46 protein-coding genes (1 of these 46 running past the window's edge) are annotated in these 57,671 nt (G+C 73.5%); 29 read left to right on the forward strand and 17 right to left on the reverse strand.

The genetic code is table 11. From position 1 onward, the window contains the following. Window positions 1-71: 71 nt before the first annotated feature. Window positions 72-1,310 carry an MFS transporter gene (locus IEZ17_RS19150; RefSeq protein ID WP_189301712.1) on the reverse strand — a complete coding sequence of 413 codons (1,239 nt, stop codon included), beginning with the start codon at window positions 1,308-1,310 and terminating at the stop codon, window positions 72-74. After that, a complete protein-coding gene (locus tag IEZ17_RS19155; RefSeq protein WP_229852388.1) occupies window positions 1,307-2,932 on the reverse strand; it encodes an AMP-binding protein in 1,626 nt (541 codons plus the stop codon). The genes IEZ17_RS19150 and IEZ17_RS19155 overlap by 4 nt, the downstream gene beginning before the upstream one ends. A gap of 297 nt (window positions 2,933-3,229) precedes the next feature. On the opposite strand from IEZ17_RS19155, the gene IEZ17_RS19160 reads away from it, so the two are divergent. From IEZ17_RS19160 to IEZ17_RS19215, 12 genes are all read left to right on the forward strand, one after another. Continuing rightward, window positions 3,230-4,486: a condensation domain-containing protein gene (locus IEZ17_RS19160; RefSeq protein WP_189301716.1), complete on the forward strand. Its 1,257-nt coding sequence runs from the start codon at window positions 3,230-3,232 to the stop codon at window positions 4,484-4,486. Between the two features lie 222 nt (window positions 4,487-4,708). Then, window positions 4,709-7,141, forward strand: a complete 2,433-nt coding sequence (locus IEZ17_RS19165; protein ID WP_189301718.1) for an ATP-grasp domain-containing protein — start codon at window positions 4,709-4,711, stop codon at window positions 7,139-7,141. 48 nt (window positions 7,142-7,189) lie between these two features. Continuing rightward, window positions 7,190-8,869: a carbamoyltransferase C-terminal domain-containing protein gene (locus IEZ17_RS19170; protein ID WP_189301720.1), complete on the forward strand. Its 1,680-nt coding sequence runs from the start codon at window positions 7,190-7,192 to the stop codon at window positions 8,867-8,869. Further along, window positions 8,866-10,218 (forward strand): KamA family radical SAM protein, encoded by a 1,353-nt coding sequence (locus tag IEZ17_RS19175; protein WP_189301722.1) that lies wholly within the window; start codon window positions 8,866-8,868, stop codon window positions 10,216-10,218. Before IEZ17_RS19170 ends, IEZ17_RS19175 begins: the two co-directional genes overlap by 4 nt. Next, complete coding sequence (locus IEZ17_RS19180; RefSeq protein WP_189301725.1) at window positions 10,215-11,495, forward strand: pyridoxal phosphate-dependent aminotransferase; 1,281 nt, start codon at window positions 10,215-10,217, stop codon at window positions 11,493-11,495. Before IEZ17_RS19175 ends, IEZ17_RS19180 begins: the two co-directional genes overlap by 4 nt. 14 nt (window positions 11,496-11,509) lie before the next feature. Continuing rightward, window positions 11,510-12,226, forward strand: a complete 717-nt coding sequence (locus IEZ17_RS19185) for a maleylpyruvate isomerase family mycothiol-dependent enzyme (protein ID WP_189301727.1) — start codon at window positions 11,510-11,512, stop codon at window positions 12,224-12,226. Between the two features lie 51 nt (window positions 12,227-12,277). Then, window positions 12,278-13,411, forward strand: a complete 1,134-nt coding sequence (locus tag IEZ17_RS19190; RefSeq protein WP_189301728.1) for a hypothetical protein — start codon at window positions 12,278-12,280, stop codon at window positions 13,409-13,411. Between the two features lie 29 nt (window positions 13,412-13,440). After that, the gene (locus tag IEZ17_RS19195) at window positions 13,441-13,695 is read left to right on the forward strand and encodes an acyl carrier protein (protein WP_189301730.1); all 255 of its coding nucleotides are present in this window, start codon (window positions 13,441-13,443) and stop codon (window positions 13,693-13,695) included. After that, the gene (locus IEZ17_RS19200) at window positions 13,692-14,855 is read left to right on the forward strand and encodes an acyl-CoA dehydrogenase family protein (RefSeq protein WP_189301732.1); all 1,164 of its coding nucleotides are present in this window, start codon (window positions 13,692-13,694) and stop codon (window positions 14,853-14,855) included. Before IEZ17_RS19195 ends, IEZ17_RS19200 begins: the two co-directional genes overlap by 4 nt. Beyond that, the gene (locus IEZ17_RS19205; protein ID WP_229852389.1) at window positions 14,848-15,990 is read left to right on the forward strand and encodes an acyl-CoA dehydrogenase family protein; all 1,143 of its coding nucleotides are present in this window, start codon (window positions 14,848-14,850) and stop codon (window positions 15,988-15,990) included. Before IEZ17_RS19200 ends, IEZ17_RS19205 begins: the two co-directional genes overlap by 8 nt. Further along, the gene (locus IEZ17_RS19210) at window positions 15,987-16,625 is read left to right on the forward strand and encodes a 4'-phosphopantetheinyl transferase family protein (RefSeq protein ID WP_229852390.1); all 639 of its coding nucleotides are present in this window, start codon (window positions 15,987-15,989) and stop codon (window positions 16,623-16,625) included. The genes IEZ17_RS19205 and IEZ17_RS19210 overlap by 4 nt, the downstream gene beginning before the upstream one ends. Next, complete coding sequence (locus tag IEZ17_RS19215; RefSeq protein ID WP_189301734.1) at window positions 16,622-18,241, forward strand: AMP-binding protein; 1,620 nt, start codon at window positions 16,622-16,624, stop codon at window positions 18,239-18,241. The genes IEZ17_RS19210 and IEZ17_RS19215 overlap by 4 nt, the downstream gene beginning before the upstream one ends. Here IEZ17_RS19215 and IEZ17_RS19220 read toward each other — a convergent pair. Genes IEZ17_RS19220 through IEZ17_RS19235 form a run of 4 tightly spaced genes read right to left on the reverse strand, consistent with a single transcriptional unit; the run spans window position 18,156 to window position 25,332 of the window. Continuing rightward, the gene (locus IEZ17_RS19220; RefSeq protein WP_189301736.1) at window positions 18,156-21,710 is read right to left on the reverse strand and encodes an SAV_2336 N-terminal domain-related protein; all 3,555 of its coding nucleotides are present in this window, start codon (window positions 21,708-21,710) and stop codon (window positions 18,156-18,158) included. The two genes, IEZ17_RS19215 and IEZ17_RS19220, sit on opposite strands and share 86 nt — an antisense overlap. Before the next feature lie 3 nt (window positions 21,711-21,713). Further along, complete coding sequence (locus tag IEZ17_RS19225; protein WP_189301738.1) at window positions 21,714-22,682, reverse strand: AAA family ATPase; 969 nt, start codon at window positions 22,680-22,682, stop codon at window positions 21,714-21,716. Beyond that, a complete protein-coding gene (locus tag IEZ17_RS19230; RefSeq protein ID WP_229852391.1) occupies window positions 22,679-24,934 on the reverse strand; it encodes a VMAP-C domain-containing protein in 2,256 nt (751 codons plus the stop codon). Before IEZ17_RS19230 ends, IEZ17_RS19225 begins: the two co-directional genes overlap by 4 nt. Further along, a complete protein-coding gene (locus tag IEZ17_RS19235) occupies window positions 24,910-25,332 on the reverse strand; it encodes a CU044_2847 family protein (RefSeq protein WP_189301740.1) in 423 nt (140 codons plus the stop codon). The genes IEZ17_RS19230 and IEZ17_RS19235 overlap by 25 nt, the downstream gene beginning before the upstream one ends. A gap of 691 nt (window positions 25,333-26,023) precedes the next feature. Here IEZ17_RS19235 and IEZ17_RS19240 point away from each other — a divergent pair. Together IEZ17_RS19240 and IEZ17_RS19245 are read left to right on the forward strand one after the other, a co-directional pair. After that, window positions 26,024-27,484 carry an SDR family NAD(P)-dependent oxidoreductase gene (locus IEZ17_RS19240; RefSeq protein ID WP_189301742.1) on the forward strand — a complete coding sequence of 487 codons (1,461 nt, stop codon included), beginning with the start codon at window positions 26,024-26,026 and terminating at the stop codon, window positions 27,482-27,484. 99 nt (window positions 27,485-27,583) lie between these two features. Next, window positions 27,584-27,940 (forward strand): MmcQ/YjbR family DNA-binding protein, encoded by a 357-nt coding sequence (locus tag IEZ17_RS19245; RefSeq protein WP_189301743.1) that lies wholly within the window; start codon window positions 27,584-27,586, stop codon window positions 27,938-27,940. A 61-nt stretch (window positions 27,941-28,001) separates the two neighbouring features. Here the strand turns inward: IEZ17_RS19245 and IEZ17_RS19250 are convergent, their stop codons facing one another. Then, window positions 28,002-29,051, reverse strand: a complete 1,050-nt coding sequence (locus IEZ17_RS19250; RefSeq protein ID WP_373299871.1) for a zinc-dependent alcohol dehydrogenase family protein — start codon at window positions 29,049-29,051, stop codon at window positions 28,002-28,004. Window positions 29,052-29,195: 144 nt separating this feature from the next. Between IEZ17_RS19250 and IEZ17_RS19255 the strand changes: the two genes are divergently transcribed. Both IEZ17_RS19255 and IEZ17_RS19260 read left to right on the forward strand, forming a co-directional pair. After that, window positions 29,196-29,462, forward strand: a complete 267-nt coding sequence (locus IEZ17_RS19255; RefSeq protein WP_189301745.1) for a GlsB/YeaQ/YmgE family stress response membrane protein — start codon at window positions 29,196-29,198, stop codon at window positions 29,460-29,462. Window positions 29,463-29,565: 103 nt separating this feature from the next. Then, window positions 29,566-30,147 (forward strand): TerD family protein, encoded by a 582-nt coding sequence (locus IEZ17_RS19260; protein WP_189301747.1) that lies wholly within the window; start codon window positions 29,566-29,568, stop codon window positions 30,145-30,147. Between the two features lie 112 nt (window positions 30,148-30,259). Here IEZ17_RS19260 and IEZ17_RS19265 read toward each other — a convergent pair whose 3' ends face one another. After that, window positions 30,260-31,066, reverse strand: a complete 807-nt coding sequence (locus tag IEZ17_RS19265) for a hypothetical protein (protein WP_189301748.1) — start codon at window positions 31,064-31,066, stop codon at window positions 30,260-30,262. A gap of 159 nt (window positions 31,067-31,225) precedes the next feature. Between IEZ17_RS19265 and IEZ17_RS19270 the strand changes: the two genes are divergently transcribed. Further along, entirely contained in the window at window positions 31,226-31,456 is a 231-nt protein-coding gene (locus tag IEZ17_RS19270; protein ID WP_189301750.1) for a hypothetical protein, read from the forward strand. Between the two features lie 36 nt (window positions 31,457-31,492). On the opposite strand, the gene tatA is transcribed toward IEZ17_RS19270, so the two are convergent. Further along, on the reverse strand, window positions 31,493-31,834 hold the full coding sequence (gene tatA / locus IEZ17_RS19275; protein ID WP_189301752.1) for a Sec-independent protein translocase subunit TatA: 342 nt from the start codon (window positions 31,832-31,834) through the stop codon (window positions 31,493-31,495). Window positions 31,835-31,976: 142 nt separating this feature from the next. Here tatA and IEZ17_RS19280 point away from each other — a divergent pair, with 142 nt between their 5' ends. Together IEZ17_RS19280 and IEZ17_RS19285 are read left to right on the forward strand one after the other, a co-directional pair. Next, window positions 31,977-33,497 (forward strand): LCP family protein, encoded by a 1,521-nt coding sequence (locus IEZ17_RS19280; RefSeq protein ID WP_373299872.1) that lies wholly within the window; start codon window positions 31,977-31,979, stop codon window positions 33,495-33,497. 108 nt (window positions 33,498-33,605) lie between these two features. After that, entirely contained in the window at window positions 33,606-34,982 is a 1,377-nt protein-coding gene (locus IEZ17_RS19285; RefSeq protein ID WP_189301754.1) for a hypothetical protein, read from the forward strand. A gap of 88 nt (window positions 34,983-35,070) precedes the next feature. Here the strand turns inward: IEZ17_RS19285 and mgtA are convergent, their stop codons facing one another. Further along, window positions 35,071-37,761, reverse strand: coding sequence for a magnesium-translocating P-type ATPase (gene mgtA / locus IEZ17_RS19290; protein WP_189301756.1), 2,691 nt, complete (start codon window positions 37,759-37,761; stop codon window positions 35,071-35,073). Continuing rightward, on the reverse strand, window positions 37,745-38,038 hold the full coding sequence (locus IEZ17_RS19295) for an ArsR/SmtB family transcription factor (RefSeq protein WP_229852415.1): 294 nt from the start codon (window positions 38,036-38,038) through the stop codon (window positions 37,745-37,747). The genes mgtA and IEZ17_RS19295 overlap by 17 nt, the downstream gene beginning before the upstream one ends. Before the next feature lie 288 nt (window positions 38,039-38,326). On the opposite strand from IEZ17_RS19295, the gene IEZ17_RS19300 reads away from it, so the two are divergent. The 3 genes from IEZ17_RS19300 to IEZ17_RS19310 all read left to right on the forward strand — a co-directional run bounded on the left by IEZ17_RS19300 (window position 38,327) and on the right by IEZ17_RS19310 (window position 42,127). Continuing rightward, window positions 38,327-39,943: a hypothetical protein gene (locus IEZ17_RS19300; protein WP_229852392.1), complete on the forward strand. Its 1,617-nt coding sequence runs from the start codon at window positions 38,327-38,329 to the stop codon at window positions 39,941-39,943. 146 nt (window positions 39,944-40,089) lie between these two features. Next, complete coding sequence (locus tag IEZ17_RS19305; RefSeq protein WP_189301760.1) at window positions 40,090-40,923, forward strand: undecaprenyl-diphosphate phosphatase; 834 nt, start codon at window positions 40,090-40,092, stop codon at window positions 40,921-40,923. Continuing rightward, window positions 40,916-42,127 carry a PP2C family protein-serine/threonine phosphatase gene (locus tag IEZ17_RS19310; RefSeq protein ID WP_189301761.1) on the forward strand — a complete coding sequence of 404 codons (1,212 nt, stop codon included), beginning with the start codon at window positions 40,916-40,918 and terminating at the stop codon, window positions 42,125-42,127. The genes IEZ17_RS19305 and IEZ17_RS19310 overlap by 8 nt, the downstream gene beginning before the upstream one ends. A 105-nt stretch (window positions 42,128-42,232) precedes the next feature. On the opposite strand, the gene IEZ17_RS19315 is transcribed toward IEZ17_RS19310, so the two are convergent. The 5 genes from IEZ17_RS19315 to IEZ17_RS19335 all read right to left on the reverse strand — a co-directional run bounded on the left by IEZ17_RS19315 (window position 42,233) and on the right by IEZ17_RS19335 (window position 48,030). Next, window positions 42,233-43,858, reverse strand: coding sequence for a hypothetical protein (locus tag IEZ17_RS19315; protein WP_189301763.1), 1,626 nt, complete (start codon window positions 43,856-43,858; stop codon window positions 42,233-42,235). A gap of 111 nt (window positions 43,859-43,969) precedes the next feature. Continuing rightward, window positions 43,970-45,136 carry a PP2C family protein-serine/threonine phosphatase gene (locus IEZ17_RS19320; protein ID WP_189301766.1) on the reverse strand — a complete coding sequence of 389 codons (1,167 nt, stop codon included), beginning with the start codon at window positions 45,134-45,136 and terminating at the stop codon, window positions 43,970-43,972. 127 nt (window positions 45,137-45,263) lie between these two features. Continuing rightward, the gene (locus IEZ17_RS19325) at window positions 45,264-45,704 is read right to left on the reverse strand and encodes a hypothetical protein (protein ID WP_189301768.1); all 441 of its coding nucleotides are present in this window, start codon (window positions 45,702-45,704) and stop codon (window positions 45,264-45,266) included. A 191-nt stretch (window positions 45,705-45,895) separates the two neighbouring features. Further along, entirely contained in the window at window positions 45,896-46,735 is an 840-nt protein-coding gene (locus IEZ17_RS19330; RefSeq protein WP_189301770.1) for a hypothetical protein, read from the reverse strand. Then, a complete protein-coding gene (locus tag IEZ17_RS19335; RefSeq protein WP_189301772.1) occupies window positions 46,735-48,030 on the reverse strand; it encodes a VWA domain-containing protein in 1,296 nt (431 codons plus the stop codon). Before IEZ17_RS19335 ends, IEZ17_RS19330 begins: the two co-directional genes overlap by 1 nt. Before the next feature lie 463 nt (window positions 48,031-48,493). On the opposite strand from IEZ17_RS19335, the gene IEZ17_RS19340 reads away from it, so the two are divergent. The 6 genes from IEZ17_RS19340 to IEZ17_RS19365 all read left to right on the forward strand — a co-directional run bounded on the left by IEZ17_RS19340 (window position 48,494) and on the right by IEZ17_RS19365 (window position 56,180). After that, window positions 48,494-49,612 carry a hypothetical protein gene (locus IEZ17_RS19340; RefSeq protein WP_189301774.1) on the forward strand — a complete coding sequence of 373 codons (1,119 nt, stop codon included), beginning with the start codon at window positions 48,494-48,496 and terminating at the stop codon, window positions 49,610-49,612. A gap of 261 nt (window positions 49,613-49,873) precedes the next feature. Then, the gene (locus tag IEZ17_RS19345) at window positions 49,874-51,046 is read left to right on the forward strand and encodes an alpha-hydroxy-acid oxidizing protein (RefSeq protein ID WP_189301776.1); all 1,173 of its coding nucleotides are present in this window, start codon (window positions 49,874-49,876) and stop codon (window positions 51,044-51,046) included. 176 nt (window positions 51,047-51,222) lie between these two features. Continuing rightward, window positions 51,223-52,698, forward strand: a complete 1,476-nt coding sequence (locus tag IEZ17_RS19350) for a Y4yA family PLP-dependent enzyme (RefSeq protein WP_189301778.1) — start codon at window positions 51,223-51,225, stop codon at window positions 52,696-52,698. Beyond that, window positions 52,695-54,044: a pyridoxal-phosphate dependent enzyme gene (locus IEZ17_RS19355; RefSeq protein WP_189301780.1), complete on the forward strand. Its 1,350-nt coding sequence runs from the start codon at window positions 52,695-52,697 to the stop codon at window positions 54,042-54,044. The genes IEZ17_RS19350 and IEZ17_RS19355 overlap by 4 nt, the downstream gene beginning before the upstream one ends. A 5-nt stretch (window positions 54,045-54,049) precedes the next feature. Beyond that, complete coding sequence (locus tag IEZ17_RS19360) at window positions 54,050-55,267, forward strand: aminotransferase class V-fold PLP-dependent enzyme (protein ID WP_189301782.1); 1,218 nt, start codon at window positions 54,050-54,052, stop codon at window positions 55,265-55,267. 133 nt (window positions 55,268-55,400) lie between these two features. Next, entirely contained in the window at window positions 55,401-56,180 is a 780-nt protein-coding gene (locus IEZ17_RS19365) for a class I SAM-dependent methyltransferase (RefSeq protein WP_189301784.1), read from the forward strand. Window positions 56,181-56,207: 27 nt separating this feature from the next. Here IEZ17_RS19365 and IEZ17_RS19370 read toward each other — a convergent pair whose 3' ends face one another. Beyond that, complete coding sequence (locus IEZ17_RS19370; RefSeq protein ID WP_189301786.1) at window positions 56,208-57,044, reverse strand: COG4705 family protein; 837 nt, start codon at window positions 57,042-57,044, stop codon at window positions 56,208-56,210. A gap of 220 nt (window positions 57,045-57,264) precedes the next feature. On the opposite strand from IEZ17_RS19370, the gene IEZ17_RS19375 reads away from it, so the two are divergent. Then, a protein-coding gene (locus IEZ17_RS19375) for an EfeM/EfeO family lipoprotein (RefSeq protein WP_189301976.1) crosses the window boundary here: on the forward strand, window positions 57,265-57,671 show its 5' end (the start). It continues 856 nt past the right edge of the window; the window shows 407 of its 1,263 coding nt (coding positions 1-407); its start codon is at window positions 57,265-57,267; the stop codon falls past the right edge of the window.

Below are 57,671 nucleotides of genomic sequence, written 5' to 3' on the forward strand. Positions count from 1 at the left end.
CAGGACCTTCCTGGGGGTCTTGGCGGGCACGGGGGTTCCATCCGGTGGGGCGGGACGGCCGGGCGGCATGGTCACCGGCCCGCCCGACGTCGCAGCGCCGGGCCCATCGCCAACTGGCACAGCGCCGCCAGCAGGCACAGCGCCGTGCAGCTCAGCCAGAGGGTGGTGGTGCCGGTGACCAGCAGCCGGGTGCCGGCGACCGGGGCGATCAGGAAGCCGGTGCCCCAGGCCATCCCGATCAGCCCGTTGTACCGGCCGCGCAGCGCGGCCGGCGCGAGGTCGGCGACCACGGCCGCGGTGACCGCGAAGACCAGGATCTCGCCGAGCGTCGACACCGCGACCGCGATGCCGTAGACCACCGCGGCGTGTGCCGTGGCGGCCACCGCGTTGCCGGCGGCGGCGACGGCGAAGCCGGTGGCCAGCACCCGGCTCTTGTCGAGGTCCGCGAGCCGGTGGCCGATCAGCGGTTGCACCGCGATGACGACGATGCCGTTGACGCCCATGACCATGCCGTAGGCGTCGCTGGACATCGCGGTGCTCTTCATCGCCAGCGGCAGGGTGGTGAACGCCTGCTGGAAGACGACGGCATAGACCACGATGATCCCGGAGAACGCGACCATCGCCCGGTCCCGTACGACGGTGCCGAAGCCGCCGGCGGTGCGCCCCCGGCCGGCCGGACGGGTCTCCGGGACGGCCAGCCACACCAGCACCCCGAAGACCGTGCAGGCCCCCGCGTCCAGCCAGAACAGCAACTGGTAGCCGTGGCCGGCGAGATAGCCGCCGAGCACCATGGCGACCGAGAAGCCGAGGTTGATCGCCCACAGCAGCAGCCCGAACGCGCGCGTGCGGTCCGCGGCGGGCACCGCGTCGGCGACCAGGGCCTGGGCGGCGGGCCGGAACAGGTCGAGGGTGATGCCGAGGGCGAAGCAGGCCGGGATAAGCACCGCAAGGGTCCGGGCGTGCCCGAGGACGAGCAGCGTGGCCCCGTTCGCCAGCATCCCGCCGGTCAGCGCCACCCGGCGGCCGAAGCGGTCGGCGAGGAACCCGCCGAGCGGCTGGGAGATCACCGAGCCGACGCCGCCGACCGCGAGGACGACGCCGGTGGTGGCGATCGGGACGTGCCGGACGCCGGTCAGATAGAGGCTCAGGAACGGATTGACCATCGCTCCGAGGCGGTTGACCAGCGATCCGCCCCACAACACCCAGAAGGCGCCCGGCAGTCCGCCCGCCCGCACCCGGACGAACGCCCGCAGCCGGCCTTCCCGGGCGATCCCGCCGGCCGCCGGGCCGGGCTCGTCGAGTCGGCTCACCGGGCGCTCCCGGCGGCGCCCGCCGCGGCCGGTTCCGCCCCCGCCGCCAGCGCCGCCCGGTCGACCTTGCCGTTCGCGGTCGTGGGCAGCCGGTCCAGCAGCCGGATCTCCTGGGGAACCATGTACGGGGGCAGCGTCTGCGCGCAGAACTCACGGAGCGCGCCCGCGTCACCGAGGTCGCCACCGGCGGCCGGCACGACGAAGGCGGCCAGCCGCTGACCGCCGCCGGGCAGCGGCAGCGGTATCGCGGTGGCCGCGGTGGCGCCCGGATGCTCCGTCAACCGCCGTTCCACCTCGGCCAGTTCGACGCGGTTGCCGTTGATCTGCACCTGGGAATCGATGCGCCCGGCGAAGTAGAACTCGCCGTCCGGGCCGCGCAGGGCCAGGTCCCCGGTCCGCAGGACGTACTGGCCGGACTGCGGGCACAGCGGGTCGGGGACCAGCGTCGCGCGGGTGGCCTCGCGGTCGTCCCAGTAGCCGGAGAACAGCGCCGGGCTGCGCAGATGGATCTCGCCGACGACACCGGGTGCGTCGATGACCGCGCCCGTCCCGTCGACGAGGAGCATCTCGGCGCCGGGGTGGGCGGTGCCGATGGAGAGCCGCTCGATGGACTCGGGCAGCGGGCTCGGCACGTCCTCGAAGGAGCAGGCCATGGATTCGGTGGCGCCGTAGCAGTTGACGATCCGGGCCGCGGGCAACAGCTCCTGGAGGCGGCGGAGTTCGGGCAGCGGGAACTCCTCGCCGCAGAAGAGGACGCCGCGCAGCCGGTCGAGCGCGGCCAGCCGCCGCGGTTCATGGCGCAGCACCTGCCGCCAGATCGACGGGACGCCGTTGACCTGCGTGGCCCCGGTCTCGCGCAGCACCCGCAGCAGATGCCGCGGCCAGCGCACCAGCGGCGGCGGGACGGGCACCACGGACGCGCCGCTGCCCAGCGCCAGCCCGATGTTGAGGAGCGAGAAGTCGAACTGGAGCGGCGAGGTGCTGGCGATCCGGTCCTCGGGGCCGGCGATCCGGTGCGCCAGCATGCCCCGGTAGAAGGCGACCACCGCGCGATGGCTCATCACCACGCCCTTGGGCCGCCCTGTGGTGCCGGAGGTGAAGATGATGTACGCCGGGTCGGTGACACAGGGCGTACCGCGCCGGGGCGGGCGGCGCACCGGGGCGCGGTCGACGGTCAGCCCGTCCGGACCGAACCGCGCGGTCCCCACGGGCGGCCGGACGTCCGTTCGCTGACCCGTCAACTCCTGGAGATGCAGGGCTGGTCGGACGGTTTCGGCGATGGATTCCAGGCGCCGGTACGGGGTTTCCGGGCTCACCGGGACGAAGGTGAGGCCGGCCCGCGAACAGGCGAGCAGCATCGCGATGGCCGGGGCGGTGGTGTCCGCCTCCAGGATGACCCGGGCGCCGGGTTCGATGCCCAGCGCGTGCAGCCCGGCGGCGTATTCGCCTACCAGGGCGGTGAGTTCGGCATAGGTCGTCACGGCGGTGTGGCCGGCCTGCGGCGATTCGATGACGGCGGGGGCGCCGGGGGAGTGCCGTGCCGGGTCGAGCAGGAAGTCGTGCAGGAAGTCATGGCGGACGCCCCCGGCGGTGTCGGCGGGGGTGGGCTGCTGCTGACTCACGTTGCGGAGCCCCCTTGTGGCGTTCGAGAACGGAGAGGTGGGGCGGAAACGGATAGAGCTCGATGAACGTGGTGAAAGGTGGGAAGCGCGGAGGAAAGCTGCCTCGATGTTCCAGAATCTGGAAATGTGATTCCGGGAAGTGGCAATCAGGCTCTCATGTTCGCGACGGCGCCGACATGTGAGGTAGATCACTTCGCTACTTCGGCAGCTCCTTGCGGCGGTCAACGGATTGTGGCAGCGTCGGCCTCGCATGGAATTTATCTTCCGCATCATGAAAATGCGACTTGGGGGAGTTGTATGTCCGAGGCAGGACCGCTTTCGCTGGGCCAGCTCTCGGTGTGGCACGACATCCGAGGCCTGCCGGCCGCCCGCCGGCACGAGCCGAACAACGCGGCGGCCTGGCCGCTGCCGCCCGGAGTGACCGTGGAGCAGGCCCGTACGGCGCTGCGCGCGATCGTCACCCGGCACCCGTCACTGCGGACCCGCTACGACGTCCACGACGCCGACGCCCCGCGCCAGTTGCCGCCCGACGTGCACCTCGACGACCACCTGCCGGTCGTCGAGGGCGACGGCACCGGACCCGACGAGCTCGCCGCGCAACTGGCCGCCGAGCCCTTCGACCTGGGCCGGCAGCACGGCTGGCGGGCCCGTTTACTGGCCCGCCGGGGCACCGCCTCCCACCTGCTGTTCGTCAAGCACCACATCGCCGCGGACGCCTGGGCCCAGGAACTCCTCCACCAGGAATTCCGCCGGGCGCTCACCGACCCGGCGGGACTGGGCGACACCCCGCCCGGCCCCGCCGACCTCGCCGCCGAACAGCACACCCCCGCCGGGCTCCGGCGCCGGGCACAGGCCCTCGACCACTGGGCCCAACTCCTGGACCGCGCCCCGTCCGTGGGCCTGCCGCGCGGTGCCGCCACCGAAGGCCGGGCCGTCCAGGGCACGTTGCACTCCGCGCCCGCCCGCCCGGCCGCGCACGCCGTCGCCGAACGCGCCAGGGTCTCCGTCTCCAGCGTCGTCCTCGCGGCCTACGTCCGCAGTGTGGCCCGGATGTGCGGCGCGGACGCGCTGCTGGTGCAGCTGATGAGCGCCAACCGCTTCGCCGGCCGCTGGCGGAACGTGGTGACCTCGATGAACCAGTGGGTCCCGGTGCTGATCGAACACGCCCGCGGCGACGATCTGGTCGAGCTGGCCGACGCCGTCCACTGGAGCGGCCTCGGCGCATTCCGGCACGGTATGCACGACGTCACCGCCGTCGCCGCGCTCCGCGCCCGTATGCCCGCGGCACCCGAACCGGCCTGCGCCTTCAACTACGTCGCGGTACCGGAGGGTTCGGCCCCCGATGCGCCGGTCGGGCCGGCCTGTGCCGGTGTGCCCGCCCTGACCTGGGAGGAACCCTTCACCACCATCGGCCCGCGCTGTTACGCCCGCGTGCTGGAGACCGAACGCGCGCTGTCCATCCGGCTGACCGCCAAGGACCTCGGCCGCGACGAGTGCGCCGAACTGCTCCGGGGCACGCACGAGGCCCTGCTGACCGCCGCCCGCGGGAACTGACCGGCGGCGGCCCGGACCGCGGGAACCCGGTACGCACCTGCCCCCGAACGTCTCCCACACCCTTTCCGTCACGGTGGGTCGGCCGGGCGTGCGGAGTTCACCCCACCGCCACCGCGCCCTCTTCCGGCGCCCGCTCACCGGTGCCCGGCCTGCCGCCCGCACACCGCCACCCGCCCCGGCCCCCTGCATCCCCGTGCCCGACCGTGCCCCAGGAGCTCTCCGGTGCCCGAACACGTGATCATCATCCACCGCTGGACCGACCGATACGCCGACTACGCCGCCTACCTCGACCACTGCGCGCACCGCGTCAGCTACGTCACCACCGAACGCGCCGCCCGCCACCTGCCGGCCGAACAGGCCGCCGGCGTACGGATCGTGGACAGCACGGAGAACGGGAAGGCGGTCCGCGAGGCGATCGACGCGCTGGTGGCACGGGCCGGGCCGGTGACCCGGATCGTCGCGCTCCAGGAGACCGATCTCGACCTGGCGGCCGACCTGCGCGGCGAGTTCGGCCTGCCCGGTCAGCGCGGCGCCGACCTGGAACCGCTGCGCGACAAACTCCTGATGGCCCGCCGGCTGGCCGCCGCGGGCATCGCCGTACCGCCCACCGCCGACGCTCCCGACCGCGCCGCGGTGGCCGCCTTCGCCGCCCGGCACGGCTGGCCGGTGCTGCTCAAACCGCGGCGCGGCACCGCCAGCGCCGGGATCACCCGGCTGGACTCCGCCGACCGACTGGCCGCCCACGACGTCCCGCGCGACGACCGCATGCTGGTCCAGCCGTGGCTGCCGGACCGGGTGCTGCACGTGGACGGCGTCTTCACCGGCGGCGGCCTCGGCGCCTGGCGGGCCGCCCGCTATCTGACGACCTGCCTGGAGTTCACCACCGGCACCGCACTCGCCTCGGTCGAGATCGACGACCCGCAACTCCTCGCCCGTATCGAGGAGATCACCGCTGCCACGGCCGGCGCGCTGTTCACCGGCCCCTCCGTCTTCCACCTGGAGCTCTTCGAGAGCGATCGCGGCGCGCTGACGGTTCTGGAGATCGGGGCGCGGCCGGGCGGCGCCGAAGTGCCCTTCGTCTGGCGGGAGGTGCACGGCATCGACCTGATGGCGGCGGCCTTCGCCCACCAGGCGGGCACGGACGACCGCTCCGCCCGGCCCGCTCCGGCCGGTGACGGCGTCGCGGGCTGGCTGCTGGTGCCGCCGTCGGTGCCGACGCCCTGCCGTGTGCGGGCGCAGCCGGCGTACCCGGAGGACGGTCCGTACGCCCAAGTCCTGCCGGACATCGGCGCGTTGCTGACCGGTGGTGGCTACGAGCACGCCGGGGCCCGGTTCCGTTTCCGTGGCGGCAGCAGCGCGGAGGTGACCGCCGCCATCCGCCGTACGATGCGCGACGCCGCCCTGGACTGCACGCCCGTCGACCCCGGAGAGCCCCCACAGCTCGTCGTCATCGGCTGCGGCAATCCGCCCTACCGCAGGTACGCGCTGCGCACCGTCGCCGAACGCGCCCGCACCGCCCTCGTCCAGTCCGCGGACATCGACTGGCAACGGAGCTACGTCGCCGACCGGTTCCGGGCCGCGGACACCGCCGACCCCGCCGCCACCACCCGGGCCGTCGCCGCGCTGCTGGCCGCGCACCCCGGCCCCGGAGCCGTACTGACCTGGGACGAGGCGCTGCTGGAGACCACCGCGGAGGTCGCCCGCCGGCTGCATCTGCCGCACATGAGCCCGGAGGCGGTCCGCCGCTGCCGCGACAAGCTCACCACCCGCCGGCTGCTGGCCGCCGCGGGCGTACCGTCCGCCCGTTTCCGCCACGCGCACAGCGGCGCACAGGCACAGGAAGCCGCACAGGAACTCGGGCTCCCGGTCGTGGTCAAACCGCGCGCCCTGGCCGGCAGCATCGGTGTCACCCTCGCCGCCGACCCCGGCGCGGTCGCCCGCGCCTACGAGCAGGCGGCGTCCTCCGCCTTCCCCGGACTCGGCGCACTGGACGGGGTGATCGTGGAGGAATACCTGTCCGGGCCGGAGATCAGCGTGGACTGCGCGGTCGCCGACGGAGCGGTACGGATCGTGAACGTGGCGCGCAAACGCCTGGGATTCGCCCCGTACTTCGAGGAGACCGGCCATCTCGTCGCCCCCTGGCGGCACGAGCCCTGGGCCGACGAGATCCAGGCCGTGGTCGCCGAGGCGCACACCGTCCTCGGCATCCGCACCGGCCTCACCCATACCGAACTGCGCCTGACCGCCACCGGACCGCGCATCGTCGAGGTCAACGGGCGCCTCGGCGGCGACTTCATCCCGCTTCTCGGCACCCTCGCCACCGGCGTCGACCCGGTCGCCGCCGCCACCGACCTCGCGCTCGGCCGGACCCCCGGCCTCACCCCCACCCGCGACCGCTGCGCCGAGGTCCGCTTCCTCTACCCCGAGCACGACGGCACCGTGCGCTCCCTCGACGTGCGCGCCGCCGCCGCGGAGCCCGGCATCGCCGAAGCCGTCCCGCTCGCCGCTCCCGGCACCGTGCTCCGGCTGCCCCCGCACGGCATCGTCCCGCGCCTCGCCGCCCTCCTGGCCGTCGGCCCGACCCCCGAGGACTGCGCGGCGGCACTCGACCGCGCCCGGCACGCCGTCCGGTACTCCCTCACCCCCCTCCGGTGACCCGGGGCCCGTCCCCGTACCACCGGCCTACGAAGAGAGATACGCGATATGTGGATCCTTGGCGTCAACGCACCGCCCGCCGGCTGGCACGACAGCGCCGCCTGCCTCGTCGACGAACACGGCGAGATCATCGCCTTCTCCGAGGAAGAGCGCTGCAACCGCCACCGCCACTCCCTCTACCGCAAGCCCCACAGCGCCGCCCGCTACGTCCTCCACCAGGCCGGCATCTCCCCGGGCGACATCGACGTGGTCGCCCTCGGCTGGGACAGCGAACAGCTCTACCCGCGCCGCTTCGCCACCGACGCCGACTTCCTCGCCTACGCCGTCGGCCTGGACTTCGGCGACCGCACCCCCGAGGTCGTCCGCGTGCCCCACCACCAGGCGCACGCGGCCTCCTCCTTCTACGCCTCGCCGTTCACCAAGGCCGGCGTCCTGGTCGTCGACGGCCACGGCGAGAACGAGTCCTCGACCATCTGGACCTACGAGGACGGCGCCGCGCCCCGCCGGGAACGCAGCTGGCCGCGCACCGCCTCCCTCGGCTATGCCTACGACGCCGCCTCCACCTGGCTCGGCTTCTCCTTCCTCAACGCCGGCAAGACCATGGGCCTGGCCGCCTACGGGCGCGCCGCCGGCATCGAGGTGGCACCCCTCGTCGACCTCGCCGCCGACGACTTCCGGCCGGCCGTCGCACCGCTCACCGAGAGCCGTGGGAGCGCCACCGCCGACGAGATCAGGGAGCAGTACGACACCGTCGTCGGCCGGTGGCGGGAGCGCTACTCCCGGATCGCCGGGGCCGACGGCCCGAGCGCGCCGGAGGACCGCCTCACCGACGACCCGAACGCCGTCCTCGTCGCCTACACCGCCCAGCGCATCATCGAGGACACCGTCCGCCACCTCGCCTCGCTCACCCGCAAGGCGGCCGGCGTCGAGGAACTCTGCCTCAGCGGCGGCGTCGCCCTCAATTGCAGCACCAACGGCACCCTGCCCGGACCGCTCTACGTCCCGCCGGTGCCGCACGACGCCGGGGTCGCGCTCGGCGCCGCCTGGACCGTCCGCCCGCCCTGGCGGCACACCATCCCGCTCAGCCCCTACCTGGGCACCGACATCCACGGCCCCGACTACGCCGGGCGGCAGGCCGCGCTCGACACCTCGGACCTGATCCGCACCGACCTGGACACCGACGACCTCACCGCCCTCCTCCTGGACGGCCGGGTCGGCGCGGTCGCCCAGGGCCGCGCCGAGGTCGGCCCGCGTGCGCTGTGCCGCCGCTCCATCATCGCCGTACCGGACACCGCGGGCGTCAACACGCGGGTCAACACCATCAAGAACCGCGAGCAGTGGCGCCCCTTCGCCGGCGTCACCCGCCCCGACTACGGCGCCGAACTCTGGGAGCAGCAGGAGTACTTGAGCCGCTATATGCTCGGCGCCGCCAAGGCCACCGAACTGGGCCGCAGCGTCGCCCCCGGCGTCGTGCACATCGACGGCACCACCCGCCCGCAGGTCCTGCACGGCGACGAGGCCCCGGCCGTCGGCGCCGCCCTGGACGCCCTCCGGAAGCAGGGCGCACCACCGGTGCTGCTCAACACGTCCTTCAACGACAAGGGCGAACCCATCGTCAACACCGCCGCCGACGCGCTCACCGCCTTCCGCGCCATGGACCTGGACTTCCTCGTCCTCGGGGACGACCTCTACCGCAAGACCGACCGGAGCGGAGGTGCGCACCGGTGACGGCCGACGTGCTGGTGCCGGCCGCACCGCCCCGCTTCCGCGCCTACGGCCCGCGCCACATCGACGACATCGCCGCCCGCCACGGCCTGCCCGCGGAGATCCGGGAGACCGTCCGCCGGGTCTCGCTGGTGCTGCCCTTCCGCGTCAACGAATACGTCCTGGACCAGCTCATCGACTGGGACGACGTGCCCGGCGACCCGATGTTCCAGCTGACCTTCCCGCAGCGCGGCATGCTGCCCCGGGACGACGAGGACCGGCTCGCCAAACTCTCCGCCGACCCCGCCGACAGACTGCTGCTCCGCGAGGCCGTCCAGGAGATCCGCGGCCGGCTCAACCCGCACCCCTCCGGCCAGCAGCAGCTCAACGTCCCCCGCCGGGACGGCGTCGAACTCCCCGGCCTCCAGCACAAATACCGCGAGACCGTCCTCTACTTCCCCGGCCAGGGCCAGACCTGCCACGCCTACTGCACCTACTGCTTCCGCTGGGCCCAGTTCATCGGGGACGCCGATCTGCGCTTCGCCGTCCCCGAACCGAGCGGACTGATCGACTACCTCGGCGCGCACCCCGAGGTCCACGACGTCCTGGTCACCGGCGGCGACCCGATGGTGATGTCCACCGAGCGGCTGCGCAGCCACCTGGAGCCGCTGCTCGGCGTCGACCCGGTCCGTACGATCCGGATCGGCACCAAGTCCGTGGCCTACTGGCCGCAGCGCTATGTCACCGACCCGGACGCCGACGACGTGCTGCGGCTCTTCGAGCGGATCGTGGCCTCCGGGCGGCAGTTGGCGGTGATGGCCCACTTCAGCCACCCCCGCGAGCTCGCCACCGACCTCGCGCGGCGGGCGCTGGCCCGGATCCGCGCCACCGGCGCGGTGATCTACTGCCAGGCGCCGGTGATCGCCCACGTCAACGACGACGCCCGGGTGTGGAGCGAGCTGTGGCGGGCCGAACTGGCCGCCGGCGCCGTGCCGTACTACCTGTTCGTGGAGCGGGACACCGGGCCGTACGACTACTTCAAGGTGCCGCTGGCCAGGGCCGCGGAGATCTTCGCCGACGCCTACCGCACGCTGCCCGGACTCGCCCGCACGGTCCGCGGCCCGGTCATGTCGGCGACCCCCGGCAAGGTCGTGGTGGACGGGGTCGAGCACACCCCCGAAGGCGCCTTCTTCCAGCTGCGGATGCTCCAGGCGCGGCAGCCGGGGCTGGTGGGCCGGCCGTTCCGGGCCCGCTACTCGGCCACCGCCGCCTGGCTCGACGAACTGGAGCCGGACCCCGCCACACCTGCCGACCTCGCGGCAGCCGTACGGGGCCAGGCCCCGGCCCCGCACACCGAAGGGAACCCGCGATGACCGCCGGTACCGCCGCGCCCCCCGCGCCCTCGCCGAACCTCGCCCTCAACCAGCTCGTCGACCAGCGCCGGGCCCGGGGCGACTCCCTGGTCCATCTGGCCTTCGGCGAGGCCCGGTTGCCGGTCCTGCCGCAGCTCGCCGACCGGCTCGCCGCCGGTGCGACCCGGACCGCGTACGGGCCGGTGGCCGGCGGCGAGGGCGTACGCACCGCGGTCGCCGGCTACTTCACCCGCCGCCGGCTGCCCACCACCGCCGACCGGATCGTGGTCGCACCCGGCAGCAAACCGCTGCTGATGGCCCTGCAACTCGTCATCCCCGGCGATGTGCTGCTGCCCCGCCCCGCCTGGAACACCTACGCACCCCAGGCGGCCTACGCCGGCAAGCGGGCCTTCGGCGTCCCCATCCCCGCCGACTGCGGCGGCGTCCCCGACCCCGCCGCGTTGCGCACCGCCCTCCACCGGGCCCGGGCCACCGGCGCCGACCCCCGCCTGCTGATCCTCACACTCCCGGACAACCCCACCGGCACCCTCGCCCCGCCCGCGCTGATCCGCGAACTGAGCGCACTGGCACGGGAGGAGGACCTGCTGATCGTCGCCGACGAGATCTACCGCGACATCGTCCACGACCCGGACGCCACCCCCTTCCTCAGCCCCGCCGAAGCCGCCCCGGAACGCACCGTCGTCACCAGCGGACTCTCCAAGACCCTCGGCCTCGGCGGCTGGCGCATCGGCGTGGCGCGGTTCCCCGAGGGCGACACCGGCGAACTCCTGCGGGACGCGGTGGTCGCCGCCGCCAGTGAGCTGTGGTCCACCCTCGCCGGGCCGATGCAGCAGGTCGCCGAGTACGCCTACGCCGAGCCGCCGGAGATCGTGGCACGGATGCGGGCCGGCGCCCGGCTGCACGGCGCGGTGGCCCGGGCCGTCCACCGGATCGCCGTCGACGCCGGGGCGAGCTGCCGCCCGCCCACCGGCGGCTTCTACGTCTACCCGGACTTCGCACCGCTCCGAGACCGGCTCGCCGCCCGCGGCATCACCGACTCGGCGTCCCTCGCCGGGGCCCTCCTCGACGACTCCCACATCGTCGTCCTCGCCGGCCACCTCCTGGGCGACGACCCCCAGGCGCTCCGCTTCAAGGCCGCCACCAGCCTGCTCTACGGCGACGAGCGGCAGCAGACGGAAGCGCTCTGCGCCGACGACCCCACCCAACTGCCCCATATCGCAGGTGAGTTGGCCCGCATCGCCGACGGGTTCGGCCGGCTTGCCGCCCCGCGCCCCTGACCGGAGGGAGAACCGTGAAGGAAATACCCCCCACCCCGGAATCCTTCGGGGAGATCGCCGCCGCCGCGGACCGGCTGCTCGCCGGCATCGCGGGCCTGGCCGACGCCGACATCCCGGTGCCGTCCCGGCTGCCCGGCTGGACCCGAGGCCATGTCCTCAGCCACCTCGCCCGGCAGGCCCCGGCCCTGGAACGGCTGCTGGAATGGGCCCGTACCGGAGTCGTCACCCCGCAGTACCCGGACCGGGCGACCCGCAACGCCGAGATCGACGCGGGCGCACACCGCCCCGCCGCGACCCTGGCCGCGGACGTACGGGACACCGCGGCCCGATTCCAGCGCACCGCAGAAACGCTGCCGGCGCCCGCCTGGCAGGCGACCATTCGGCCCTTCACCGGCGAACTCTGCACCCCGCAACGGGTGTTGGTGATCCGCGTCCGGGAGCTCGAACTGCACCACGTCGACCTCGCCATCGGCTACGAGGTCGCAGACATCCCCGCATCGGCCCGGCGGATCATCCTCGCCGACGTCCTGGGCTACTACGCCGAGGCCGACGGGGTACCGGACTTCACCCTGCGCGACCACGAGGGAGCGGTGCTCGCCCGGTTCGGGACCGGCGGACCGGTGGTCTCCGGCACCCCCGCCGACGCCCTGGGCTGGCTGGCCGGCCGCACCAGCGGCGCCGGGCTCCACTCGACGACCGGGCAGCTGCCTGTGCTGCCGCCCTGGCTGTGACCCTCGCCCCCCGCGAACACCGCCACCCCGACCGGAAGAAAGCGACCCCCTATGGCGCACCTCGAACTCGGATCGGTCCGTACCGGTCTGCTGGACTGCATCCAGGTCAACCTGGCGGTACTGGCCGACCACCACCACGGCCCGGGCGCCCATCTGCGACTCGGCTCGTCCCTCGGCTTTCGCGCGGGGCAGCGCGCCGACGACGGCCTGCCGACCGTCGACCCGCCGCTGACCGAGCAGCTGACGACCCTGCCCGGCCTCCTCGGGCTCCGCGTCGTCCGGCGCGCCCGCCTGCCGCGTACGGAACTCCTCGCCGCCCTCGCCGACGACGGCGGCACCCGCTACGTCGTCGCGGACTCCTACCACCTGCCCTGGCTGCCGTATCACGGCCGGGCGCACATGGAGCACAGCTTCCTGCTCACCGCGGGACCCGAAGGCTGGCTGGTCACCGACGGCTACCGCAACGAGACCGCCTGGGGGCCGGCCACCCCCGGCCACTGGCTGCTCTCCGCCGCGGACCTTGACGGGATCGCGGAGGCCGAGGTGGTCGAGCTGGCGGCGGCGCAGCTCACCCCGGTCTCCGCGCTGCCGCCCACGCCGTCCCTCGACGAGGCGGCCGTCGACGCCTACCTCGACGCCTACGACCGCTGCCCGGACCGCGACCGGGCCATCGGGCAACTCACCGTGGAGACCTGGCTGCTGGCCCGTACGCGCAAGCTGCACGCCACCTACCGCGCGCTGTTCGCCGGCCGGGTCGACGGGCCCGGCCCCGGCCCGGAGGCGGAACACCTGCGCGCCTGGGACAAGGTCGTGGAGCAGACCTATCTCGCCCACCGCCGGGTCTCCCGCGGCCGGGCCGAGCCCCCCGGCGTCGTCGACCGGCTGCGCGCCGTCCTCGCCGCCGACCGCACGGTCTTCGGCGTGGTACCGGAACCGGCGGCCACCCCCGCCCCCGACGCCGAGCTGCGGCGGCAGGTGGCCGCCGTCGCCGCCGCGGTGCTCGGTGTCGCACCGTCAGAACTCCTCGCCGGAGCGGCATTCGACTCCTTCCCCTCCTTCAGCTCCTTTCGGCTGGTCGAGATCATCGAGCAGCTGGAGAGCGCGCTGGACCGGGAACTCGACGCCGACGAGCTGATCCCGGAAAACCTCCGCCGGGTCGACGACCTCTGCCGTATCGCCCGCTGAGCCCCCTCCCCGAACAGGAGACACACCCCATGGACCCCCGCTTCACCGCACTCCTCCGCCCCTTCCTCAAGCACTCCGGCCCCGAAGAGGCCGCCCTCACCCCCGACACCGACCTGCGCAGGCTCGGCGTCGACTCCATGCAGGCCATCGAGCTGCTGTTCGCCATCGAGGACACCTTCGGGATCTCCCTGCCGGACGAAGAGCTCAACGACACCACCTTCGCCACCGCCGGCAGCCTGTGGCGCGTGATCGTCGACCAGCTGGCCGACGAGGTCCCGGCATGAGCCGCGCGCTCGCGCTGACGGACCGGCTGGCCGAGGTCGCCGAGGTCACCGAGCGGTATGCCGCCGACACCGACCGGGCCGCCGCCTTCCCGGTGGACGCCCTGGCGGCGCTGCGCCGCACCGGCCTGCTCGGCCTGCTGGTCCCCGCCGAATACGGCGGACTCGGCGGATCGGTCAGGGATTTGGTGACCGCGGCACAGACCCTGGGCCGCAGCGACATGTCCGTCGGCATGATTTTCGCCATGCACTGCCAGCAGTCCGCGGCGCTGGTCGGCCACGGCGGCGACCGGCTGCGCAAGGAGCTCCTGCCCAGGGTCGCGGCCGGCGAACTCTATCTCGCCTCGGTCACCACCGAAGCCGGCAAGGGCGGGCACCTGCTCACCGCCCGCGCCCAACTCGCCGACGAGGACGGTATGTTGACGCTCGACCGGTTCGCGCCAATCGTCACCGGCGGCGCCCACGCCGACGGCTTCCTGATCACCATGCGCAGCCCGGGGGAGGACGCCACGGCCGGCGAGGTGTCCCTCGTCTACGCCCACCGCGACCAGGTCGAGATCACCGCCTCCGGCGACTGGCAGCCCATGGGCATGCGGGCCAGCCACAGCATCGCCCTGAAGCTGACCGGACAGATTCCCGGCCATCAACTCGTCGGCGAACAGGGCGGGTTCCACCGCATCGCCGCCGAGGTCTTCGGCCCGCTCGCCCACGTCGGCTGGTCCGCGGTCTGGCTCGGCACGGCGGCCGGTGCGCTCTCCCGCGTCCTGCGGCTGCTGCGCAGCCCCGCGGGCCGGGAGCGCTTCGACCTCTCCTCCGAGCTGCTGCTCACCCGCCTCTCCCGTGCCCGGCAGCGGCTGGACACCGTCCACGCACTCCTCCAGCAGACCCTGCGAACGCTGGAGGCCGGCCAGGACCTCTCCGTCCCGGCGCGGCAGCTCCAGCTCAACGCGCTCAAGATCACGGCCGCCGATGAGTGCCACGCCGCCGTCGACGACCTGGTCACCGCGCTCGGCCTGCGCCACGGCTACCTCCAGGACTCGCCCACCCGTCTCGAACGCGCCCTCCGGGACCTGCGCTCCGCGGCCCTCAACTACAGCAACGACCGCCTCCATCTCGCCGACGGCCGGCTGGCGCTCCGCGACCAGGGGGTCAGCTTTGCCTGACACCCGCCTCCCGGAGACCCCGCCCGGACTCCCGGCCACCCCCTACGCCGCCCTTGACGCGCTGCCGCCCACCGCGACCGGCGCCGAGGTCTGGCGCGCCCTCGGCGGGGCGGGCCTGCTCACCCGGGCGTACCGCGGCGGCAACCCCCGCACCGGACCGGACCCCGAAGGGCTCGCCGACCTTCTCAGCGCCGCGGACGCCCGCTTCTCTCTCGCCGCCACCCTGTCCGTCAGCGTCCAACTCGCCACCGCACTACCACTCCTGGCGAACGGTCAGCAGGACTGCGCGCGCCACGCACTGGACCGCGCCCTCGCGGGCCGGGCCACCGTCGCCCTCGCCGCCACCGACGCGACGGCGGGCACCGACCTCACCGCCCTGCGCACCCACCTCACGCTCGACGACGACGGGCTGACCCTCACCGGCGAGAAGAACTGGATCGCCAACACCACCACAGCCGCTCACTTCCTCGTCCTGGCCCGGCACCGCCCCGGCCGCCACTTCACCCACTTCACCTGGGTCCTGGTCCCCGCCGGCACCCCCGGCGTCACCGTCCGCCCCGCCGACTCGGCGCTCTTCGCCGACTCCGGCACCGGGCACCTCGCCTTCGACGGCGTCCGGCTCGGCCGCGACCACGTACTCGGCCGGGCCGGATTCGGGCTGCCGCTCTTCGCCCGCCATATCGCCACCGAACGGCTCGCCGGCGCCCAGTGGGGCGTCGCCCTCTGCCGCCGGGTGCTGGTGGACACCCACCGCCATCTCACCCGCCGCGCACACGGCGACGGCACCCTGTGGGACCTGGACGCGGTCCGCCAGCGCTTCGCGTCCTGCCTGGTCCGGGTACGCGAACTCCGGGCACTGGTGGCGGACTTGTCGGACGCGGTGGCGCTCCATCACGACGCCACGGCCGCCGCCACCCTCAAGGCCGCGGCCGGCGCCACCGTCCACCACGTACTCGACACCTGCGGCCAGCTGTGGGGCGCGGTCGGGTTCACCACCGGCGGAATCCAGGAACTCCGCGCCCAGGCCGCGCTGTTCGGCATCGGGGGAGGGGCGACCGAGGTCGTCCTCGGCACCCTCGCGTACGACGCCGAGACCGTACTCGCCGAACTCGCCCGGCCGGGCACCCTCCCGTGACCGGCCCGCTCCAGGTCGCGGACCGGGTCTGGGTGAGCGCCGCGACCGACGTGGCGCACGAGCCCAGCCGGCACCGCGACGACCTGCGCCGGGCCGCGGTCCTGCCCGAATGGCGCATCCGCGAATTCCTCGCCGGCCGGGGCCTGTTGCGGCAGCTGCTGGCCGCGATCCGGCCGGACCTGGCCGACGCCGAGATCGCCCCGGACCGGCGCGGAAAGCCCGCCCTGCGCGGTCACCCCGGCATCGGTGTCAGCATCTCCCACACCCAGGGCGGGACGGCCGCCGGGCTCGCCCTCGGCCGCGACCTCGGCGTGGACCTCCAGTGCCCCGCCCCCGCCGTCACCGCATCCTTCACCCGTCGGCTGCTGCCGGCGCACGCCCAGCGGCTCGCCGCCCTGCCCCCGGCACGCGCAGCAGAGGAGGTGGCCTGGGTCTGGACCGCCCAGGAGGCCTGCGTCAAGGCCGGCGGAGCCGGACTCGCCGGCCGTCCCTGGACCATCGGCATCCCGCCCGGTGCCCGCACCGGACGCTGGCGCGGCTACCGCTGGATCAGCCTCCGCGGCCACTCCACCATGCCGCTGAGCTGCGCCTTCACCGATCCCGACGACCACGAGAAAGCCGGACCGTACGCATGAGCACACCGCCCGCCGCCGCACCGCAGACCCTCTATGACTGGTTCGCCGCCTCCGCCGCCCGCCACGGCACCCGACCCGCCCTGGAAATCGGCGGGATCGCCCTCACCTACACCGAACTCGCCACCGCAGCAGAGGCGTTGGCCTCCCGTCTGCGCCGGGACCTCGGCCTCGGGGCACCGCCGCGCCGCATCGGGCTGCTCGCCGCCCGCACTGCCGTCGCCTACGCCGGATACCTCGCCATCCAGCGACTGGGCGCCACCGCCGTCCCGCTCGGCCCCGCCTTCCCGCCCGAGCGCAACGCGGCGATCGCCACCGCCGCCCGACTCGACGCGGTACTCGCCGACTCCACCGCCGACCACGCCGACCGGCTCGGCACCCCGGCCCTCACCCTCACCGACGCCGAACTCCTCGCCCTGGCACCGCAACCGCTCCCCGCAATCCACCCCGCCCGCCCGCACGACCTGGCCTACATCCTCTTCACCTCGGGCTCGACCGGGGTCCCCAAGGGCGTTCCCATCCAGCACCGCAACATCTGCGCCTACCTCGCCCAGGTCGTCCCGCGCCACGCCGCCGGCCCCGGCGACCGCTGCTCGCAGACCTTCGAGCTGACCTTCGACCCCTCGGTGCACGACATGTTCACCGCCTGGGGGAGCGGCGCCACCCTCGTCGTCCCGACCCGCGGCGAACTCCTCTCCCCGGTCCGCTTCATCAACCGCCGGGCGATCACCCACTGGAACTCCGTCCCCTCCGCGATCTCCCTCGCCCACCGCCTCCGCGCCCTCACGCCCGCCGCCCTGCCCACTCTCCGCAGCAGCATGTTCTGCGGCGAACCGCTCACCCTCGGGCAGGCCGACGCCTGGCAGCAGGCCGCCCCGCACAGCACGGTGGAGAACGCCTACGGCCCGACCGAACTGACCGTCACCTGCGTGACCTACCGCCTCCCCGCGGACCGTACGGCCTGGCCGCAGCCCGCCAACGGCACCGTCCCCATCGGCACCCCGCACCCCGACCTCCAAGTACTCGTCCACACGGGCGAGTTGTGCGTGCGCGGGCCGCAGCGCTTCCCCGGCTACCTCGACCCGGCCGGCAACACCGGCCGCTTCCTCGCCCCCGACGGATCCCCGTACGACCCCGCCACCCCGCTCACCGACGCGCACTGGTACCGCACCGGCGACCGGGTCGGCCCGCTCGCCGGCGGCCCGGCCGACGAGCCGCCGCTGGTCCACCTCGGACGCGACGACCAGCAGGTGCAGGTGCACGGCTACCGCGTGGAACTCGGCGAGGTGGAGGCCGCGCTGCGCGCACTCCCCGGCGTCCTCGACGCGGCCGTGCTGCCGCGGGCCACCCCCGCCGGCACCGAACTCACCGCCGCCTACACCACCGGCGCCGCCCCCACCGGCGGGGACGACCTGCGCACCGCCCTCCGCACGCGCCTGCCCGCCTACATGGTCCCGGCCACCCTCACCGCCCTGGACTCCCTCCCGCTCAACGCCAACGGGAAACTGGACCGGGTGGCGCTGGCGGACGTCCTCACCGGGCCGGTCGCCCGCCGCCGAGCCGCGGAAAGTCCTCCGCCAGCAGCGTCGCGAGGTCGAGAAACGCCTCGCGGGTCCTGAACCGCAGCCGGTGCAGGGCGATCTCGCGCATGCTGTCCAGGCGGTGGTCGTAGGGGAGGAAGACCACCCCGCCCGGATGGTCCCCCAGTCGTGCGGCGATGTCGTCGCGCCGCAACGTCCGGTTGGGAGGGGCGAGCGCGGTCACCACCAGCGCCGCCCGCTCGGCGAGCGCCCCGTACCCGCGGCGGTCGAGACGTGCCAGCAGATCCGTGGCGCGGGCGATGCCCTCCTCCGTCGACCGGGTCACGATGATCAGCCGGTCGGTCAACGCGAGCGCGGCGTCCGTGACGTCCTCGGTACGCAGATAGGCCCAGTCCGCGAGGACCACCGGGAAATGGCGGCTCAACAGCTCCACCACCCCGCGGTATTCCTCGTCGTACAGGGGGCCGGGGGCGGAGTAGCCGGCGGTGTGGGCGAGCGCACGCAGCCCTGATGGACCGTCAACAGTGTGCTGTAGTACGTCGTCATGGCTGCTGAGAGTGGGCAGGGCGCGCATGAGGTCCTGGCGCCCGGCGGCATGGCTTCCGACGTGCAGTCGTCCGGTCAGTCCGCCGATGCTCCGTCCCGCGTCGAGCGCGATCACCCCGCCACCGCGGACGTCGGCCAGTACGGCTCCGAGCGCGACCGTGACGGTGCTCCGGCCGACGTCGGCTTCGGTGCCGACCACGGTGGCCCGGTAGCCGAAATCCAGTCGGGCGCGGAGGAGTTCCCGCTTCCGCGTGGACGTGCCGACGCCCCCGCGCAGCGAGAACCGGGCCCGGTCGGCGGACAGGGGCGCGGACAGCTCCCGTGCCGAGCGCTCCGCGGCGGCGGCGTCGAGCGGGATCCGCCGACCGGCACCGACCGGGAGCGGTCCTCCGGCGCGCACGGCCGGCGCGGCCCGCCCACCCGACGCTGCGGACTCGCCTGCCCGCAGCTCGGTCGCCAACGGGACGTACCGGGCGAAGCACTCGGCGACCTGACTCGCCGTCGGGCGCGCCCCCGGGGCCTCCGCCAGGCACGCCAGGACGATCTCCCGCAGCGGACGCCAGGTGTCCCCCTGCCACAGCGCCATGTCCCCGTTCTCCGGGGACGACGGGGTGCGGTGCTTGTCGCCGAGGCGGCGCAGGATCTGTCCCAGCGACATGACGTTGTCCTCCATCGTCGGCACGGCCTCGGCACCCCTGGCCCGAGACGTGCCGTCGACCACGCACCGGCCCAGCCCGGTCAGCATCAGGGACCGGCCGACGACATGGATGCTCTGCGGGGTCAGTTCGGGCAGCACCAGCCCCTTCAGATGGCAGAGGCTGACGGCGCCGGCCAGATGCCAGCCGTACGCGATCGACAGCAGGGTGTCGCGGCGCAGCCGGGAGCCGTACTCCGGCCGCAGCAGGCTGCTGAGCTGCGGCGGCGGCCCGGCCTCGGACCCGCCGGACGGGCGGTAGAGCATCATGGCGAGCCAGGGCGGCTCGCGGTACGTCTCCGCGCGCTGGTCCGTGTGCTGCACCGGGTGCAGCTCCGCGCCGAGCAGCAGCGGCGCGTACTGCCCGGCCATCCGCGTCAGCGCGGTCACCTCCGTGCCGAGCAGCGCCTGCGCCTCGTCGGGCGGAACGCCCGGCCGGATCACCCGCACCGCGGCCTCGCCGCCGTCCCGGTCGCGCCCCAGATAGACGAGGGAGCGGGTGCCGGGCTGGCGCCCGTGGAGGGTGTACGGGCCGAGGCGGCGCGGATCGCGGGCGGTGAGCGGACGCCAGCCGTCCGGATCCTCCGACTCGGCACCGCCCTCGTCCTCCTCCGCCGGCACTCCCTGGAGAGAGGCGCCGAGCCGGGACATCAGCCGCCGCTCCACGGACGAGAAGGCGCGCGACCCGGCCGGCAGCCGGTCCATCCCGTCCGGGTGGGCGAGCCAGGCGGGGAAGTCGGGGGACCGGCCGGCCAGTTGCTCCAGACGGCGACCTATGTGGCGGCCGGTGCGCAGGAGTTCAGGGGTGGACACCGTGTCCAGCAGGGCGGACTTCGCGGCCTCCGGGAAGTCGAAGATCCGGTGCTGGTCGCGGAGCGGGCCGGACACCGGCGCCGCCACCGGCTGCATCAGACCACCGAGGAACACCTCGGCCAGATGCGCGGTGTCCGCCGCCCACGGGACCGCGCTCTGCACCAGCCGCATCACCGGCACGGACACCGGCGCGACCGCCGCGATATGGGCGGCGAGACGGTACGCCTCCGGAGAGGCCGCGTCCCTGAACCGCCGTACGCCGTCCGCGCCGTCGCCGACCGGGGGCACGACCGTACGGCCGGCCGGGCCGTGCAGCAGCGGGAGATCGACCGTGCCGCCGGCCGAGGCGAGCAGCCGCGACCACGTCGCGACCGGGCCCGCGGACGTCTCCAGCACCGGCACCGGCAGACCGTCGAACGGTGCCAGCTCGGCGGGCAGCACCGGGTCGCTGATGTGCCACGAACCGCCGGCGGCGCCGCGCCGGCGGGTGGTGACCCGCCAGCGGTCGGCCTGGATCCCCGAGCCGCCCCACAGCCGCGGTGGCAGCGCGTGCAGCACGGCCACCGGCCCGCCGGCCGCCCAGCGCCGCAGCAGCCGGTGCATCCGGCCGTCCCGCCAGGCCGCGCCCATCCCGTCGCTGAGCAGCAGGATCAGCGTCCGGCCGGAGGCGTCGGCCAGCACGGTGGGCGGCAGCGAGCTGGTGTCCGGGTCGAACGGCCGGCCGCGCAGCAGCGGGGCACCGGGGCTCCGGGTGTCCAGGCCGTGCACGCGGACCATCCGGAACGCGCCGATCCGCTGCATCATGATCCGCCACTCGACCGCCAGCCGCCGCCACAGCAGCATCGACATCCCGTCGTCGACGACCAGTGCGAGGTCCAGCCAGCGCTCCTGCCCGGGACGCAGCACGACATCCGGCAGCCCGCTCTCGGCCAGCGCCGCGGCCGTCGCCGCCTCGTCGAACTCCTGGACGCGGGCGGTCGGCCGACGCTGCCGCAGCGGACGCAGCGCCCGGCCGATGCCCAACTCGCCCAGCAGCGCCTTGTTCTCCGGCACCCGCAGCGGCATCGCGGCACTGCTCTTCGGCGGCGGCGGGAACTGCGCACGCGCCGGGCGGCGGGCGGTCGCGGGCACCGGAGCCGCATGCAGGTCGCCGCCCAGGTCGTCCAGCGGAAGGACCTCGGATGGACCGGCCGCCTCCGCACCGTCGTCCACCTCCGGAGCCGGCGGCGGGGGCGCCGCGCCGGTCGGCGGTGCGGGCGCCGCGGCGATACCGAGGGCACGGGCGAGCGGCGCGGTGTCCTGACCTGCGGGCAGCCGTCCGGCCAGCCAGAGCGCGTCGAGCAGCGCATGGCGGTCCAGCTCGACACCGGCGCCCGCGAGGACCGCCAGCACCTCCCCGATCCGCTCCGACCGCCCCGCCGCGCCGGCGGCAGCCGCACCGCCCCCGGCCGCAGGCCCGCTCGCCGCCCCCGGCATCCCCCCGTCCGCCGCCATCGCTCAGACGGTCCCGCCGAGTTGGTGGAGCACCGCGTCCAGCAGCCCCTCCGCATCCAGATCGACGCCCCCGGCCCGCAGGAACACCGCGTTCAGCAGCTGGTCGGTGGCCAGTTCGCCCGGACCGCGGCGCTGGAGGAACGCCCGCAGGATGTCCTCCACACCGATCAGCGCGTCGTCGCCCAGGTGCGCCGCCACGATGGCGCGCAGCCGCTCCTCGTCAGGCGTGGGCAGATCGAGCCGAACGCAACGGCGGAGAAAGGCCGGTGGGAAGTCCCGCTCGCCGTTGCTGGTGATCACGACGACCGGGAACTCGGTGCACATCACCTTGCCCCGCTCCACCGTCACCAGGTCGTTGGAGTCCGCCGCCAGCACCTCCACCACCGACTGCGACTCGGGCAGCCGGGCCAGCTCCGGTATCTCGAAGACGCCCTCCTCGAACACCGTCAGCAGATCGTTCGGCAGATCGACATCGCCCTTGTCCAACTCGTCGACCAGCAGCACCCGGGGACGGGGACCCGGTACGAGAGCCGTGCCCAGCGCCCCCAGGCGGACGAAGCTCCCGATGGACGGTTCGGCCTCGCCCCGGTCGCGGCTGAGCGTGGTCTCCCGCAGCCGGCCGATGGCGTCGTAGCGGTACAGCGCATCCTGCACGCTGGCCCGGCTGTTCACCGGCCAGCGCAGCACCTCGCCGAGATCCAGCTCGTGCGCGACGGCCCGCGCCAGCGAGGACTTGCCGGTCCCGGCCGGCCCGGTGACCAGCAGCGGCCGGCGCAGATGGAGCGCGGCATTGACCACATCGGCGTGCTCCGGCGCGATCAGATACGGCAGCGGACCGGGCCCGGCACCTGGGACGCCGCCCGACCGCCGGGAGCCGAACCGGCGCCAGGGCGGGGCCGGCGGCAGGGTGACCCGGCGCTGTGTGCCGTCTCCCTGGAACAGCCGCCAGTCGGCGGTGGGTTCGGGGCTCATATGGTCTCCGTCGGTTCGGCGAGCTGGAGTTCGGGCACTGCGCGGTCGGGGTCGGCCCAGGCGAGCACCGGCCGGCCGGGATGGTCCGCCGGCTGGTGCAGGGTCTTGGCGCGGTAGGAACGGATCTGCTCGGGCAAGGCTCGGGCCGGCGCGTCCGCCACCTGCCGGACGGCCTGCGAAGCGTCCCGGTCCGCGCCGCGGTCCCACAACACCACCGGTACGCCCATCGCCAGACACACCTGGACGACCTCCGTCCGCACCCGCTCCGGGACCTCCACCGACACCCGGGCGGCGTCGCGGCGGTCCAGCAGCTTCCCGTACACCTCGCGCACTCCGGTCGACGGACCGGAGATGGCGAGCGGGTCGGCACAGTCCAGTTGCTCCCAGCGGTGGCGCCAGTCGGAGAGGAAACGCTCATTGTGCCGCAGGAGTTCCGGACAGTGCACCACCAGTGCGTACTCGGCGCCCAGCACCCCCGGAATCAGCCCGTCCGGGTCCGCGAACTCCCATTCGTCCACCGGAAGTTCCAGGCTGTCCCGGTCCACCAGCACCTCGACGACCGGACGGCTGCCCTCCGGCGCCGACCGGCAGAGCCGCTCCAGCACCTGGAGCACCGCCTCCGCGGTCTGCGCCGCACTGTACGGGCGGTCCGTCGCGGTCGCCGTCCGGTGCGGCCCCGTCCCGTCGTCGCTCCACATCCGCAGTCGGAAGGCATCCGCGCCCGCGCTCACCAGATGCACCAGCAGCCGCGGCGGCGCGGTACGCCGGCGCCGGCCGAGCGCCCACTCGTCCGCGTCCGCCCGCCGCTCCCGCAGCGCGGACGCCGGAATCCCGAGCCGGGTCGCCACCCCGTCCGCCCACAGCCGCAGCCGGGCGCGCTCCGGGGCCGGGCACAGCACCGCGGCGAACTCCATCGCCCGCAGCAGCCCCGGAACCCGCAGCTCGTCCGGCCCGGAACGGCTGTCGCCGGTCAGCTGCTCCACCCGCTCCAGCAGCTCCCCGAACCGGGCCGCCTCACAGGGGAGTTCCGCGACCAGCGGCAGCGCCGCCCGTACGGCCTCCGGCAGTTGCTCCGCGACCGGCGCGGGCACCGCGTCCAGCAGGGCCAGCAGCCGCTCGTGCTCCCGTGGCGACAGCAGCCGCGGCACCGGGGACATCCGCCCCGTCGCCAGCAGCGTCGCGACCGTCGCCGGATCCCTGGACCGCAGCACCTCGGTGAGCGCCGCCAGTGCCCGCTCCTCGGTCACCAGCACCCGGGCGAACTCCTCCGGCGTCGGCGCGGACCCGTCCGCCGGATGCCCCAGACCGCAGCGCTCGGCGACCGCCTTGGCGTAGTCGGCCCGGAACATCTGGGTGGGGAAGGCGTTCGCCAGCAGATCGGCGAGCACCGCCTCGGCGGGGTCGTCGTCCCGTACGGGCCCCTCCAGCAGCGCCCCGGCCCCGGCCCGCCGCAGTTCCTGCTCGATCCGCTGCCAGGGAATGCCCCAGCTGCGGCGGGTGATGTGCCGCGCCTCGTAGGGCAGCGGCCGGCCCGACACCGGATCGACGGGCGGCAGCACACAGGCCGCCACCAGCCCCACGACCGCCCCGTCCGCGTCCGACCACAGCGGACCGCCGCTGTAGCCCGGCCCGATCGCCATCCCGGACAGCGCCCCGTCCATATAGCCCACCCGGCCGTCACAGGACTGCACCCGCACATCGGCGTACGTCCCGGTCAGCGCGCTCCCGTGCCAGGCACGCACGGACTGCCCCGCGCGCATGGCACGGAACTCGGGCGCGCCGGGGCCCGCCGGCGCACCGCTGCGGCCCGGTGGCGCGTCCGGGCCCGCCGGACCCCATAACTCCGCCGCCGGGCCGGTGACCCGGAGCACCGCCAGATCACCCGCCCACTCCAACTCACCCTGCCCCGGCGGCCCGTGCACACCGTCGAGGCGGCGCGGCGGTATCCAGTGGACCACCCGCGCCTCGCCGACCCGCGGCCCGGACGGACCCGGCAGCTGCACCCGCAGCACGGCGCCCTCCGGCCGGCCGGCGTCGAAAATCCCCTTTCCCAGCGCGTCGTTGACGACATGGGCGCAGGTCAGCAGATGGTCCGGGGCCAGCACGACGCCGGCGCCCGCCGACTTGCCGTCCGCCCGGTCCAGTACGGACACCACCCGGTAGCGGGGATCCGCCGGATCGCCGGTGCCCGCCCCGCAGCCGCCCGATATGGCGCGGAACCAGCCCATCAATCCGCCCGCTGAGGCCGCCACGTCGCGGTGATCGTCAGACTCGCCTGTCCGTTGGCCCCCACGATGCCGAGCTTGAGGTCCTGGCCGACCTGCACCCCGAACTGCACCGACATCTCGTGCGGGGGCCGTTCGGAAGCGGTCACCGCGTCATGGATCTCCTGGAGCAGCGGGCCCAGGGGCCGCAGCGTCGTGTGCAGCGCGGCGACCGCCGTCGCCGCTGCCGCCGCGCCGCCACGGGCCACCGGCACCGTCGGGCCCATCCCGTCGGGCAGATCCGCGCCCGCGGCCAGGGCCGGAGCCACCGTCCGGTCCTGGGCCGCGTCCGGCTGCGGGTGCGGCCGGGGCGCGCCCGCGGCCGGAGCGAGCTCCAAACGGATGGTTGTTCCATCGGCGAGGCTGAGTTCAGAGTGATTCGGCACGCCCCCATTGTGCCGATCACCGGCGATCACGACAGCGGAACGGCAAGATCACCGGCGGCCGGGCGGCGGGGCGGCCTGGCGGCGGGCGGGGCGCGGCATGGCCGCCCCGTGGAGTGGAACACCCGCGCCTCACCGGGTGGCCGGCCGGATCGACCGGGCGTGCCCCAAGACATCGCGCGGGCCCGGCAGTTCTTCGCCCCCCCCGCAGCCGCTCGTCATTGCTCACTCGCCATTGGTCTGAGGGAACCCCCGCCATCGCGCCGGCTGAACCCCCGCCGCAGCGCCTCGTACCGGATATCGCCCAGCCCCACCTCCGTGCCGTACGCGAATCCCGTACCGCTCCGGATTCCCGTACCCTCCGGTTCACCGCCATCGCCATCCCCCCTGCCGCGGCCCCGGCCCCGGGGCCCGCACATCGCTTCTTTGTGTCATCAACTCGCCACTGTCCGTAATGATTCCCGCGGCAGATGCACAGGGGAGGTGAACGCGGCACCGGCACCCGCGGCACGCCCGGAGGGGGCCGTCGTACGCGCCCGCCGCCCCCGGCCGTCGCGCGCCCACCGCCTCCGGTTTGGCGCAGCCGCCCGCCGCTACGTAAAGTTCCGCCGAAGCTCGACTCGAACAGGTGGTCCGAAAGGCCGGCGCAGCCGGCCTGACGAGGACGAACGATCCCAGGAAAGCGGCAGCGGCGATGACGGTGACCGAAGACAGCCGGGCCGATGGCGCGGGAATCGACGCGGAGCGGATGGCGGTCTGCCTGAGCGTCCTCGAAGAACTCGACACCCTCCCGATCGACCACCCCGACGCGATCGCCGTACGGCGGGCCACCGCGGGCATCTACCGGACGGTGAAGCAGCGCCGGCGCCAGGAGCGCCGGGCGGCCAAGACCGCCAACGACAAGCGGGTGACCGAGGCGACCGCCACCGGAGCCGCCGACCGGATCGACGACGAGACCCTGGGGCTGGCGCTCAGCAGCTCGGTGACCTCGGAACTGGCCGGAGTCCTGGAACGCCCCCGCTGCTGCTACGTCTGCAAGGCCCGCTACGTCGAGGTCGACGCGTTCTACCACCAGCTCTGCCGGAGCTGCGCCAAGGAGAACCGCGCCCGCCGCGACGCCCGTACGGACCTCACCGGGCGGCGCGCGCTGCTCACCGGCGGGCGCGCCAAGATCGGCATGTACATCGCCCTCCGGCTCCTCCGGGACGGCGCCCACACCACCATCACCACCCGCTTCCCGAACGACGCGATCCGGCGCTTCACGGCGATGCCGGACAGTGCGGAGTGGCTGCACCGGCTCAAGATCGTCGGCATCGACCTGCGCGACCCGGCCCAGGTGATATCCCTGGCCGACGCGGTGAGCGCCGAGGGCCCGCTCGACATCCTGATCAACAACGCCGCCCAGACCGTCCGCCGCTCACCCGAGGCCTACGGCCAGCTGGTCGCCGCGGAAACCGCGCCGCTGCCCGCCGGCGAGCTGCCCGCCTCGCTCGTCCTCGGCCACTTCGGCAGCGGTGCCCCCGCGCTCCCCGGCCCCGGGGCGGACGGGCGGCCGGAGCTGACCGCCGAGAACCTCACCGCGCTCGCCCTGACCGGCGGCTCCGCCTCGCCCGCCCGGATCGAGGCGGGTACCGCGATCGACGCCGGCGGCCTGGTACCCGACCTGCACGCGAGCAACAGCTGGATCCAGAAGGTCGACGAGGTCGACCCGGTCGAGCTGCTGGAAGTCCAGCTGTGCAACATGACCGCCCCGTTCCTCCTGGTCAGCAAGTTGCGGCCGGCGATGGCCGCGTCCCCGGCCCGGCGGAAGTACGTGGTCAACGTCTCTGCGATGGAAGGCCAGTTCAGCCGCGGCTACAAGGGCGCCGGGCATCCGCACACCAACATGGCCAAGGCCGCGCTCAACATGCTCACCCGCACCAGCGCCAAGGAGATGCTGGAGACCGACGGCATCCTGATGACCGCCGTCGACACCGGCTGGATCACCGACGAGCGCCCGCACCCCGAGAAGATGCGCCTCGCCGAGGAGGGCTTCCACGCCCCGCTCGACCTGGTCGACGGCGCGGCCCGGGTCTACGACCCGATCGTCCGCGGTGAGCTGGGCGAGGACCTGTACGGCTGCTTCCTGAAGGACTACGCCCCCGCGGCCTGGTGAGCACCAGGCGCCGTCCCCCCCGTGGTGGCGGACGGCGCCCTTGCCGGGCGCCGCGGGCGCAGCCGATCAAGGCTCCCGGGTGCGCCGTAATCTGGTGACGTGACCACGACCGAGCCGGACTCCGACGACATCCGCCGTATCGCCCTCGGCCTCCCGCAGACCGCGGAGAAGCAGGCGTGGGGCATGCCCACCTTCCGGGTCGCCGGGAAGATGTTCATCACCGTCCCCGACGACGAGACCTCCTTCGCCGTGCGCTGCCCCCGCCACGAGCGCGAGGAACTGATCGCCGCCGAGCCGGAGAAGTTCTGGGTACCGCCCCACGAGGCCGCCTCCAACTGGGTACGGGTGCGCCTGGCCGCCCTGGAGGACATCGGCGAACTCCGCGACATCCTCGTCGACTCCTGGAAGCAGGCGGCCCCGGACGCACTGGTCGAGGCATACGTGACCCACGACTGACCGCGCGCCGGCCGGACTTGAGGGGCCGGACTTGAGGGTTTCGGACGGGCCGCGTCGCCGCTCATCCGGACGGGCGGAACCGCTCGTCCGGCAGCAGAACCGCAGCCCCCTGGATCCGGTCACCGGCCAGATCCGCCAGCGCGTCCGGGGCGCGGCTCAGCGGATACGGTCGCGTGGTGACCCGGATCCCGATCCGCGCCGCCGCCTCCAGGAACTCCCGCCCGTCCTGCCGGGTGTTCGCCGTCACACTGCGCAGGTTCCGCTCGTAGAACAGCTCGCGGTGGTACGAGAGCGGAGGGATGTCGGTGAGGTGGATCCCGGCGACGGCCAGCGTGCCCGACCGGTCGAGCGCCGCCAGCGCCACCGGTACGAGATCCCCGACCGGCGCGAAGAGGATCGCGGAGTCCAGCGGTTCGGGCGGTGCGTCGTACGCGTCGCCGACCGATGCCGCGCCCAGTTCACGCGCCAGCTCGCGCGCCCGCGCCGACCGCGTCAGCACATGGACGGTCGCTCCCTCGGCCAGCGCGACCTGCGCCGCCAGGTGCGCCGAGCCCCCGAACCCGTAGATCCCCAGCCGGCCGCCCGGCGGCAGCGCACTGCGCCGCAGCGCACGGTAGCCGATGATCCCCGCACACAGCAGGGGGGCCAGCTTCTCGGCGCTCTCGGCGTCCGGCAGCGGATACGCGTAGGCGGCCGGTACCAGCGCCGCATCCGCGAACCCGCCGTCGGCGTCCCACCCCGTATACGTCGATGCGGGGCAGAGGTTCTCCGCCCCCGCACGGCAGTAGCGGCACGTCCCGCAGGTGCCGCGCAGCCATGCGCCGCCCACCCGGTCACCGGTCCGGAACGCCGTCACCGCCTCGCCCGCGGCAACCACCCGGCCCACGATCTCGTGTCCCGGTACGGTCGCCGGCCGGTGCGGCGCCAGATCACCCTCAGCGAGATGCAGATCCGTACGACAGACACCGCAAGCCTCCATGCTCACCAGGAGATCGCCGGGCCCCGGCTCCGGAAGGGGCCGGCGCACCGCCGTCAGCGGCCCGGAGTCCGCCGGACCGGGCCGCTCCACCGCCCAGCCGGACAGCGTCTCCGGTCGCGCCACAGCTGCCACCCCTCCAGCGTCGCGCCCGCCCGGACGCCGGGCAAGCGCTGGCCGGCACCGGCGGCCGTTCCCGCCGGCCTGATCGCGGGCAGTCAATTTCTACAGTGCTGTAGATTTTCGCCTCGTAGCCAACGACCGACGAAAGGATGCCACGTGGGCATCGTCAGCTGGATCGTGCTCGGACTCCTGGCCGGTGCGATAGCCAAGTTCCTCCTCCCCGGGCGCGATCCGGGCGGACTGTTGGGCACCACGCTCATCGGTATCGCCGGGTCGTTCGTCGGCGGCTGGCTCTCGGCGAAGTTCCTGCACCGGCCGATCGCCCACAATTTCTTCGACGCCGCCACCTGGATCGCCGCCGTCGCGGGTGCGCTCGTGCTGCTGATCATCTACCGGCTGCTGTTCGGGAATTCACGGGACTGAGCCGGAGTCGGCCGCGCCGGGAAAGCCGCAGGTTTCTTTGCGGATGCGGGAACTGCCGTGCCGGTGCGTCCGTTTCCCGAGCAGACCGGAATTGGGGAATCAGATGACCGTGAACATGAGCAAGGGCCAGAAGGTCAGCCTCAGCAAGTCCGACGGCGGGGCGCTGAGTGTCGTACGGATGGGACTGGGCTGGCAGGCCGCGCGCCGCAAGGGATTTCTCGCCCGCCTGACGGCCCGGGAGATCGACCTCGACGCATCGGCGGTGCTCTTCGCCGGCAAGCAGCCCATGGATGTGGTCTTCTTCCAGCACCTGGTCAGCGACGACGGCTCGGTGCGGCACACCGGCGACAATCTGGTCGGAGGCAGCGGCCAGGGGGGTGACGACGAATCGGTTCTGGTCGATCTCCAGCGGGTGCCGGCGCATGTCGATCAGATCGTGTTCACCGTCAACTCCTTTACGGGGCAGACCTTCCAGGAAGTGGAGAACGCGTTCTGCCGCCTGGTCGATGAGACCAATGGCCAGGAATTGGCGCGGTACACCCTCTCCGGAGGGGGTGCGCACACCGCCCAGATCATGGCCAAGGTCTTCCGGGCGGACGGGGGTTGGCAGATGGCGGCGCTGGGCACGCCCGCGCACGGCCGGACGTTCCAGGATTTGATGCCCACCATCGCCGCGCACCTGTGACGGTGCGGGCTGCCGTGCGTAGGTGACGACGCGGGCCGGGGCCCGGGTGGCTGCGGCCGGTGACCGCGGCGGCGGCGGGGCGCCGTCGAGGTGCGGTCCTCGACGGCGCTCGCTACGGCGTCCCGGGCGCCTTCGGCCCGGAGAAATCCGGGCTGCCGAAGTCGGGTCCGGCGAAGTCCGGTGAGCTGAAGCCGGGGCCGTCGGACGGGACGGGGCGCCCCTCGCCCGTACTGCCGGAGACGCCGGCCGCGGCGGGGCGGGGGAGGGCCGGGCGTCCGGCGCGGTTCTGGCCGCCGTCGCTTCCGGGGGTGTCCAGCCGGCCGAGCAGGAACGGCATGATTCCCCGCTCCAGCAAGGCCAGTTGCCAGGCCGCATGTGCCCGCGCGGTCTCCGGATCGGCGTCCTCCGGCGTCCGGGCATCGGCCGCCGCGCGGTTGCGCGCCGCCGTCACCAGCATCCAGATCAGCCCGGTCAGCGTCGCCACACCCGCCACGCCAGCGGACGTCCACCCGGCCGCGATCAGCTCGTCGGCGAGCGGGGACGGCGCGGCGACGGCCCGCAGACCGAAGCCGAACAGCAGGAAGACGGCCGCCGCGGTGGCGGCCAGACCGGGCACCAGCACCCCGAGTGCGGGCAGCAGTCCACCGCTCCGGGTCTGTGTGCCGGTGCCGGTCTTGGGCTCCACGGGGCGAGCGGGGGCCGTGGAGGCCCGCAGCTGGACGAACTCGCGGTACTCGGCAGTTGCCACCGCGGTGATGGCGGCGCGGGCGGCGAGCGCCTCGCTGCGCAGCTGCTCGGAGTTGAGCGTCCTGGCCGTCCGCTGCAACGCCTCCCTGATCTCCGCGGAGTTCAGGGCCCGGTCCAGGGTGCGCTCGAATTCGGGTGCGTCCTGTGCCTGTAAGCGGTCGTTCTCGTGCACGTGTATTCCCCGGTGGGTTGAGGGAGCCAAGTTGCTCGACTGTTCGGCCCGGTGCTCTGCCGAGGCCGACCGGACGGCGATGCATTCCGGTCACGGTGCGGACCAACGTGGTGCGCTTCTTGATGGTTCCCTGATTGCGCAATCTCTAAAGTGTTGCTCATGGATGAAATGGACGCAGCAGGGTGGGAAACGGCCGTACTCTCCGGTGGGCCCGCGGACGGGGTCCGGCTGCGACTGAGCGGCCGGCCGAGCGTGCTACAGGTCAACCACCCGTGCCAGGCGGAGAACGCACCGGACGGCATGCAGATCGCGGCACTGCACATCTACCGCCGTGACCTGAAGGTGAAGAGCGAGCCGCTGCGGTACGGGTTCGACGGGGTCAGCCCCTGACGATCCGCCCGCGGTGAGGACTTCCGCGCCCCTGCCTCAGGAAGCGTGGTGGGGGCCGGCCTCCTGGTCCGTACGGGCGGCGGCGGGACGCTCGGCGCCGGAGGTGCCGGGGGCGGTCGCGGAGCTGACGGTGCCGGGCGCGCCGGGGGTCGCGTGGATGGTGCGCGGCGGCTCGGTCCGCTCCTGGGGACCCGCCTCGTAGGTGGTGGTCGGCGGTGTCCCGTCGTCCTCCTTCATCGCCTTCGCCTCGCTCTTGAGGATCCGCAGCGACTTCCCCAGTGCGCGTGCGGTGTCGGGCAGCTTCTTGGAGCCGAAGAGGAGAATCACCACGAGCGCCACGACCAGCAGATGCCAGGGTTCCAGTCCATTGCGCAGCATCGCGCCCACCTTTCTCTCGTTGTCACAGTCGCGGCCGACAGGGAACGGCCCCGGATTTCACTTGCTACATTGCGCAACTGTATAACCCTGTGCAGGAGTGATCCCTATGCCTGCACGAAATCGCATGGACGAGGGTGCACACGTGACACGCAGCCACAAGGCACAAGCCGTACGCGGAAGCGAGGACGGTCTTGTCGGGGGACGGCGGCGTCGGCCCAGCAGGGTCAGCACAGCGGCGGCACTCACCCTCTCCGTCCTGGTGCTTCTGGTCGCGGGTTCCGGCTGGCTCTACCTCCAGCTCAACGGGAACATCACCACCTTCGGCGCGGACGGCCTCAGCCAGGACCGGCCCGCCGCCGGCGCCGGCGGCAGCAACGTCCTGGTCATCGGCTCCGACTCGCGCGCCGGCAGCAACAGCAGGCTGGGTGGCGGGACGGGCGACGTGGGGCGCTCGGACACCGCCTTTCTGCTGCATGTCTACGGCGACGGCCGGCATGCCGGCGCCGTGTCGCTCCCCCGCGACACCCTCGTCGAGATCCCGCCGTGCCGACTGCCCGACGGGAGCTGGACCGCACCGCAGTCCGGCGCGATGTTCAACTCCGCGTTCACCGTGGGCCAGACCGCCAAGGGCAATCCGGCCTGCACCCAGAACACCGTGGAGAGGCTGACCGGGCTGCGCGTCGACCACACCGTGGTCGTCGACTTCGCGGGCTTCTCGAAGATGACCACCGCGGTCGGCGGCGTCCCCGTGTGCCTGCCCAAGGACGTCTACGAGGGCGACCTCAACCCCAACCGGGGATCGCCCGGGCGGCTCATCTTCACCAAGGGCCCGCAGACCGTCTCCGGCCAGAAGGCGCTGGACTACGTACGCCTGCGGCACGGCATCGGGGACGGCTCGGACATCGGCCGGATCAAACGGCAGCAGGCGTTCGTCTCCAGCCTGATCAAGAAGGTCAAGTCGCAGGGCATGAACCCCTCCGCGCTGCTGCCGCTGGCGAACGCGGCCACCGATTCGATGACCGTCGACCCGGGGCTGGGCTCGGCGGACAAGCTCCTGGCCTTCGCGATGTCGATGAAGAACATCGACCTGCACAACACCAAGTTCGTGACCCTGCCCTGGCGCTACCAGGGCGCCCGGGTCGCGATCGTGCACCCGGACGCCGACAACCTGTGGGAGGCCCTGCGCGCCGACCGCACCGTGGACGGCCAGGACGCCAGCGGCACGTCCGCGCACAAGGGCGATGACGGCAAGTCCGGCGCGGACGCCTCCCCGGGGCCGGGCGCCGCGGTGTCCGGGGCCGGTATCCGCGTCGCCGTCTACAACGGCACCACCGTCCCCGGGCTGGCCGCCCGCGCCGCCGACGCGCTGAACGCCGCGGGCTTCACCGTCTCCGGCACCGCCACCGCCGCCGGCCAGCAGCACACCACCACGGTGATCAGCTACGGCCCCGGCCGCCAGGACCACGCCGGAGCCGTCGCCCAGCTCTTCCCGGGCGCGGTGCTCCAGCAGGCCGCCACCCCGGGCATCAGCGTCACCCTCGGCCGGTCCTACGCAACCCAACCGGCTCCCGCTGCGTCCCCGCCCGGTGGGGGCTCGTCGCAGGTGGGCGGCAAGGCCCGGTCCGCCGACGACAATCCCTGCTCCGATCTCTCCTACGGTTAGCGACCGCCCATAATGGACAGTCGCGGGAGTCCCTTTCACCCTGTTTCGCCCATACGTATCCCCTGCGCATCCGGTACATATCCCGAGCATCTTGAGGAGATCAGCCCTATGTCAGCCCTCCGCCGGCACTCGCCCGGCCCTCTGACCGGAGTCCTGTCCGGCGTCCTGCTGGCGGCCCTCGTGCTGCTCGCCACGGTGGCGGTGCTGCCGCGGCCGGCCTACGCCGCGGGCAGTGGCCTGGACACCGTGGCCGAGGCACTCAGAAAGAGCCCGGTATATGTCGACCCGCGGGTGAAGGACAAGCTGCCGGACGCGGACCGCGACGCCCTGGCGAAGAAAATACGCGACGCCGACAAGCCGGTCTTCGTCGCCGTGTTGCCCGAGACCGCCGAATTTCCCAAGGCCAGGCTGATGCAGGACCTGCGGACCAAGGTCGGCGTGACCGGCGTCTATGCCGTCGACCTCGGCGCCGCCGGCTTCAACGCCGGGGCCGACCGCCAGGTGCTGCCCGGCGTGAAGAACCTCAGGAATGCCGTCAGAGATTCCCACAGCCGCGACGACGTCAAGGGCATCGTCACCGACTTCGCCAACCAGGCCATCGCCCAGGCCCGCGGGACCGCACCCTCCTCATGGGGCGACGACGCGAGCGGCGGTTCCGGCGGCTCCACCGCCGGGCTGATCACCGCCGGCGTGCTCGTCGTGGGCGGCGCAGGCGGCGGCTACGCCCTGTACCGCCGGAGCAAGAAGCGGCGCGAGGAGCGCGAGCGCGCCGAGCTGGCACAGCTGCGCGTGGTGGTCGACGAGGACATCACCGCCTTCGGCGAGGCCCTGGAGCACCTCGACTTCAACCCCTCCGAGCCCGGCGCCACCGACGACATGCGCGCCGACTACACCACGGCCCTGGACGCCTACGACCTCGCCAAGACCAAGATGGACGAGGCCCGCGTCCCGGCGGACGTACGGGCGGTGACCGACGCCCTGGAGCGCGGCCGGTTCGCGCTGGCCACGCTCGCCGCACGGCGCACCGGCGCGCCGCTGCCGGAGCACCGCAAGCCCTGCTTCTTCGACCCGCGGCACGGTCCCTCGACCGTCGACGTGCAGTGGGCCCCGCCCGGCGGTGCGCCGCGCCCGGTCCCGGCCTGCGCGGCCGACGCCACGCGGCTGGCCGACGGGCAGGAGCCGATGTCCCGTACGGTGCAGACCGCCGACGGGCAGCAGCCGTACTGGAACGCCGGACCCGCCTACTCGCCCTGGGCCGGCGGCTACTACGGCTCCGGCGTGCTCCCCGCCCTGGTCGCCGGAACCCTGCTCGGCTCCCTCATCAGCGCCCCGTCCGCCTACGCCGACTCCCCGTCGTTCTTCGGCGGCACGGAGGGCGGGACCGACTCCGGTGCCAACTTCAACCCGGCCGACTTCAGCGGCGGTTGGGGCGACGGCGGCGGCTTCGACGGAGGTGGCTTCGACGGTGGCGGCGACGACTGGTGAGCCGACAGCGGTGAAGCACGGCTGAATCGCCGACGCACTGAGGGCCTGCCCGGAATCCGGGCGGGCCCTCACCCGTTCTCCCGGTCCGTCAGCCGTTCGCCCGGCGCGCGTACCGCATCCGCGCGATCGTCAGCGCCGCTCCGTACAGGGCGAGGACGACCGAGAGCAGCAGGTAGTACAGCGGAGGCGGGGCCGACATGGCCAGCAGTGTGGCGAGCGGGGACACCGGCAGCAGCAGGCCGACGACCGCGAGGGCCGTGACGGCGAGGTGGACCGGTCCCGCGGCCCGGGCCTCGGCGGCCCGGCGGCCCGTCCGCAGCAGCAGCATCACCATCGCCTGGGTCAGCAGGTTCTCGGTGAACCACCCGGCGTGGAACATCGTCGGGGTGTCGGTCCCCGACGTCGCGCGGGCCGAGAACGCCAGCACCGCGAAGGTCGCCAGGTCGGCGGCGGCGTTGATCAGGCCGAAGGCGGTGATGAAGCGGAGGAAGACCCGCGGGCGCAGCACGGCGGGCTTGCGCGCCGAGTCGGGGCTCGGCCGGTCGAAGGCGAGCGAGAGCTGCGCCGCGTCGAAGCAGAGGTTCTGAACCAGGACCTGGGCCGGGAGCATCGGCAGAAAGGGCAGCAGCAGACCCGCCGCCAGCATCGCGATGACATTGCCGAGGTTGGACGACAGCGTGATCCGCAGATAGGCGGCGATATTGCTGCTGGCGTGCCGGCCGGTGGTGATCGCCCGCTCGATGGCGGTCAGATCCTTCTCGGCGAGCACCACGTCCGCTCCCTCGCGCGCGACCGGCACCGCCCCGCGCGGGCAGATCCCGACATCCGCGGCGTGCAGCGCGGGCAGGTCGTTGACCCCGTCCCCGAGGAACCCGGTGGTGTGCCCGCCCTCCCGCAGCGCCGTGACGATCCGGGCCTTGTCCTGGGCCGTGCACCGCGCCACGACCGTCGCCCGCTCGACCGCCGCGGCCAGCGCCGGCCCGCCGACCCCGGCGAGCCGGTCCGCGGTGAGCACCTCGCCCGGCTCCAGCCCCAGATCCCGGCAGGCCCGCGCCGCGGTGCCCGGGTGGTCACCGGTGAGCACCTTCACCGCCACCCCGCGCCCGGCGAGCACCTTCAGCGCATCGGCCGCGGACGGGGCGAGCGCATCGCTCAGCTCGACGAAGCCGAGGAAGGTCAGCCCCCGCACATCCGCGTCGGTGTACGCGCCGAGCCGGGGGCGGCGCTCGCAGCGCGCCACGGCCAGCAGCCGCAGACCGCTGTCCGCCTCCGCCGCGGCGAACCGCAGCAGCCGCTCGCGGGCCGCCTCGTCCAGCTCGGCGTCCTGCCCGTCGAGGTTCAGCCGCCCGCAGCGGGCGACGACGTCCTCGACGGCGCCCTTGACGACGAGGGTGTGGCTGCCGTGCTGCCCGGGGCTGCGGACCACGGCCGCGGCCAGCCGCCCGACCGGATCGAACGGCAGCGCCGCGATCCCGTCGTACTCCAGCGGATCCGCCCCGTTCTCGTCCGACGCCTCCAGGACCGCCTCGTCCAGCGCGTCCGGCACCGGCAGTTCGGCCAGCTCGATCGTCCAGAAGCTGTTCACCGCCGCCCAGCGCAGCACCTCGGGATCGCTGACGCCGCGCGCGTCGACGGCCCGTACGACGACCGGCCGGTCCTGGGTCAGGGTGCCCGTCTTGTCCAGGCACAGCACGTCGATCGCCCCGAGGTCGTGCAGCGCGGGCAGCCGTTTGACGATCACCCCGCTCGTCCGGGCCAGCGCGGCGGCACCCCGGGCCAGCGCGGTGGTGACGATCACCGGCAGCATCTCCGGCGTCAGACCGACCGCGACGGCCACCGCGAACGGCAGCGTCTCCAGGCCGCGTCCGCGCAGCGCGGCGTTCGCCATCAGCACCAGCGGCGGCGTCAGCAGCATGAAGCGGATCAGGGTCCAGGCGATGCCGTGCACCGAGCGGTCGAACGCGGTCTCCCCGCGCCGCCGGGCCCGCCCGCCGTACGCCGCGGCGAACCGGGTGTCCGCACCCGTGGCCACCACCAGCGCCGTCCCGCTCCCGGACGCCACGCAGCTGCCCTGGAAGCACATGTGCGGCGGTTCGGCCGCCCCGCCGTCCCCGTCGAGCGGCGCGTCCACCGCCCGCTTGGGCACCGGCGCGGACTCACCGGTCAGCGCGGCCTGGTGCACGGTCAGCCCGCTGGCCCGCAGCAGCCGCACATCCGCCGGTACGAGGTCTCCCGGGCCCAGCCGCACCACATCGCCCACGACCAGCTGGTCGACGGGGATCTCGCGCACCTGCGGCGGAGCGCCGTCGTCCGCCCGGCGCTGCACCGTCGCCGTGGTGGCGACCAGCTCCCGCAGCGCCGCCATCGACCGGCTGGCATGGTGCTCGCCGCCGGACCGCAGCGCGCAGCTGACCGCCACCAGCGTCAGGATCACGCAGGCGGTGCCCCAGGAGGCGACGGCCGCCGACACCAGCCCCAGGCACAGCAGCACCGTGGTGAACGGATCCCGCAGACTGCCCAGAAAGCGCCGCGGCCAGGACACCGGCTTCCAGGTCGGCACGGTGTTCTCGCCGAGCCGGGCCAGCCGCTCCTCGGCCTGCGCGTCCGTCAGCCCGCGTGGCCCGGTGTCCAGCCGCCGCATCAGCTGCAACGGGGTCAGCGCCGCCGGCTCCGCCCCCGCCGGGGCACGGCGCAGCTCCCCGCCCGTGCGGGTGCCTGCTGTGTCCGGGGGCGTCGGGCCGGTCCCGGGTGCCGTGGTGATCTCAGGCACCGAGCTCACGCAGGCGGACCGGCGCCTCGACGTCGGAACGGGCGGCCAGCTGGACGACCAGCGTCCGCATCACCGCCACCACATCGGGGTCGTCGACGAGGTAGACCACCCGCCGGCCCTCGCGGCGGGAGCGCACCAGGCCGGCCAGCTTCAGCTTCGACAGATGCTGGCTCACCGCCGGCAGTGCGCCGCCGACCCGCTGCGCGAGCCCGCTGACGTCACTCTCGCCCTGTGCCAGTGCCCAGACGATGTGCAGGCGCGGGGGAGAGGCCAGCAGACCGAACATCGCCGCCGCCTCCGCCAGCACCTCGGCGGACGGATCGGGCTTGGCGGCCTTGGCGGCCTTGCCGTCGAAGCTGGTCACCACTGCCGCTCTCCGTCCTTCCGGGGCATCCCCATCGTCCCCGGAACGCCCAGTGTAGGCGGCGGGCCGTATGCCCTGACAGGCCGAAGCTTCCAGTGCCGAACAGGCGAGTGCGGAGTGCCGGGAGCGCCGGCTGCCCCCATGATGGCGAATGCTTCACCACGGGTGCATCACGGCCGCATCAGCCACTCGATCTCGCGAGGTCTCACGATGGAAGAGAACGGGACCATGGAAGCGCCCCGGCCCCTTGCCGGGGGCCGGGCCACCTATGGGGGCCGGGCCACGGAATGGAGCCGGGCCATCAGGGACGGCCGGGCGCTGCGGCGGGCCCCGGTCCAGGTCTACGGGCTCCGCCCGCTGCCCGCCGACGTCTCCGCCCCGAGCCCGCTGCCCTGGCTCGCCGCGGTCTGCGCGCTGTTCGTCATCCTCCAGGTGGCCCTGGTGGCGCCCGGGTCCGGGCTCGGCTGGGACGAGACGGTCTACGCGAGCCAGGTCAGCCGGCACGCACCGCCCGCCTTCTTCAGCGCACCACGGGCCCGCGGCATCACCTACCTGATCGCGCCGGTGACCGAGCTGACCTCCTCACCCACCGTCCTGCGGATCGTCCTCGCGCTGCTCTCCGGCGCCGGCCTCCTGGGCGCGCTGTGGATCTGGCGCAGGCTGCTGCCCACCCGCGTCCTGGCCCTCGGGGGCGCCCTCTTCGCCACGCTCTGGATCACCCTCTACTACGCGCCCCAGGCCATGCCCAACCCCTGGAGCGCGTACGCGACGCTGGCCGCCGTCGGCTGCTTCCTGCGCGCCGTAAGGGACCGCACGGACCGCCGGGCGCGGGTCATGCTGCCGCTCGCCGTGGCGGTGGTGGCGCTGATGCGCCCGCCGGACGCCGTCTGGCTGGTGCTCGCGCTGGCCGCCGCGGCGCTGGTGGTGCCCCGGTGGCGGCGCCCCGCGCTCGTCCTGTTGCTGGTGGCCGGGCTGCTGCTGGGCGGTGCGGACTGGATCGTCGAGGCGTACACCCGCTACGGCGGCCTGTTCGCCCGGCTGCACCGCGCCGCCGAGATCCAGGGCGGCATCGGCTGGAACCTCGCCGTTGAGGACCAGATCCGCAGTCTGGACGGAGTGGGGCTGTGCCGCCCCTGCGACGTGCCCTGGACCCACCCGGTCACCGCGGCATGGTGGTTCACCCTGCCCGTCCTGTTCCTCGGCGGCGCCCTGGCCGCCGTCCGGGCCAAGCGCCCGGCCACCGCTCTGCTGCCCGGCGCGGTCGCGGTGGTGATGGCCGTGCCGTACCTCTTCCTCATCGACTACGCCGCCCCCCGCTTCCTGCTGCCCAGCTATGCCCTGCTCGCCCTCCCCGTGGCCGACTGCCTGTGCCGGCTGATCGCCCGCGGGGGCCGGCTCCGCCCGCTCGCCACGCTCCTCGTCGCCGTCGCCCTCCTAGGGCATCTGGCAATCCAGGGCGCCGTGTTGACCGGCAACACCGCCCGCAACCGCCATATGCGCCAGGATTTCCGGGCCGTCGCCACCGCGCTGCACGGCCTCGGGGTGCGCCCGCCCTGCACCCTCTCCGGCGAGAACGCCGTCCAGATCGCGTACTACACGGGCTGCTTCTCCCGGCAGATCGGCGGGCCCGACGCCAGCATCACCCCCGAGGGGCTCCTTGCCGAGGCCGCCCGCCGACCGGTGGCCCTGCTCGTCCCGCCGCGCACCGCGCCCCCCGCCTTCGCCCGCGCCTGGCACCCGGCTCCGCTGTCCGGCGCCACCCGCTTCCGCGGATACCGTGCCTATCTCGCGCCCGTCCCGAAGGCTCCGAAAAGGGCCGCCCGGTAAATCCCGCGGATACGCCGGGGAAACTCCGGCGAGCGCAGAATTCACCGGATTTCCGTTCGGACGTTCGGACCGGAAACTTCCGCACCGTGTTTGATCGGGGGTGCGTCACCGCACCCCCCTTCATTGCACCGTTCCGGAAGTGGACCATGAGCACGATCAGCATCGGCCAGGCCGTCGCCCTCGGAATCATCGAGGGCGTGACGGAATTCCTCCCGGTCTCCTCCACCGGCCATCTCAAAATCGCCGAAGGACTGATGGGGATATCCGTCGACGACAGAGCCGTGGTGGGATTCTCCGCGGTGATCCAGGTCGGCGCCATCGCCGCCGCACTGGTCTATTTCTTCCGGGACATCGTGCGGATCGTCGGCGCCTGGTTCCGCGGACTGGGCAACCGCGCGGAGCGCCACCACCACGACTACAGATTCGCCTGGTGGGTCATCTACGCGACCCTCCCGATCGTGGTCGTCGGCCTCGCCGCCAAGCCGCTCATCGACAGCACCCTCGCCTCCCTGTGGGTCGTGGCCGGGGCGCTGATCGTCGGCAGCGGCGTGATGTGGGCGGCCGACCAGATGGGCCGCCACCGGCGCGGCGAGGACGACACCACCCTCAACGACGCCATGTGGGTCGGCTGCTCCCAGATCCTCGCGCTGCTCTTCCCCGGTTTCTCCCGCTCCGGCGCCACCATGTCCACCGCCCTGATCCTGGACCTGGACCGCGTAGCGGCCACCCGCCTCTCCTTCTTCCTCGGCATCCCGGCCCTCACCGGAGCCGGCATCTACGAACTGAAGGACGCCATCGGCAGCGGCGCCGCGATCCTCCCGCTGGCCGTCGGCACCGTCGTCTCGTTCGCCGTCGCCTACGCCTCGATCTCCTGGCTGCTGCGCTTCGTGGCCCGGCACTCCTTCAACTCCTTTGTGATCTACCGGATCCTGGTCGGTGCGCTGCTGCTCGGCCTGCTGGGCGCGGGCGTTGTTGGCTGACGACCACCGCCGGCGGACGGAGCCCGGCGCGCGGCTGCGGGCGCGGCTGCACGCGGTCGAGGAGGCCGCCGAGCGGATCGGCACCACCCTGGACGAGCAGACCACCTGCGCCGAACTCGCCCGGTTCGTCTGCCGGCGGCTGTGCGATGCCGCCGCGGTGGACCTCCTCCCCGAGGACGCGGCCACCGACGCACCGGAGACCCTCGGCGGGCCGCCCTCCCCGGCAGCGCTGCACCGGGTGGCCACCGCCGGATCCGCCCCGCTGCTGGAGCCCGGGTTCGCCACCGCACCGGTGCCGCTCTCGGTGCCGCTCCTCGCCCACGGCCACCTCTACGGCGTGCTGCTCGCCGCCCGCGCCGACGGCGGCTTCACCGAGGACGAGGGCGCCACCCTCCGCCACGCGGCCCGCCTGGCAGCCGTCCATCTCGCCCATGCCCGCCGCCATGCCGCCACCCAGCGCACCGCGATGGACCTGCAACGCGCGCTGCTCGCCGAGCCCGGCCGCCCGCACCCCAACCTGGAGCTCGCCACCCGCTATCTGCCGTCCGGCACCAGCGCCCTGGTCGGCGGCGACTGGTTCGAGTCCGTACGGCTCCACTTCGGGCGCACCCTGCTCGCCGTCGGCGACGTCATGGGGCACGGGCTCGACGCGGCCGTCGACATGAACGCCTACCGCTCCGCCCTCCGCTACGTCGCTTCGGCCGATCTGCCGCCGCACCGGGTCCTGCGCCAACTCGACCTCGCGGTGGCCGACGACGACGGCCGACGCCCGGCGACCTGCCTGGTGGCCCGGGTGGATCCGGCGCGCGGTATCGCCGCGTTCGCCGCCGCGGGCCATCTCCCGCCGGTCGTGTTCACCGGCGCCGGCACCGCCGAACTGCTCCACGTCCCCGTCGGCCCGCCGCTGGGCACCGGCGCCGGCGGCTGCGACCTCGTCACCCGCGCCCTCACCCCCGCCGACACCCTGGTGATGTTCACCGACGGCCTCGTCGAACGGCGCGGCGAGGACATCGACGCCTCCCTGGCCCGGCTCGCCGGGATGCGCCTGCCCGCCGGTGCCGGGGTGGAGGACGTACTCGACGAGGTCCTGCTCCGCCTCGACGGGCGGCACGCCGAGGACGATGTCGCGGTCCTCGCCGCCCGCATCCGCCGCCACCCGGGCCCCGGCTCCGTCAGATCGCCTGACGCGGCGTCACACTGCTGACGGCGATGCGCACTCGGGGCCGTCCGGGACGGGGCAATTCCACCGGTCGATGTGCGAGTTGGCGGAGGTGCCAGTGCGCCCTTCCGGAAGGCGGCCCACGCTCCGTCAGAAGGTGCAGTCGGCGATGCGGCCGTCGACGGTGCCGATCAGCACCCGGTCCGGCCCGGCGGCGGTGAGGGACAGCGGGTCGGCGGGGAAACCGTCGATGCGGAGCGTGCGCCGGTCGCGGACGGTCCCGTCGGCGGCGCACAGGGCCACCACCTCACCGGAGTTGCCGGCCACGTAGACCGTCTCGCCGTCGGTGTCCAGGCCGGTGGTCTGGGTGTCCGTGGTGAACACCCAGTCCGGCGCCCCGTCGGGCATCCGGCGCCGGACGACGAACGCCCCGCCGGGGCGCAGGCCGTGCGGGTGGTGGACGGTGCCCGCATGCACCAGGGCCGGGCCGCGGCCGTCGGCGAGGTGGACCGCAGGGCCGCCGAACAGGTGGGCGTCGCGGTCGGCGTCCCATTCGAGAGGGAAGAGCCGGTGGATGCGCGGGGTGCCGGTGGTGCCATCGGGCGGATCGACCCGGACGATCTGCTTGCCGGCCGCGGGCTGCGTCGACTCGCCTTGCAGGAAGAGGAGTTCGGGGCTGTGCCGGACGGGGAAGTGGTGGTTGAACAGGTCGTAGCCGCCCAACTCCAGGCGGACCGCCTCGCGGTGACCGGGCGAGACCAGCACGGTCACCGGGCGCGCGACGCTGTGCCGGCAGTCGCGGAGCGCCAGCCAGCCGTCCGCGCGCCGGGTGCAGGCGACCGCGAAACCGGGGTCGACGGTGGTGCGCACGGTGCCGTCGTCGACGGACAACCGGTCGATGGGGTACGGGCGTTCGTGCCAGCCGTGGCCGTCCCACCGGGTCCGTGCGCTGGTGTTGACCCAGGCCGACCGGCGGTCCGGCGCGAGCAGGATCTCCCGGCCGCCGCCCTGCGGGTCCGGGTCGGGGGCGGACCACTCCCGTGTGCCGTCCGGGCCCCAGCACTCCAGCCGGGTCCCTTCCAGGGCGGCGAGTATCCGGCCGCCGGGCAGGGACTCCACCGCCCAGACGGGCCCGCGGCGGGGCCCGGGGGCGGCGCCGTCGATCTGCGCGAGCAGCGGTGGCACGCGATCGTCGGGAGGCAGTGCGACGAGCTCCAACTCGCTGTCGTAGGGATGTAGTTCACCGGGTGAGGGGGCCGACGTCGGGTTCCCCGCCGCGGACCAGTCGTCGTGCTCGACGACGGCGCGGAGGGCGGAGTCGCCCCCCGCCTCCAGGACGTCGTCGTCCGGCGTCAGGAAGACCTCCAGGGTCCGGGCGTCGGACCAGCGCAGCCCGCACACGTTGCGCGGCTCGGCGAGCAGCGAAAGGACGCGCCCGGAGGCGAGGTTCAGCAACAGGAGCTCCCCCTCGTGGCTCCAGGCGCCGGTACCGATCGCGAGCAGCGGCAGGGTGGGGTGGAAGCGCAGTGCGCTGACCGACCACCGGGCGCGCAGCAGCTGCCGGCAGCGCGGAGCGTCCGCGTCGTAGACCCCGATCCGCGTCCTGGTCCAGCCCTTCGCCGCGTCCCGGCCGGGCCACTGCGGGTGCCGCAGACCCCCGGCGACCGCGAGCAGCCCGAGGCGCTCGTCGCGGACGGCCGTGCCCGGGTGGCCGACCTCGGTGTACGGCTGGTCCCCGAACACCCGGCGAACGGTGAGGGGTCGTGGCTGCGGCATGGGGCTGCGGTCTCCTCGCGGTGGTTGGTGATGGGTGGTCGGTGCGTCGTGCGTCGGGCCGTTGCGCATCGCGCCGTGGCCGGCACCCCATCCTCCGGTACCGACGTGCCGCTACGGCGCCCGGTGCCGCAGCGGTGATGACGGCCGGTCGGCCCAGGCCCTCGCGTCCGGCTGCTCCGCGTCCGCGGGCCGGGTGATGGCGATCATCGCCGCGTCATCGCCCAGGTTCCCGTCCGCGTACTGGAGCAGATCGTCGTGCAGACGCCGTACGAGGGAGGCCGGGTCGCGGTCGTTCCAGGAGGCCAGCCGGTCGGCCAGCGGGTAGAACACGCCGTCGCGGTTGCGGGTCTCCATCACCCCGTCCGTGTAGAGCAGCAGCACATCGTCCGGTTCGAAGGTGAAGGTCTCGACCTCGTAGTCGCTCTCCGAGAGGGTTTTCAGGCCCAGTGGGATCGCCGGCTCGGCGACCTCCAGCGGAAGGACCTTGTCGCCGCGCAGCATCAGGGGCGGGGGGTGTCCGCAGTTCACCATGCGGAGGAACGGGCCGGTGTCGGGAACGTCCAGCACCAGAGCGGTCACAAACGACTCCGGGTCCTCCTCGGGGGCGTGCGCCAGGTTCCAGAACACCGAGTTGCCCAGGTGCGCCGCCATGCCCGCGAGGGAGAGGTGGCGGTAGGCCGACCCCCGGAAGGCGCCGACCAGCGCGGCGGCCTCGCCGATGGCCGCCAGGCCCTTGCCGCGCACGTCCCCGATGACCAGCCGGGCCCCGCCCGGCACCGGCACCGCCCCGTACAGATCACCCCCGATCTCGGCCTCCGCCTCCGCCGAGATGTACGCGGACTCGATCCGCAGCCGGCCGATCCGGCGGGGCAGCGGCCACAGCAGCACCTGCTGCGCCGCCGCGGCCACCGACCGTACCTGGGTGAGCTGCCGCTCATGCCGGTCGCGCGCATAGCGGAAGAGCGTCACCAGCACCGAGATGACGAGGAGGGCGGCGATCTGCGCCTGGTGGTTCGCGGTCATCAGCCCGCCGTGGAACTGGCCGATGAGGATCTGGGCGGCCACCGCCAGGGCTCCGATGGCGCCGGTCAGGCCGGGACCCGCGAAGGACGCGGTGATCGCGGGCGCCGCCACCAGGAACGGGCCCAGATGGATGGAGGTCGGGGCGCTGATGTCCAGCACGGTGACCACGGCGATCAGCGCGAGCGGGATGGCGACCAACCCGTGGCTCAGCAGCCAGGACCTGCCGGATCGGGGGAGACCCTTCCGGACGCGCATACTTCCTCTCTACACCCAGGGCGGCCCCGGCGCCCGCAGGGCCCGTCCGACGGCCCGCAGGGGCCGGCCGCACGGGCCCCGGGGTGCCGCGTCGCGCTCCCGGGCCGGAGCGCGACGGCTTCCCGGGTCAGAGGGTGACGATCTTCTTCGCGTCGGCGTAGTGGGCGCCGTGCGGGGTGACGATGCTCGCCACGACCTGGACCTTGTTTCCCTTGTGGAACGCGGAGCCGGGCTTCGGGTGCAGGGTCAGCCGCACCCGGTGCTGCCGCGCGTCGCAGACCAGCTTCTTGTTGGTCAGGGTCGCGGTGGCCACGGCCGGGCGGTGGCCCTTGGCCGGGTGCAGGCGCGTCGCGGTGGTCGCCACATGCACGTCGGAGCCGGGGTCGCAGGAATAGGCGAGGGCGGCGGTGATCACCGCGTGCCGGGTGTCCAGGGCGACCTTGCCCACGGTCATGGAATTGGCCTTGGCGGCGGCCGGGGACGCCAGGGCGCCGACGGTACCCGCGGCGAGCATCAGGGTGGCGACGGCGGTACCGGCGGCCCGGCGGTTCACAAGGGCTGGCTTCACGGGCGATGTCCTCTGCTGGGGTCGTGTGCGTCGGATACGTAGGCGTACGTCGTGCAGTGCCTGTCTCGTCTGCCTCTCGCTTGTCTTGATGTCACATGCCGCTGCCCGGTTGCGATCTGAGCCGGTCTCCTGACCGGGGCGGCCCCGGCGCGTGCCGCGACCGCCCCGCCCCGTCGGATCCGCGGACCGGGTCAGGCCCCCGGCGGCAGATACGCCGGCCGGCCGGAGCCCCGGGTCAGCCGGTAGCCGCCGATGCCCGCCAGGGCCGCGAGGACACCGCCCACGGCGGTCCAGATCCAGCGGTCCGACCACCAGCCCGACGACCAGCCGCCGTCCGGCGCGTCGCTCGCCGCGGGCTGCTGCGCCGCCGCGCTCCCGCTCGGCTTCGGGGTCGCCGAGGTGGCGCCCGGCACCAGAGGAGCGGACAGTTTGCCGTCCACCGCCTGGGCGCCGCCCGCGTCGGAGGCGGACGCCTCGACCTCGGCATGCACCGGCTGCCCCAGGTCCTCCTGAGACAGATCGACGACCGTCAGCCGGATGTAGTAGCTCCCCGGCAGCGGATCGTTCGCCCACTGCTCCGCCCAGCCGCGCACGGTACGCAGCGAGCAGGACAGCTCGACCGACGCGGCGTCCTTGGCCGCCGACTTGGTCTGCGCCCCGTACCGGCACGCCTGCCGGCGGCGCAGCCCGTCGTACACGTCCAGCTGCCAGGTCGTCGCGCCGTGCCGGGCGGACGGCGGCGGCAGCGTCACCTTCGCCTTGACCGTGGCGCGCGCTCCGGCGTCGACCGGCAGCACCCAGTAAAGGTAGTCGCCGGTGGAGGCGCCGGCGGTGGCCCGCTGGTCCATCCTGATCGGGGTCGCGGTACGGAAGGAGGTACCGGCCTCGGTGGGGGCGGTGTCCGCCCCCGCGCCGGCACTGGCACTCGGGCTCGGGCTGGCGGCGGCGGCCGTTCCCGCCGCACCGGCGAGCCCGGCACACGCCACCAGCGCGGCGGCGATCGTCGTCGTCAATCGGCGTACGCTTCGCATCAGTTGGTCCTCCAGACGGTGACGCGCCAACGGGAGATCCAGCCCCACAGCAGGCCGCCCACCAGTCCGGCGAGGACCAGCGCGCCCAGCAGCCACCAGCCCCGGCCGAGGCCGAAGGAGGCCGGGTCGGAGGCGTTGTGCGGCCCGTCCACCAGATCCACGGCCAGCTCGACCGGCATGCCCGGGTCGGTCTTGACCGAGGCGGGCGCCGAGAAGGAGTTGCTGACCTGGAGGCAGACGGTCTCCGCCGCGTCCTTGGCGGCGTCCGAAGAGCCGGCCGGGGGCTTGGCGTAGCGCAGCCCGGTCGAGATGGCGTCGGTACGTCCGTCGCCGGACTCGGAGCCGCGGACGATCTCCCGTCCGTGCACCGTCGAGGCCCGCAGCAGCACCCCGTAATCGTTGTTGACGGCACGGTCCGCCGCGACGCTCACCGACGCGCGCAGCTCCTGACCGGGCTTGACGTCGACCCGGTACCAGCGGTGCTCGGCGAACTTCTCGCGGTCGCCGTAGAGACCGGGCTTGAGCTGCGGGGCGCCGGCGCACTGCTGGGCGCCCTGGGTGGCGACCGGTGTCCGCACGGGATGCGCCGTACGGTTGACCAACTGGTGCACCCGGTCGCGGAGTTGGCCGCGGTGCTGCACCGAGGTGTAGGTGCCGCCGGTGGCTTCGGCGATACAGCTCAGCTGGCTGCGGGTCTTGGCGTCCGGCAGCAGCCCGAGCGTGTCGACGGTGAGATGGATGCCCTGGGCGGCGATGTCGCGCGCCACCTGGCACGGGTCCAACGGGGCGCAGGTGTCCTCGCCGTCGGTGATGAGGACGATCCTGCGCTGCCCGTCACCGCCCTGGAGGTCCTTGGCCGCGGCCTGGAGGGCGGGGCCGATCGGGGTCCAGCCGGTGGGGACGAGCGTGGCGACCGCGGTCTTGGCCTCGGTCCGGTTGATCGGGCCGACCGGGTAGAGCTGGCGGGTGTCCTTGCAGCCGACCTGCCGGTCCTCGCCCGGGTAGTTGGCGCCGAGGGTGCGTATGCCGAGCTGGACGCCCTCGGGGACGGCGTCCAGCACATCGTTGAACGCCTGCTTCGCCGCGGACATCCGGCTCTGCCCGTCGATGTCCCGGGTCCGCATCGAGCCGCTGACGTCGAGCGTCAGCTCGACCTTGGGGGCGGACTGCGCCGCGGGTTCGCCGGCGGCGGCCGGCGTGGGCGACAGCCCGACCGACAGCGCGGCCAGCAGCCCGCACACCCCGGCCGCGAGCCTTCGCCCGGTGATCCGTTTGGTGATCGTTCTGGAGATCATCGCCGGATCGTATGGAGAAATCGTCCCGACTCCAAAACGAGCTTGACGGAGGCCGCGATCCCAGTGGAGGAACGGGCGTACACAACTCCCCGGCCCCGTCGGCGAACCGCCGCTGCTCGCGCGACCACCATGTCCGGCGCCCGCGGGGGTGCGGCATGATGGGGCCGCGAACGGCCGCCGGGTGCCCGTCCGACGCTGCTCGCCCACCCGGCACGTGCCGCGCTCCGCCCCCCCAGCGCCGCACTGCTGTCACCCCGGATGCGCCACTCGACGAGGAGACCCATGAGCACGCCCCCCGGAGGTCACGGCGGCTACGGAAACCAGGGCAATCACGGCAACAACGGCATCAACGGCATCAACGGCATCAACGGTGGCTACGGAAACCAGGGTTACCAGGGCAACCAGGGCGGCTACGGAAACCAGGGCGGATACCCGCACCAGGGCGGCCACCCCGGCCACGGCAGTGTCCACGGCACTCCGGCCGGCCACCCCGGCTACGGCGCCCCCACGCCCCCCCGCGGCACCGGCGCCCGCCGAAATCCCCGCCAACCCCGGGTACCCGGCACACCCCGGAACTCCCGGCGCCCCCGGTGCTCCTGGACACCCGGTACCGACCCGGCCCGACAACCGCATCTCCCTCTCCGACCCGCCGCAACCGGTCCGGCCGAAGCCGCAGCCCGACCTCGGCCCGGCGCCGCGGCGTTCGCGGGTCGGACTCGTCGCGCAGTTCGTGCTCCAGTTCCTCTACATCCCGCTCTGGGCACTGATCGCGATCTGCCTGACCGTCCTGGCCATCGCGATCGACGCCGATTCCAACGCCAGTGTCGGCCCGCCGGCCATCGCCTTCGGCTTCGTGCGGGCCGGCATCTCCTGGCGGCGGCTGCGCGTCGAGTGGAGCGGCCGGCCCGAGGACTGGGAGCCGTTCACCGAACCGCTGCTCAAGGACCGCATCGGCAAGGGCGAGCGCAACAGCGGCTGGGGAGCCGCCGAGTTGCTCCCGAGCGGCGTCCGCCGGGCCACCGCAAGTATCGAGCTGCGCTACTTCCGCGGCCTGGGCCCGGGCCGCGTCGACCGGATGGCACAGCAGTACGGCTGGGCGGTCGACTGGGACAACTACCGGCCCGCGTCCGAGAACCTGCCCCTCTTCCGCATGATGCCGCCCCCGGAGCAGCACGGCGTCCCCGCCCCGAACAGCCCGTCGCCCGCGCCCGGCGCACCCTGGGGCCCGCTGCCCTGCCGGGTGCTGATGCCGCTGCTCACCTTCGTCTTCATGCCGCGGGTGCGCTCCCTGGAACTGCGCCGCAGCCCCGACGCCTACGTGGCTCATCTGAGGACGCACCTCGCCGAGAAGTTCCGCACCGAGCTGGCCAGGGACCCGAGCAAGGGGTACAAGGCCGACGAGTGGGGCCGGATCCTGCGCCGGGTCGGCGTCAACACCTGGCACTTCCGCGGCGCCGGCGCCCATGCCGTCCTCCGGGTGGCCGCCGAGCACGGCTGGCAGCTCGACCACTCCTACCCGGCCGACCCGGTCGGCGAGCTGCACCTGTGCCGACCGAACACGGTGTCCGGACAGGGCGGCTGACAGTCAGTCAGAATGCAAACAGGAAACACACGTCAGGGGAGGGGTCCGGTCCGTGGGGACCGGGCTCCGTCGCGTGCTTTCCGCGGCAGGCCGCCGCGGAAGACGTGAGGAACGTTGCAGGAAGCGGCGAGAACGCACCAGGACGCACCGGAGACAGCCGGAACAACGCACCGGAGTTCTACAGAATACGGAAGAGAACCGAAGAGAACCGAAGCGACCCCGGAAAACCGAAGCCACCGCGACACCAGGGAGACGGAGAAGATGGCGCCTACGCACCAGAATTTCGGCGACTACCAGAACGAGATCTACGCCAACGGCCTGCGCGGCGAACTGCCGCGGCTGCCGATGGCCTTCGCCGACCTGGAGGCGCGCGCCGAGTCCGCCCTGCCACCGTCCGTCTGGTCCTACGTGTCCGGCGGCGCCGGGGACGAAGGCACCCAGCGCGCCAACGTCAGCGCCTTCGCGCGCTGGGGGCTGATGCCGCGGATGATGGCCGGCGCCGCCCAACGCGACCTGAGCGTGGACCTGTTCGGGATGACCCTCCCGTCGCCGCTGCTGATGGCTCCCATCGGGGTGATCGGCCTGTGCACCCAGGACGGGCACGGCGATCTGGCCACCGCGCGGGCCGCGGCCCGTACCGGCGTACCGATGATCGCCTCGACGCTCTCCGCGGACCCGATGGAGCAGGTCGCCGCCGAGTACGGCGACACCCCCGGCTTCTTCCAGCTCTACACCCCCGCCGACCGGGAGCTCGCCGAGAGCTTCGTCCGGCGCGCCGAGGCCGCCGGGTTCAAGGGCATCGTCGTCACCCTGGACACCTGGACCCTCGGCTGGCGCCCGCGCGATCTGGCCACCGCCAACTTCCCCCAGCTGCGCGGCCACTGCCTGGCCAACTACACCTCGGACCCGGTCTTCCGCGCCCGGCTCCCCAAGTCGCCCGAAGGGGACCCCGGCGCCGCCGTCGGCCTGTACGCCGGCGTCTTCGGCAACCCGCTGACCTGGGACGACCTCCCCTGGCTGCGCTCCCTGACCGACCTGCCGCTGCTTCTCAAGGGCATCTGCCACCCCGAGGACGTACGCCGTGCCAGGGACGGCGGGGTGGACGGCATCTACTGCTCCAACCACGGCGGGCGCCAGGCCAACGGCGGTCTGCCCGCCCTCCACGCGCTGCCCGGCGTGGTGGCCGCCGCCGACGGCCTGCCGGTGCTGTTCGACTCCGGTGTCCGCACCGGCACCGACGTCGTCAAGGCGCTGGCCCTCGGCGCCACCGCGGTCGCCGTCGGGCGCCCGTACGCCTACGGCGCGGCCCTCGGCGGCGCCGACGGCATCGTCCACGTCCTGCGCTCGCTGCTGGCCGAGGCCGATCTCCTGATGGCCGTGGACGGCTACCCGACCCTCGCCGACCTGCGCCCGGACGCCCTGGTACGCGTCTGACCGGCGCCCCCCGCCGGGCTCGGCATCGGGCGAAGTCCCGGCGGGCGGGCGCACTCGGGCCAAGCCCCGGCGCGCGGGCGCACTCGGGCGTAAAGGCCGCCGGGAGGGGGAAGTGGTTAACGCGAACTGAGCGGGATGCGTCGTGTCCATTTCTAGGGGGTCTCTTGGCGGCTGCTGTGCCATTGTCTCCGGAACCGCTGTCTCTGGAGCCTCGCCTGGAGGAGCGTCTGGCGTCGCTGCTGCGGTCGGGGGCGCTGCTGCACACCCTCGTCGACGCGCTGGGCTCGCCGCTGAACGTGGTACTGCCGGACCAGATCGCCGAGAACGCCCGGCGGTTCCGCGCCGCGTACGGTACGCACCGGCTGGCCGGCCGGGTGTTCTTCGCGCACAAGGCGAACCGCTCCAGCGCGCTGGTACGGCGGCTCGCGGCGACGGACGCGGCCATCGACGTCGCCTCGCTGGGCGAGTTGCAGCATGCGCTGGGGGCCGGCTTCACCCCCGACCGCATCATGGCGACCGGACCCAAGAACCCGGAGTTCCGGTGGCTCGCCGCCCGCACCGGCGTCACCGTCAACGTCGACTCGTACGGTGAGCTGGAGGAGCTCGCCACCCTGGTCGGTGACCGCCAACTCCCCCGAATACGCGTGGTGTTACGGCTCTCCGCCTTCGACGGGCCCGGCGTCCGGATGCGTACCCGGCCCAGCCGCTTCGGCTCCCCGGCGGGAGAGCTGGAGCATCTGCTGAAGGCGGTCGAGCGGCACGGGGACGCGGTCGAACTGGTCGGTGTCGGCTACCACCTGGACACCACCAGCCTGGAGGAGAAGGCCCGCGCCCTCGAAGGATGCATCCGGGCCCTGGACGCCTGCCGCAGCCGCGGGCTGCGGCCCCGCGCGGTGGACATCGGCGGCGGCTTCGGCGTCGACTACCTCGCCCACGGCGAGCAGTGGGAGCGCTACACCTCTGCGCTGACCGCCGCCGTACTGGGCCGGCGGCCCGCCATCACCTGGCGCGGACACGGCTACGGGCTCCGCAACGACGCGGGCACCCTGCGCGGCTCGCTCGCCCTCTACCCGGCCCACCGCCCGGTCGCCGGCGCACGCTACCTCGACGAGCTGCTGTCCCTGCCCGCCCCCTCCTTCGGCGGCCGGCCGCTCGCCACCCTGCTGCTGGAGAACCTCTACGACCTGTACACGGAGCCGGGGCGCGCCCTGGTGGACCAGTGCGGGCTGGTGCTGGCCAGGGTGCTGGAGGCGCGCCGTACGGACAGCGGCGACCACCTGGTCCGCCTGGCGATGAAGGCCGATGACGCGGGACTGGAGGAGCACGGGGTGCTGATGGATCCCGTACTCCTCGCCCGGGACGGGACCCGCGCCGCCGGTGGCGGTGAGCCGGTGGGCGTCTATCTGGCGGGCAGCCTCTGCCTGGAGGCCGATCTGATCACCCGTCGGATGGTCTTCCTGCCGTGGCTGCCCCGGCCCGGCGAGCTGTTGGGCTTCGCCAACACCGCGGGCTACTGCATGGATTTCCAGACCAGCGGTGCGCAGCACCAGCCCGTCGCGCGCAAGGTCGCCGCCTGGCAGGCGGAGGGTTCCTGGCACTGGTGCCTCGACGAGCAGTACTGGCCGATCACACGTCCGGGGGGAGAGTCATGAGGTACGACAGCATCACCGAGGCCATCGGGAACACCCCGCTGGTCCGCATCGATCCGGCCGTGCACGGCCTGCGCCACATCGACCTGTACGCCAAGCTGGAACTGCTCAACCCCTTCGGCTCGGTCAAGGACCGCGCCGCGTGGAACATGGCCCGCGCCGGGCTGGCCGACGCCGTGGCGCACGGCAGCCAGGTCGTGGAACTCTCCAGCGGCAACACCGCGAAGGCGCTCGCCGTGATCGCGGGCATGCACGGACTCTCCTTCAAGAGCGTGACGAACCGGATGCGGATACCGGAGATCAAGGATCTGCTCCTGCTGCTGGGCGCCGAGATCGAGGAGCTTCCCGGGCAGAGCGAATGCCTGGACCCGACCAACACCGACGACCCCCTCACCCTCTTCCACCGGGAGCTGTCCGAGCCCGGTCACAGCTATCTCCACACCGACCAGTACTTCAACGACCGCAACACCGAGGCGCACACGACGGGCACCGGCCCGGAGATCGTCAAGGACCTGGACGGGCGGGCACCGGACTGGTTCATCGCCTGTGTCGGCACCGCGGGCTCGTCGACCGGGGTGGCGAGGGTGCTGCGGGAGCACGATCCGCACGTCAGGGTCGTCGGCCTGGTCGCCGGCAAGGCCGACTTCATCCCCGGCATCCGCACCCTCGACGAGGTCCACGAGGTCGGTCTCTTCGCCCCGGAGACCTACGACACCATGGAGTCGGTCAGCTCCGACGAGGCCATCGAGGGAATGCTGACCCTGGCCCGCCGCTGCGGCATCCTGGCGGGGCCCACCGGCGGGGCGGCGTATTACGGGACGGTGCGCCATCTCCGGGCGTGGGACGACGAATTGACGGCAAGCCAGGACGGTGCGGCGGCGAACGGTCCGCGCAAGTCGGCAGTCTTCATCGTCTGCGACCGCATCGAGAGCTATCTCGGATACACCCGGCAGCGCCGCCCCGATCTGTTCCGCCTGCCGCCCCGCAGGAACGCGGTGGCCGATCTGACCACCGCCGAGATCGCCGCGGCCGGCGCCATCGACACCCACGACGCCCAGAAGTGGATCGTGCAGGACCGTCCGCTGGTGGTGGACCTGCGCAGCCCGTTCGCGTACGCCGCGCTGCACATCGAGGGGTCGATCAACATCGTGGACGAACTCTTCGAGGAACTGGTGCGGGGCGGGCTGCCGTTCGGCAAGCAGCAGCCGGTGCTGCTGGTCTGTCCGGTCGGCGAGCAGTCGGCCCGCTATGCCGCGCTGCTGTCGCGCATGGGCCATCCCGACGTCCGCAGTCTCAGCGGCGGCGTCATCGCCTGGCGGGACGCCGGCGCTCCGCTGGTGCGGGACTGACCGGTATGGCCCCGATTGCGGCGCGTGACCACAGTGCGGCGCTGTTCGCGGAGTTCGGCCCGTGGCAGCGCGCGCTGCGTGACCAGTTCCCGATCATCACCGGCAATCCGGAGCTGGCGTACCTGGACAGCGCGGCGACGTCGCAGAAGCCGCAGGCCGTACTGGACGCGGTACAGGCCCAGTTGACCACCGCCAACGCCAACGCGGGCCGCGGCTCCTACCCGTGGGCCAATGCCACCACGGCGCTGGTGGCCGACACCCGCGACCGGATCAGGACCTTCCTCGACGACCCGGATCCGGCCCGCTCCGCCGTCCACTTCACCGGCGGGACGACCGAAGCGCTGCGGGTCCTCGCCCAGGACTGGCTGCCCGAACTGCTCCGTGACGGGGACGAGATCGTGGTCCCGTTCGCCGATCACGAGGCCAATCTGTCGCCGTGGCTGGAGGCGCGGGACCGGCTGGCCCGGCAGGGCGTGCGGATCCGGGTGCGGGAGATGCCGTACCAGACGTCGTCAGGAGACTACGACCCGGCGGCGCTCGCCGAGTTGACCGGGCCGCGCACCCGGTTCGTCGCCGCCACGCATGTGCACCACGTCTACGGCGGGAACATGAACGTCCACCTGATCCGGCGGGCGGTGGGGCCGGATGTGCCGATCTGCCTGGACGCCGCGCAGAGCATCGGCCATCTGCCGGTCTCGGTCGCCGAACTCGACGTCGATTTCGTGGCGTTCTCCGGGCACAAGGCCCTGGCGCTGCCCGGCTCCGGTGCCCTGTGGGCACGGCAGGCCCGCGGGCCGGAGTTCGTCCCCGGCGGATGGCGCGGCAGTCCCAACACGACCGGCGTCGCGAGCCTGGCGGCGGCACTGGACTGGCTGGAGGCCGCGGGCACCGACCGGATCGCGCGCTGGACGGTCGCCCTCGCGGCCCGGCTGTCCGACGGGCTGCGGCAGCTGGACGCATACGAGATCCTCGGCTGCCAGCGCAGTCTGCCGGTCGACTCACCCGTCCAGCAGCGCTGCGGCATCGTCACCCTCCGGCACCGCGACATCGGCGCGCGCGACCTGGGCTTCATCCTCTTCAGCCACGGCTTCATGGTGCGGACGGACGGGCACTGCCAGGGGAGGGCGGGGGAGCGGTCGAGCTCGGTGCGGGTGAGCCTGCATGTCTACAACACCCCGGAGGAAATCGACCGGTTGCTCGCCGTCCTCGTCTCCCTGGCGTGAGCGCTGCCCCTCGGGGGTGGCTGCCCCTCGGGGGTGAAAGACACCCCTTATGGCTAATGGAAACCGTTTCCACCTGTAGCCTCGTGGTGGACTGATTATCGCGGGTGTGCAACGGCAGAGGTGGCGCGACCAGATGGGGCTGAGCATGGCGGCTGCGGAACTGTGGGTGGAGCGCTGGGAGCGTCAGCAGCGGCGCTATGCCATCGACCGCGAGGAGCGGTTCACGGTCATCGCCGATGTGGTCGAGTATGTGACGCAGGGTCAGAAAAGGCCGCTGGTCGTCGATCTGGGCTGCGGCCCCGGATCGCTCGCCGCCCGGCTCGCCGAACGGCTGCCCCGCGCCGAGGTGGTGGCGGTCGACATGGACCCGCTGCTGTTGGAACTCGCCCGCACCCACCACTCCTCGGCCGCGCGGTACGTGGACACCGTCATCGGCGAGGACGGCTGGACCGAGGCCCTGGCGCTGGGCCGCGCGCTGGACGTCGCCGTCTCCACCACCGCACTGCACTACCTCCCCGAAGCCGCCCTCCGGCGCACCTACACCCAGCTCGCCGCCCTGCTGCGGCCCGGCGGTGCCCTGATCAACGGCGACCACCTTCCGCAGCGCGACGCCGTCGCCGCCGGGCTCGCCACCCATGTCGGGCACCGCCGCGCCGAACGGCAGCAGGCGTACGCCAACGAGGACTGGGAGTCCTGGTGGACGGCGGTGGCGGACGAGCCGGAGCTGGCCGAACCGCTCGCCGAACGCAGCCGCCGGCAGCGCACGCCCGGTGACGGCGACAGCGACGGCTACGGTGCCGGCAACGGCCTGTCCGTGTCCGACCACACCGCCCTGCTCCTCCAGGCCGGCTTCGCACACGTCGTACCGGTCTGGCAGTTCGGCGACAGCTACGTCCTGGTGGCGATCCGTTAGGGATCGCTCCACGGGGCGGGCCCGGGCTCAGGCGGCGTCCGGGAGCGTCTCCTTCGGGGAGTCCTTGCCGCTGACCGCCAGGTAGCCGACGAGCGCCGCGATGGGCACCGTCAGCGCCAGCGTGACCGGCCCGGTACCCCAGTCGAGGCCGCCGCGGCCGGCCGAGACGCCCATCCAGTCGGCGAAGGAGGCGCCGAGCGGGCGGGTGAGGATGTACGCGCCCCAGAAGGCGGCGACCGCGTTGAGCCCGAGGAACCGGCCGGACAGTGCGGGCACGAGGATCAGCACGCCGAAGACGATGCCGGCGGGGAGGTACCCGAGGTTCAGGGTGCCGGCCAGCAGGTCGCCGACCGCGGTGCCGAGGGCGAACGTGGCGAGCACGGTGGCCCAGTAGAAGGTCTCGCGGCGGCGGGTGCGGATGCTGTGGATGGACAGCGTGCCCTCGGAGCGGTACCAGGCGAACAGGATGACGGCCAGCGCGACGGAGAAGGCGGCGGTGGAGACGGCGTAGGGGACGCCGGCGATGACATGGACGACGTCGGCGGCCATGGTGCCGAAGACGCTGACCATGACGATCGCGGACCAGTAGATCCCGGCCCGGTAGCGCCGGGTCCGGAACTGCGCCACCAGCAGCAGGGCGAAACCGGTGAATCCGAGCGCACCGGCGGGTATCGGGCCCAGCGTCCGGCCCAGGTAGTCCGAGGCGGTCTCACCCATACCGGTGGTGAGGATCTTCACCACCCAGAACAGCGCCGTGACTTCGGGTACTTTGCTCCAGCCCGCCCCGGGCCCCGCGGCCCCATGGTGCCGCTGCCGTTCCGCCGGCGCCGCCACCGTCGTGCTGCTCGGCTGCCCCATCGTCATGTTCCGCCCTTCCGGCGCGATGCGCCGTTTCGCGACCTGCGATCGTCTACAGGACTGTAGACGATCGCAGGTCGGGTGTGCGCACCCCCTGGGGCGCAACGGCGCATCCCCTCCGGGGCCGGGGCCGGCGAATGATCGATCAACCGGCCGATGAACCCCGGGGGAACTCTTGGCATCTAGGAAGGCGGAAGGATGTTCGGAGGCGTTGCGCCTGCCTAGCATGTGCGGCGAGAACAGATCCCTTCCCTTGCGCGACCCCAGGAGGCCCGGAGTGCCACGACCCAGCCCTGCCCGGCTGCGGTCGCCTCGTATCTGGGGTGCCGGAAGCGTACTGCTCGCGGGCGGCGTGGTGGCCGTGCTGGTGCTGACCGGCGGCCCGGACGCCGCCGAGGAGGGGGCGACGGCGGCCGACGGGCTCCCGCACACCGGCATCGAGGTCTCCCCGAGCGGCTGCGGCCACGGCTGGCAGCACCCCCGCCCCGGAACCCAGGTCTTCGACCTCCACAACACCTCCGGCAACGCGGCCGAGGTCTACCTCAAGGCCGTCGACACCGGGGCGGTCTACGGCGAGGTGGAGGGCATCGGGCCCGGCACCACGCGCCAGCTGCGGGTCCGGCTCGGCCAGGG

The sequence above is a fragment of the Streptomyces albospinus genome (assembly GCF_014648695.1).
In the GTDB taxonomy this organism is placed as follows: Bacteria; Actinomycetota; Actinomycetes; order Streptomycetales; family Streptomycetaceae; genus Streptomyces; species Streptomyces albospinus.

Excerpts from the sequence above, each read along its gene's own strand:
- IEZ17_RS19160 (WP_189301716.1), top strand. The coding sequence starts at position 3,230 with ATGTCCGAGGCAGGACCGCTTTCGCTGGGCCAGCTCTCGGTGTGGCAC.
- IEZ17_RS19170 (WP_189301720.1), top strand. The coding sequence starts at position 7,190 with ATGTGGATCCTTGGCGTCAACGCACCGCCCGCCGGCTGGCACGACAGC.
- IEZ17_RS19180 (WP_189301725.1), top strand. The coding sequence starts at position 10,215 with ATGACCGCCGGTACCGCCGCGCCCCCCGCGCCCTCGCCGAACCTCGCC.
- IEZ17_RS19190 (WP_189301728.1), top strand. The coding sequence starts at position 12,278 with ATGGCGCACCTCGAACTCGGATCGGTCCGTACCGGTCTGCTGGACTGC.
- IEZ17_RS19195 (WP_189301730.1), top strand. The coding sequence starts at position 13,441 with ATGGACCCCCGCTTCACCGCACTCCTCCGCCCCTTCCTCAAGCACTCC.
- IEZ17_RS19200 (WP_189301732.1), top strand. The coding sequence starts at position 13,692 with ATGAGCCGCGCGCTCGCGCTGACGGACCGGCTGGCCGAGGTCGCCGAG.
- IEZ17_RS19215 (WP_189301734.1), top strand. The coding sequence starts at position 16,622 with ATGAGCACACCGCCCGCCGCCGCACCGCAGACCCTCTATGACTGGTTC.
- IEZ17_RS19220 (WP_189301736.1), bottom strand. The coding sequence starts at position 21,710 with ATGGCGGCGGACGGGGGGATGCCGGGGGCGGCGAGCGGGCCTGCGGCC.
- IEZ17_RS19225 (WP_189301738.1), bottom strand. The coding sequence starts at position 22,682 with ATGAGCCCCGAACCCACCGCCGACTGGCGGCTGTTCCAGGGAGACGGC.
- IEZ17_RS19240 (WP_189301742.1), top strand. The coding sequence starts at position 26,024 with ATGACGGTGACCGAAGACAGCCGGGCCGATGGCGCGGGAATCGACGCG.
- IEZ17_RS19260 (WP_189301747.1), top strand. The coding sequence starts at position 29,566 with ATGACCGTGAACATGAGCAAGGGCCAGAAGGTCAGCCTCAGCAAGTCC.
- IEZ17_RS19270 (WP_189301750.1), top strand. The coding sequence starts at position 31,226 with ATGGATGAAATGGACGCAGCAGGGTGGGAAACGGCCGTACTCTCCGGT.
- tatA (WP_189301752.1), bottom strand. The coding sequence starts at position 31,834 with ATGCTGCGCAATGGACTGGAACCCTGGCATCTGCTGGTCGTGGCGCTC.
- IEZ17_RS19285 (WP_189301754.1), top strand. The coding sequence starts at position 33,606 with ATGTCAGCCCTCCGCCGGCACTCGCCCGGCCCTCTGACCGGAGTCCTG.
- IEZ17_RS19295 (WP_229852415.1), bottom strand. The coding sequence starts at position 38,038 with ATGTTCGGTCTGCTGGCCTCTCCCCCGCGCCTGCACATCGTCTGGGCA.
- IEZ17_RS19300 (WP_229852392.1), top strand. The coding sequence starts at position 38,327 with ATGGAAGAGAACGGGACCATGGAAGCGCCCCGGCCCCTTGCCGGGGGC.
- IEZ17_RS19305 (WP_189301760.1), top strand. The coding sequence starts at position 40,090 with ATGAGCACGATCAGCATCGGCCAGGCCGTCGCCCTCGGAATCATCGAG.
- IEZ17_RS19315 (WP_189301763.1), bottom strand. The coding sequence starts at position 43,858 with ATGCCGCAGCCACGACCCCTCACCGTTCGCCGGGTGTTCGGGGACCAG.
- IEZ17_RS19320 (WP_189301766.1), bottom strand. The coding sequence starts at position 45,136 with ATGCGCGTCCGGAAGGGTCTCCCCCGATCCGGCAGGTCCTGGCTGCTG.
- IEZ17_RS19330 (WP_189301770.1), bottom strand. The coding sequence starts at position 46,735 with ATGCGAAGCGTACGCCGATTGACGACGACGATCGCCGCCGCGCTGGTG.
- IEZ17_RS19335 (WP_189301772.1), bottom strand. The coding sequence starts at position 48,030 with ATGATCTCCAGAACGATCACCAAACGGATCACCGGGCGAAGGCTCGCG.
- IEZ17_RS19345 (WP_189301776.1), top strand. The coding sequence starts at position 49,874 with ATGGCGCCTACGCACCAGAATTTCGGCGACTACCAGAACGAGATCTAC.
- IEZ17_RS19355 (WP_189301780.1), top strand. The coding sequence starts at position 52,695 with ATGAGGTACGACAGCATCACCGAGGCCATCGGGAACACCCCGCTGGTC.
- IEZ17_RS19360 (WP_189301782.1), top strand. The coding sequence starts at position 54,050 with ATGGCCCCGATTGCGGCGCGTGACCACAGTGCGGCGCTGTTCGCGGAG.
- IEZ17_RS19365 (WP_189301784.1), top strand. The coding sequence starts at position 55,401 with ATGGGGCTGAGCATGGCGGCTGCGGAACTGTGGGTGGAGCGCTGGGAG.
- IEZ17_RS19370 (WP_189301786.1), bottom strand. The coding sequence starts at position 57,044 with ATGACGATGGGGCAGCCGAGCAGCACGACGGTGGCGGCGCCGGCGGAA.